This window comes from uncultured Acidovorax sp. (genome assembly GCF_964021665.1).
Taxonomy (GTDB): Bacteria; Pseudomonadota; Gammaproteobacteria; order Burkholderiales; family Burkholderiaceae_C; genus Acidovorax; species Acidovorax temperans.
The window spans coordinates 1-56,000 of the sequence record NZ_CAXIAK010000016.1 but is presented as its reverse complement, the minus strand read 5'-3'; the positions used below and the strand labels follow the sequence as shown (position 1 = coordinate 56,000).

Here is a 56,000-nt window from a genome sequence, read left to right as displayed (position 1 = left end):
GGGCCGGCGGCGGCGCCGCCGCGGACATCGCGTGGCGGCGGGGCGGTGGGAGGGGGAGGGCGGGTGACACGGGGGGCTTGCGCTGCAGACTGCTGAGTCTGCAGGGCAAGCGCTGTCAGCCACCGGCCCCCTTCACAACACCAAAAACGCCGCCGCCGCCATGGCCGTAGGCCCCAGCGCTCCCAGCAGCAGCCCGCCGGCCCCAATCGTCTGGTCGGCAAAGCCGTTCTTCAGCAGCGCCACACCCGCAGGGTTGGGCGCGTTGGCAATCACGGTGAGGCCGCCGCCTGCCACAGCCCCAGCCACCAGCGCGTATTGGGCGGCGGGTGAGATGCCTTCAATGAGCGAGCCCAGGTAGGTGAGTGCGGCGTTGTCCGTGATGGCGGTGAGGCCCAGGGCGCCTGCGAACAGGGCCAGGGGCTCCAGCCCCGCGACGATGGGTTGCAGCCACCATTGCTGCATGCCGCCCAGCACCACCAGCCCCGCCAGGAAGAAGCCCACCAGCAGTGCCTCTTTGAGGATGAGCGGGCTCTGGTGGCGTGCATAGGCCTGCGTGTAGCCCAGGAACATCAGAAAGATGCCCAAAAACACCACCGGGTGGTGCGCGAACAGCACCACGCCCGCCAGCAGCGCAATGTGCGTTGCGGCCACGGCGGCGGGCACAGGGCGCTGGTCAGCCGCTTCTTGCCCTGCCTGCAGGGCTTCGGCGCTGGGCAGGTGGCGGCGCAGGGCCAGCGCACATGCCGTGGCGTTTACCAGCACGGCCAGCGCGGCCTTCCAGCCAAAGGTGGTGAGCATGAAGGCGCTGTCCCAGCCCCAGGTGGCGGCCACCATCAGCACAGGGGGCGCGGCATACGAGGTGAGCGTGCCGCCGATGGACACATTGACGAACAGCACGCCCAGCGCCAGGTACTTGAGCCGCTCTGGCACACCTGCACGGAAGATTTGCGGGGCCAGCATGAGAGCGGCAATGGTCATGGCGGCGGGTTCGGTGATGAGCGAGCCGAGCAGCGGCACAGCCGCCAGCCCCAGCCAGGCAGTTGCCAGCGGGGTGGGTACGGGCGCCAGCTTGGCAAGGGTGTGGACGATGGCCACCACCGTGCGCAGCACTGGGCGCGATGCGGCAATGACCATGACCACGAAGACGAACAGAGGCTCGGTGTAGTTGCGCGATTCAGCGTATTGCAGGGCCTGCGGGCCGCCCACGGCCAGCGCCATGGCCACGATGAGCACCATGGCCCAGAAGCCAAAGACCACCTCGACCTCGCCCAGCAGGTGAAACAGCCCGGCGTGGCGTGGGTAGCGGTGCGAGAGCCGCTCGAAGAATTTGACGGAAAAGGTGTGCAGCAGCGCCACGCCAAAAAGGGCAGCGGCAATCCATTGGATGAGGGGTGTGATCATGCAGGCCAGCGGTCGTAGAAAAGCCGCGTGGCGGCCCGACCATCGCTGTACCTGTTGCGCCGATTTGCGCAGACACCCGGCGCGCATTTTAACCGCCAGGACTTGCGCAGCTGCGTAGGAGAAGGGCGCCCGTGGTGCCCGGCACCGCTACATCGCCTTGAACAGGTGTGCGTAAAGGCGGCTCACGGCCAGGCGCTCGGGGCGCCCGTGCAGGTTCAGGTGCAGCTTGCCCAATTCGTCGCGCACCACGGTGGCGATGGCGCTGGCGCGCACCAGGGTGCTGCGGTGCACATGCCAGAATTCCTGCGGGTCCAGCTGGTCTGCCAGCTCTTTGAGCGGGGTGCGGATGAGGTATTCGGCACTTGCCGTGAGCACGCGGACGTACTTGTCTGCGGCCTCAAAGTACAGCACGTCGCCCACGGGCACCATGTGGATCTGGCTGCCGTGGCTGGCCTGGATGACGGTGAGGCGTGGGCGCTGTACCTGGCTGCGGCGTGCCCACAGGGCCACCGGGCCCAGGGCGGTGGCCAGCACGGCGGCGGTGAGGTGGATGGCAACAGCGGGGCTGAGGTTCGACAAGGCAGGCAGGGCGGTGGTCATGGCGTTCATCTGTGCGGCATGGCTGGGATGGACGTGACTGTGCCGCTGTCCCCCCGCCGCCACCACCGTTTTGCGACGAACTGCATGGTTGTGGCGCGAAATGCAGGCGGCTTACCGCGAGGTGCAGTCCGCTTCGGGCGAGGTGCGCAGTTGCTGCATCGCCTGGGAATAGATGCTGCGCCAAACCAAGATGCGGCGCGACGATAATTTGCGCTTTGGTTGGCCCGTGGGGCCTGAAGGAATTGCGCGTGGATATCGTTTTGCTGGTCAAGGCCGCCATCATGGGCGTGGTGGAGGGGTTGACCGAGTTTCTTCCCATCTCGTCCACCGGCCACCTGATTCTGGCGGGATCGCTGCTGGGTTTTGACGATGCCAAGGCCAAGGTGTTCGATATCGCCATCCAGACCGGTGCCATCTTTGCCGTCATCCTGGTGTATTGGCAAAAGATTCGCGCCACGCTGGTGGCCCTGCCCACTGAACGGCAGGCCCAGCGTTTTGCGCTGAATGTGTTGATCGGTTTTGTGCCCGCCGTGGTACTGGGCCTGCTGTTTGGCAAGGCCATCAAGGCACACCTGTTCACGCCCGTGGTGGTGGCCACCACGTTCATCGTCGGCGGTTTCATCATCTTGTGGGCAGAGCGCCGCGCCCCGGTGGCCACGCGCATCCAGTCGGTCGACGATATGACCCCGCTCGACGCCCTGAAGGTGGGCCTGGTGCAGTGCCTGGCCATGGTGCCGGGCACCAGCCGCAGTGGCGCCACCATCATCGGAGGCATGCTGCTAGGGTTGTCGCGCAAGGCGGCCACCGACTTCTCCTTCTTCCTGGCGATCCCCACACTGATTGGTGCGGGTGTGTACAGCCTCTACAAAGAGCGAGCGCTGCTCTCCTTGGCCGATGCGCCGATGTTCCTCACCGGGCTGGTGTTCTCGTTCATCAGCGCCTGGCTGTGCGTGCGCTGGCTGCTGCGCTACATCAGTACGCACAGTTTTGTGGTGTTTGCCTATTACCGCATCGTGTTTGGTGTGGTGGTGCTGGCAACGGCGTGGTTGGGGTGGGTGCAATGGGCCGAATGAACATGCTGCGAGGTGGGGTGGCGGTGACAGCCGCCTTGGTTTGCTGCGCCACAGGCTCAGCTTTGGCCGAGGATGTCGCCAGTCAGGCGACTTCCTCAACCTCTTCGGCCCATGGGCTGGAACCAGCGTCCACACTGGCGTCTGGTGCTCCTGATGAATCCGGGGCTGTGGTCACAGAGGCGGCGGCCCCAGCCCCCAAACCCCGTGTCAACTACGTGCTCGGAGCCATCGTCAGCTCAAGCCCTGACTACGCGGGCGGTGCCTAGCGCTCTTACGGCCTGCGGCCTGCCTGGGCGCTCGAGTACGGGCGCTTTCGCCTCAGCTCCTCGCGCGGGAATGCCTTGATGGGACACGGGCTGACTGCGCAATCAGAGTCAGGCGCCAGTGCGATGCTGGCGCAAAGCGAACGGTTTTCTCTGCGCGCCTCATTGCGCATAGACCAGGGCGATGACGGCTCGGAGTCTCCACGCCGCCGGGGCTTGCCCGATGTGCGCTCCACCCTGCGGGCGCGGCTCAGCACCGGCTATGCCTTGACCCCACGCTGGTCGGTGGGCGCAGGGGTTTCGCAAGACATTCTGGGGCGTGACGGTGGCGCCCTGATGTCGCTCAACCTGGGCTACAGCGTTCCCTATTCACAGCAAACGCGGGTGTCGTTCGGTGTGGGGGCAGGCTTTGCCGACCGGCAGTACCTGCGCAGCCATTTCGGCGTGCCAGCAGGCTCTGCCAGCCCGCTGCCTGCGTTCGACCCGAAAGCCGGGCTTTACTCGGTGGATGCTGGCGTGGACGTGATGGTGGCCCTGAGCCGCCATTGGGTGGCGGTGGGTGGGGTTAGCGTGTCGCAGTTGCAGGGCGATGCGCGGCGCAGCCCGCTCACGGTGAAACCCTTGGGGTATTCAGCCTCCGTGGGGCTGGCTTACCGCTGCTGCCGTTGAGATGTGCGGGCATGGCCAGACACGCTGGCCGCTTGATTCGCGCAGAGGACAGCTAGGCCGATGACAGGGCCAGGTCGCCCGTATTGCGGCGCACACAGAACTTGCCGCTTTGCTTGCCGCTGTACATCGCAGCATCGGCCAGCTTGATGAGGCCGGCACCGTCCTGGCTGTCGATGGGCGCGAGGGCGTAACCGATGGTCAGCCCCACCTGCACCTGGATGCCGCCGAGTGCGAAGGGCAATGCGAACGCACTGAGCAATTTCAGTCCGAGCTCATGGGCCTGTGCCGGGCTTTGCAATTCGCCCGTCATCACCACAAACTCGTCGCCGCCCAGACGGGCAATCACATCCGACTGGCGCAGGTGGCCCTGCAGGCGGCGGGCCACGGCCACCAGCAGCTCGTCGCCCACGTCGTGCCCGTGCTGGTCGTTGACGGGCTTGAAACCGTCCAGATCCATCACGTAGACCGCCAGCAGGTTTTCATGTGTGGCGCGCGCGAGGGCTGACGACAGTTCGATCTGCATGCCGCGGCGGTTGGGCAGGCCGGTCAGCGGGTCGGTGTGGGCCAGCGAGTGCATGGCATCGAGCTGCTGGTTGGCGTGTTGCACCTTGGTGTGCAGCTCTTTGGTGCGCAAGCCCAGCACGCGCATGAACAGCAGCATGTCGAGGGTGGCAGAGATCTGGAACGAATGCAGCGTCCAGAAATTGACGGGCAGCGCCCCGTTGATCACACCGATGATGGCGGCCGTGCCCAGGCCGTACACAAACCACGCTATCAGCAATGTGGTGGCAATGCTGTCGCCCGCGCGTGCGCGCCGCCAGGCGCCAGGCAGGCAGAGCAGGGCGGGCAGCGGGCCCATGATGCTGACGATGGCGGCCAACCCCTTCAGCGAGATCAGGTCAAGGGCAAACGCCACCCCCAGCCCCACGGTGAACAAGGCGCCCAACCGCATGCGGCGCAAGAAGCGGCTTTGCGGGTTGTGCCCCTCCAGGGCCTGGCTCATGAACAAAAAGCTGCCCGTGATGGCCATCAGCGATGCCAGCCCCACGGCATGGCTCGTCAACCAGGGGCTGTGGCCCCACAGATACTGCTGGCCCACGCCAAAAAAGTGCAAGGAATAGAGCAGGCTGCCACTGGTGAGCAGCGCGTACTGGATGAACAGCGGCTCGCGCAGGCTGTACCACTGCGCCATGCTGTAGAAGATGAGGCACAGTGCCAGGCCGGTCAACACACCTTGCAGCATTTGCTCGTTCACGGCCCGGTCCAGAATGCCGGTGGGCGTGTTGAGCGTGATGGGCAAAATCATCGCGCCCCGGGTCTGCACCCGCAGCAAGAATTCGTAGTTCTGGCCTGCTTCCAGCTGAAACGCCTGCGCGGGCGTGCGCCCGGGCAGGGGCCGCTGGGCCCGCGGCACTTCTGTGCCCAGCACGCTGCGTTGCAGCACCTTTCCGCCTTGCAGCAGCATTACATCAATGCGATTGAGGTCGGGGTGGTTGATGTCAAGCAGCCACCTGCCGTCGGATGCGGGGTCCACCGCCAGGGGGATGTGCAGCCAAACGGCATCCTTGCGCACTCCCAGCGTGGCATCTTTGGTGGGCTTTTGAAACTCGTCCAGCCGGGCCAGCGCCTCTTCGGCGGTCAGCGTCAGTTGCTCATCGACCAGGAGCCGCACGGCGGGCCAGGCGGCCACTGTGTTGTCAGCGTCACGCAGCAGTAGCGGCCCTGCCGCCTGCACCGGGCCGAGGTGCACCATCCACAGCATCCAGACAGCAGCCATACCCATGCACCAGCGCACAGCGGCCGTGCGCCGGCCCAGGCGTGTGAGCCAGTGGCTGATCAGCTGAAGAAACGAGATCTGCACGTGCTGAGACTGTTTGAGCGAGGGAAAGTGGGACGGATGGCCTCAGTGCGTAGCGGCGTGCCAGCACGCAGGCGTAGCCTCTGCCACCCACAGGGCTCGCGGGTGGCTCCACAGGAATTTCATGGGTTGCTCGCCCTGAACCCTCCGCCCGGCGAGCAACCGAGCGCAAGAAGCAAAAAGACGGGCGGCAAACGGCGGCATGATTGATGTATCACCTTGTAACGCGCACCCGGTGTAGGGTATCGCAGGCCCAACGCATGATGAATTTTTACAATTCCGTGCGTGCTGGTGCCTTCTGCTAAGGATGTCCTGCATAACCCTCGCGAGTCGGTGGTAGTGCGGATCGGGATGGGCCGCAAGGCGGCTTTTGGCAGCCAATAGCCGTGCTATTGGCAAGAAAAGCAACGCAGCGGACTGCCCGAGGCCGCGCTATCACAGACCGCAGGGAGTTATGCAGGACATCCCTAAAGGCTTGATGGCCCGGGTGAGGGTAACCACCGGGGTCTTAGTCGCCTCCCGCCCGCCAAGCGGCGGGGGCTTACCGCTCAGCGGCCCTGGGTGACGGCCTGCAGGTTCAGCAGCGAGGCCTCGATGGCAGCCGCAGTGGCCAGGGGCTGTTCCATGGGGAAGAGATGGCTGCCGTCCAGCATCATGGTGCGGCCCTGGGTTACCCGCTGCGTCATGGCCATGCCCACCTGACGCATCTCTTCAGAATCGCGCCCGCCGATGAAAGCCACAGGGCAGCGCAGGGGGTGGGTGCTGAGCAAGCGCCCCAGGTTGTGGGGCAGGGTGTTGTAGATGGCGGTCTCCACCGCCCGGTCAAAAGCCAGCACCCGTTTGCCTGCGTGGTCTTGCAGACCGTGTTCGATGTAGTCCTGCAGCACCTGGGGGTGCCAGCGGGCAAATGCCTTTTTCTTGCGAAAGTGCTCCAGGGCTTCTTCGTTGCTGGCCCAGCTTTCGCGGCGGCGGCTGCTGACCTTGCCGGGCGAGAGCGAGCCCACCACCTGCGTGCGCTTGGCCACGCCCAGGGCATTGGCGCGCCAGCCGCCGATCAGCGGCGAGTCGATCAGCACCACGCCCCGTGCCAGTTCGGGGTGGCGTGCGGCAGCCATCACGCTCAAGAATCCGCCCAGCGAATGCCCCACCAGATACACCGGGTCGCCAATGCGTTGCACCTGGGCCTGGGTAAAGTCCACCAGTTGCTGCACCAGATGGGGCCAGTTGTTGGTCACCGGGTACTGGGGCTCGTGGCCGAAGCGTTCCACGGCGCTCACGTCCATGCCGCGTTCTTTCAGGTACTTGAACAGCAGCCGGTAGGTGCCGGCTGGAAAGCTGTTGGCGTGCGAGAAGACAACGGGCAGGTGAGGCGAGGCGTGGCGTGGCATGGTGGGGTGCGGTTGGTGAGGTCAGCCGGGGCTGGCGGTCAGATCAGCTTGTCCTGGGGGGTGGTGATCTTCTTGAGCGGCTTGCTGCGCGGGGTGGTCGTCAGGATGGGCGCCTGCGTGCTGCCGCCGTTCCAGGCCGGGTCTTCAATGCTGTCGAACACTTCGCGCAGCTTCTGGCCCCAGCTGTCGTGCAGCATGCGGAAATAAGGGTTGTTCTCGTCGATGCACACCACCTTGTCGGTGCCAAAGCGGTCGGCCTCGTACACCACCAGGTCCAGCGGCAGGCCCACCGACAGGTTGGACTTGAGCGTGCTGTCCATGGACACCAGCGCGCACTTGGCGGCCTCGTCCAGCGGGGTGTCGGGCGTCAGCACGCGGTCGAGCACGGGCTTGCCGTACTTGGATTCGCCGACCTGGAAGTAGGGCGTCTCTGAAGTCGCTTCGATGAAGTTGCCTGCGGAGTAGACCTGGAACAGGCGCATGCCCTCGCCCCTGATCTGGCCGCCAAACACCAGCGATACGTTGAAGTCCACGCCCGAGCGCTTGAGGGCTGCGCCATCGCGGTCGTGCACATGGCGCACGGCGGCGCCCAGCACGCGGGCGGCGTCGAACATGCTCTTGGCATTCCAGATGGTGATGCCTTCAGCGTCGTCGCGGTCCTTGATCTGCGTGGTCTGCAAAATCTCGCGCACCGACTGCGAGATGCTCAGGTTGCCCGCCGACAGCAGCACCATGAACCGGTCGCCCGTCTTCTCGTAGATCATCATCTTGCGGAAGGAGCTGATCTGGTCCAGGCCCGCATTGGTGCGGGAGTCGGACAGGAACACCAGCCCGGCATTGAGTTTGATGGCGACGCAGTACGTCATGGCAGAAGTGGGGGTCGTTGTAAGAGAGGAACCCGCGAGTTTAGTCCGGCGTGGGAAGGCACCCGTGTGCAGAGTGCGGGCCAGTAATTGCGTGTGCCGTAGCCGGTGTCCTGTATTGATAGCAACCAACGCTTGGTGGACAAGCACTGGAGGCCATTTTTACCTGATTAGCTACTTGCCTCAGATACCCCGGCATCCGTTCGGGCTGAGCCCGTCGAAGCCAGGGATTGCTGCGTGCGTGCAAGGCTTCGACAGGCTCAGCCCGAACGGGTGGGGAAGAGAAGGCGTCTGAGGCAAGTCGCTAATCAGGCATTTTTACTATTGATCCGGCAGGCTTTATTCGTAAACCTTGCTCGGGCTGAGGTGTCGAAGCCCCTCGACGGGCTCAAGTTGAACGGCATCGGGACTCTGCAATAAACCGTGCCGGATCAATAAAGAATTGGCAGGTCCCAACCTTTTGCGTTCACCCGAAGTTCCGGCGACAGCCAAGGCCACTGCCGCCCCGGGGGTAAAGGGCTATTGCTTACGTGCCAGGCAGTGTGTGCCCGTCGCTCCTATCATCCGCCGCTTCACCTGGAGGGGCCTTGCCGTGTTGAACCCACTGATTTTGTCTGGGACCCGCCGCGCCTGCGCGCTGGCCTTGGTGGCATTGCTGGCGGCCTGTGGCGGGGGCAGCGCGCAAGACCCCGGCGATGGCGGCAACCCTCCAGAGCCACCTCCCGCACCGGCGCGTTCCGGCCAGCTCGAATCCGCCGCCTTGCTCGGCACCGTGCCGGCCGCTGATATCGCTGCAGCGCTGGCCGCCAAGGAGTCGCTGGCCCAGGACGTGGTGCCGCGCTACAGCGTCACCTCGTACCGGATCGAATACCTCACCACCGATGCCGACGGCAAAGAGGTGCGCGCCTCGGGGCTGGTCAGCGTGCCGCAAAAGCCAGCGGGTGCCAAAAGCCCGGTGCTCAGTTACCAGCATGGCACCCTCTTTCGCGATGCCGAGGCGCCCAGCAACAACGCGGTGGCGTCCGAGGTGGCGGTGGTGCTCGCATCGCTGGGCTATATCGTGCTGGCGCCCGACTACGTGGGCTTTGGCGCTTCCAAGGGCACGCCCCACCCCTACCTGCTGGCGGCGCCGTCCGCAGCCGCCACGGTGGATTTTCTGACCGCCACCCGCACCTGGCGCAGCCAGGCCAACGTGGCGGACAACGGGCAGCTCTTTCTGACCGGCTACTCCGAAGGCGGCTACGTCACCATGGCCACACACCGCGCGCTGCAAGCAAGCGCATCGCCCCACCTGCAACAGCTGCGCATGGTGGTGCCGGGCGCGGGGCCTTACAACGTGCAGACCACCATGGATGGCCTGGTGGACCTGGTGCGGCAAGAACAGCCGGTGATCGGCGCACTCATCAACCCGGGCTTCCTGCGCTACCTGGGCGGCAGCGTGCAGCGCGAGGTGCGCCGGCTGTTGCTGCGCGCGCTGATTCCGGACGATGCGGACGTGGTCTACGACACCCGGTTTATCGACCGCTTTCTGGCCGACGATGTGCGCTATCTCGAAGAAGTCAGCAGCGCCTACGACTACAAACCGAACGTACCTGTGCGCCTGTACCACGGCCGCGATGACCGCACCGTGCCCTACGCCAGCTCGGTCAGCACCGTGCGCGCGATGCAAAGTCGCGGCGCGGGCGATCTGGTCAGCCTGACTGAATGCCGCGCACAACCGGTGGCCGGGCACCTGCCCTGTGTGCCGCCGTTCATCACCTTCATGCTGGGGCAGCTGGCGCCGGTGGCGCAGGATTTGTAGATCCAGTCACCGCTCTGATCAGACCTCCCAGAACGCCTCGATCAGTTCACCCTGCGCGTCCAGCAGCCACCACTCGATCACCACATCCCGCTGGCCTACACCCAGAATGCCCAGCACCCCGCGTGGTGCCGACAGGCGGGGACAGCGCCACAGCTGGTCGCCCGGCTGCGCCATGGCCAGCACCCGGGTGCGGATGGACTGCGGCACCACGGGGTTGTGCACATCCACCAGGCGGTCCTCGCCGTCTCCCACTTCCTCGGGTGTCGCAGGGATGAGGTGCATGTCAGGCTCCTTCAGAGGTGCTGCGTTGCAGGTTCAGCGCCAGGAGGCGGCGCAGGATTTCATCATCGGGCATGTTCGCCGTGTAGTCGGCCCAGCCGTAGGCCGCTGCCACGGCGGCGTCCAGTTGCGCGTGCGCAGCGGCCAGCCAGGCGGGCCGCAGGTTATAGAGGTTGGTCAGCGTGCGTTTGGCCAGCTCTTTTTCGAACCCCGGCTTGGGCACGATGCGGTCGGGGTAGGGCGATGCGCTCAGACCCAGCGGTACCACCTCGGGCACGGTGTGCGTCCACTCGGGCGGGTTCAGCCAGGCCTGGCGCAGGGTGTTCAGGCGCTGGGCGGCCTGGGCAATCGCGGTGGCCGCCTGGCGGGGTGGTATGGTTTTGATAGCTGCTGGCGCTTGATGGACGGGCGCTAGAGGCTGATTTGGCTTGAAGTCCTCTGTGGGCAAGGCGTCCGACAAAGTATCTGGAAGGTCGGCCGGAATCAGCGCGCCGCCTTCCACCGCCTCGGTGCGCTGGTGCGCCGTGTCTGCCGGGGTGAGGCCTGCGGGGAAGGGGAAGGTTTCGAAGCAGGTGGTGGGGGTGTAGCGCGGGTCGTTGCCGACGCCCAGCCATGTACACATGCGCAGCGACCAGAGTTCGTGGAAGCGGCTGTGCAGGATGCCGAAGGTGGTGTCGTCGGCGCGGGCGATCCCAACCACGGCATCTGAAATCCACGAAATGCTTGGAAACCAAACAAAGGTTCGGTGCTTTGCAACGCGGGTAGTGGCGATGTACCGAGGTACGTTCTTTGTTGCTCCACGCCATTCGGTGCCCAGTCGTCCATGCAGCCACCAGCGCTGCTTCCTGGATTCATCGCGGTTGGAATCGCGCATGGGTTTGACATGCTGTTGAACGTGCTCAAAGGGCATTTCATACAAACTGGCATCCGCTTGCGGCATGGCGCTGAAATCGACAACCCACATGCCGCGGGAGCGTGCGGTGATGTCTTTGCCATTGGTCAGAGGGCGAACCACATCAGCGTTGGAGCGTCCATGTGGGTTGGGCGTTTGCAGCCACTGTCGTGCTGTCTCTGCTGCCACCTCGAAATCGCCCACCAACACCGGGCCTTGAAAACTCACGCCTGCATTGGTGCGCAAGCGTTGCGCGGTGGAGAGGTCGTTGGCGTGCTCGCCTGCGGCATGCAGGTCGCTGTAGATCACCGACACGGGGGTGTCGTCAAGCAATGCTGACTGTTCGGCGGAGCCAAAAGCCACCAGCGAGACTCGCACCGCTGCACCGTCGTTCACCCACGGCTCGTCGCTCCAGGCGTCGAAGATGCGCGTTTGTGCGCAGATGGCATCGAGCACCTTGCGGTTGGCACCGCCCCGAATGGAGTTGGTGGCCACCAGCCCGGCGCGCTGCAAAGCCCCAGCCGCTATCTGTGCACGGGCCTTGTCAAACCAATAGCACACCAGGTCGGCGCCGCCGGGCACGCGGCCCTCGTAGGTGCTGCGCAGTTGGGTGGTGTAGGCATCGCCCAGTTCGGCGCGCATTTTCTTGTCCCCCAAAAACGGCGGATTCCCCACCACCACATCCGCCGCAGGCCACGCGGCCTCGCCGCCGCCCTCGGCCAGCAGCGCATCGCGGCACTCAATGTGCTCCAGGGTGTCGAGCACGGGGTTGGTCTTGAACTCGTAGCCGTGCGCCAGGCGCCATTGCAGTTCGCCGATCCACACGGTCACGCGGGCCAGTTCGGCGGCGTATTCGTTCAGCTCGATGCCCAGCACGTTGTGCGGGCCGGTCACCAGGTCGGCCTCGCGGTCCAGGCCCAGTTCGGCGGCCTGCAGGTGGCTGTGGTGTTCCACATCCTTTAGGCACTTGAGCGCGAGGTACAGAAAGTTGCCGCTGCCGCAGGCCGGGTCAAGGGCGCGGTAGTTTTTCAGCTCATCGAGCCAGGTGATGAACAGCGCGTGGGCTGCGCGGTAGTGCCTGTCACCTTTTTTGGCGATTTTGGCCGCCAGCGCTTGTATCTGCTGCGCTATAAGCTCCCATTTTTGTAGCAATGGGCGGCGGATGACAGGGTCGATCAGGCGCTCGATGGTGGCCGGGTCGGTGTAGTGCGCGCCCAGTTGGCTGCGTTTGGCGGGGTCGAGCCCGCGCTCGAACAGGGTGCCGAAGATGGAGACGTCGATGGCGCTCCAGTTCAGGTCGGCGGCGCGGCGCAGCTCGGTCAGGTCGGGCGCGGAGAGGGGCGGCACGGCAATGGTCTGAAACAGCCCGCCGTTGAACCAGGGAATATCGTCCACGCCATACAGGCCACCGTTTTGCATGGTGCCAAAGAGCTGCGTGAGGCCCTGCGTCAGTCGCTCGGGCGTGGCTTGTTTGTTGTTCACCAGACGCTCGAACATGCGACCAGGCAGTAGGCCCACGTCTTCCGCAAAAAAGCAGAACAGGCACTGCGTGAGAAAGTGCGCCACCTGGTTGGCGCGCTGTTGCTGGCTGGCGGTGTTTTCACCGGGCGTGGCGCCGCGCTGGCGCAAACCTTCTGCCAGGGCGGCAAAGCTGCGGGCGGCGGCCTCGGTGATGTCGCGGTTGGTTTGCTGGGGTTTGAAGCTCTCGGGCGCGGTCCATATGCGGCGCAGCAGGGCCAGGTTGGCTGGCTGGTCCATCTCGGCAATGCGCACCTCGTGCGTGGCACTGGGGTGGCCGGTGAACTGGGTGTGGATGCGAATCGTGAGCCGGTCAGACACCACCAGAATGGGCGGGTTGGAGAGCGCCAGGCTGTAGGTGAGCAGCTGCTTGAGCGCGGTGTCGAGGTTTTTGCCCGGAGCCTTGTTCTCCCACGCAAACACGCCACGCATGAAAACGTCGGCATAACCCGTCTTGCCGCCGATGACGGTACTCTTTTCTTCAAACCGGTAGCCCTCGGAACTGCCGGGCTTGGGCACACCAAGCAGTTCGCACAGGTCCAGAAAGTGGCTTTGCGCGCCTTGCTCTTCATTGAGTGCGTAGGCCGGGCCGGGCACGCCACCGGGCGCGCCCCATTTGGCGATGAAGTCTTGAGGGGTCATGGAATAGGGTGGTGAGTCCGCTGAGGTGCAGGTGGGACGGGAAGGCTGCAAAGTTGCCTCAAGCCCCCGCCATTTTCTTGAGCTGGTACAGCGCATCCAGCGCCTCGCGGGGGCTCAGCGCATCGGGGTTGATGGCGGCCAGAGCGGCTTCCACCGGGCTGGTGCCGGGGCCGTCGGGCTCGGGCGGGGTAGCAAACAGATCCACCTGCACATCGTTTTCGCCCGCGCGCTCTTCCAGCGCCGCCAGGGTGTGGCGGGCGTGGTGCAGCACGGGCGATGGCATTCCTGCCAGCTTGGCCACCTGGATGCCGTAGCTGCGGCTGGCCGGGCCGGGCTGGATTTCGTGCAGGAAGACGATGTCGCTGCCCGCTTCGGCCGCGCTCACATGCATGTTGACGGCATGCCGCGCCTTGGCGGGCAGCTCGGTCAGCTCAAAGTAGTGCGTGGCAAACAGGGTGAAGGCGCGGGTCTTGTCGTGCAGGTGCGTGGCAATGCCGCTGGCCAGGGCCAGGCCGTCAAAGGTGCTGGTGCCGCGGCCAATCTCGTCCATCAGCACCAGGCTGTGGGGCGTGGCGGCGTGCAATATCTGCGCGGCCTCGGTCATCTCCAGCATGAAGGTGGACTGCGCGTTGGCCAGGTCGTCCGCCGCGCCAATGCGGGTGTGGATGGCGTCGATGGGCCCGATGCGGCAACTCGTGGCGGGCACATGGCTGCCCATGCAGGCCAGCAGCGTGATCAGCGCCACCTGCCGCATGTAGGTCGATTTACCGCCCATGTTGGGGCCGGTGATGATCTGCATGCGGGTGTTGGCATTGAGCCGCGTGTGGTTGGCGATGAAGCTGGCGTTGGACGTTTCGGCCAACCGTGCCTCCACCACCGGGTGGCGGCCACCTTCAATGTCGATGCAGGGCTCGGGTGCAAACTGGGGCGCGCACCAGTTGAGGGTGAGCGAGCGCTCGGCCAGCGTACACAGCACATCCAGCGTGGCCAGGGCCTGTGCCAGTTGCGTGAGGGCGGGCACGTGGGGCTGGAGCTGGTCCAGGATCTGCTCGTAGAGCCATTTCTCGCGGGCCAGTGCCCGCTCGTTGGCCGACAGGGCTTTGTCTTCAAAGGCTTTCAGCTCGGGCGTGATGAAGCGCTCTGCGTTCTTCAGCGTCTGGCGGCGGCGGTAGTCGTCGGGCACGCTGGCCAGGTGGCTGCTGGTCACTTCAATATAGAAGCCGTGCACCTTGTTGAACTGCACCCGCAGGTTGGGGATGCCGGTGCGCGCCTTCTCGCGGGTTTCCAGCTCCAGCAAAAAGCTGTCGCAGTTGGTCTGGATGGCGCGCAGCTCATCCAGCTCGGTGTCAAAGCCACTGGCAATCACGCCGCCGTCGCGCACCAGGGCGGCGGGCTCTTCGGCAATGGCGCGGCGCAGCAGGTCGGTGCAGCCTGCGGGTGGTTGCAGTTGGCTGAAAATTTGAGCCAAATAGGGCTCTGGAGCTTGTGCATTCAGCGCGAGCAGCTCTGCTTTTTGTAGCGTTTTGCCCAGGCCCACCAGTTCGCGGGGGCGCACCTGCCGCAGGGCGATGCGGGCGGTGATGCGCTCCACATCGCTCACGCCCTTGAGTTCGCCGCGCAACTGGGCCCACGGGCCTGATCCGCCACCTGCTCCCCCCGCACCGCGCAGTGCGGTGGTGGCTGACAGGCGCTTGCGGGCCTCGGTGCGGTCGCGCTGGGGCTCCAGCAGCCAGGTTTTGAGAAGGCGGCTGCCCATGCCTGTCATGCAGGTGTCGAGCAGCGAGAACAGGGTGGGCGCGTCGTCCCCGCGCAGGGTTTTGACCAGCTCCAGGTTGCGCCGCGTGGTGGCGGGCAGGTCGATCAGGTCGTCGCCCCGCTGCACCTGCACGGTGTGGATGTGCGTGAGCTGGCGGCCCTGGGTGTGCTCTGCATAGGCCAGCAGCCCGGCGGCGGCGGCGTGGGCCTCGCCCAGCCCGTGCGCGCCCCAGGCCTGCAGGCTGGCGGCTCCCAGGTGCTCCAGCAGCTTGCGCTCGCCCAGGGCGCTGTCAAATTGCCAGTCGGGCCGCAGGCTCATGGGGCAGGTGAAGGCGCCGCTCTGGCGCAGCACCTGCAGCTGCTGCTCAAAGCGCTCGGTCACGCCGGCGCTGTAGATCACCTCGCTCGGGGCCACGCGGCCCAGCCAGTGGGCCAGCTCGTCCTGGGTGCACTCGGCCAGGTGCACGCGGCCTTGCGTCACGCTCAGCCACGCCAAGCCGCAGCGCGCACGCGGGCCCTGGTGCACGGCCAGCAGCATGGATTCGGCTTTGTCGGAAAGCAGCTCGGTGTCCGTCAGCGTGCCGGGGGTGACCACGCGCACCACCTTGCGCTCCACCGGGCCTTTGGCGGCGCCCACCTCGCCCACCTGCTCGGCAATGGCCACCGATTCCCCCATCTTGATGAGGCGCGCCAGGTAATTCTCTAGTGCATGGAAGGGAACCCCAGCCATCACCACCGGCTGCCCGCCCGACTGGCCGCGCTGGGTCAGGGTGATGTCGAGCAGCCGCGCGGCTTTCTCGGCGTCCTGCCAGAACACCTCGTAAAAGTCACCCATGCGGTAAAAGAGCAGCGTGTCCGGGTACGCGGCTTTCAGGCCAAGGTACTGCTGCATCATCGGCGTATGGTGCTCGAAGGTGTCGGACATGCGGTGCGAATGGAAAGACGAAAGAAAAACAGGGCCAAGCGGGGTGCCGCGGCGAGAGGCGTGGACTGTAGCAGGGCCAGGCGGCGTCTGTTGTTTCACAAATCTTTGACGATTTGCAGCGTTTTGCTGTTACCTTTTGACATACTGTGGCTGGCGACGCACCACGCTGCGCCGTTGCGGGATACCCGTTCTTCTAATTTTGCAGAGGTTCCAGAGCGATCGTGATTTCTTCCGAACTGCTGACAGATCTTCTCTATCCCGAGGGAGACACCCTGATGGGCCCTCTCGCACATGGGCGCATGCAGGCGCTGCTGGATGCCGTGCCCGTGGGGCTGCTGGAGTTTCGCCTGGAAGAGGATGGCCTGTATCTCTGGGCCTCCAATGCAGCCGCGCGCCGCATGCCGGGCCTGGGCTTGGTGCGCGAGGAGGGCGTGTTGGCGCAGGTGGTGTTTGACCAGCTGGCGCAGACCACGCTGGTGGAGCAACTGTGCGCAGTGGCGCGCCTGGGTGTGCCACTGGAATGTCGCCAGGTAGTGCGTGAGGGCACACGACTGCTGTTGGCCTGGGATCTGTCTGCAAGGCGCGTGGCAGATAACTGCATCGTGGTGAGCGTGCGCGATGTGTCTGAGGCAGAAAACCTGCGCATGGCCCTGGCGCAGGCCGAGAGCGCCCTGGCCGATGCCCGCCGGGATCTGCAGGAGCAGACCGAGGTGTTCAACACCATGGAAAGCCTGGCACAGACCGGCCATTGGCGCCGCATCGAAGACCCGGGCGAAACGGTGCTGCTGTGGTCGCCTGGCCTGTGTGACATCGCGGGTTTTGAACGGCAGGAATGGCTGAGCAACGAGCGTGCAGTCAGTGGCATTCCGGCCGAAGACCGGCCTGTGTTTGACCAGGCCTGCCGACGGGGTGATGGCTCGGATGTGGAATACCGCTGGCGACGTCCCGATGGCGAGGTGCGCTGGATGCGTTCGCGCGTCCTGCACTCGCGCTCGCGCGATGGCATGGTGGTGTACATGGGCGTGGTGCAGGATGTGACCGAGGAGCACCGCGCGGCAGAGCAGTTGCGTGAACAGTTGCTGTTCATCCAGCGCATCGCCAGTCGCATCCCCGGTTTCATTTACCAATACCGCCTGCATTCGGACGGCACCACTGCCCGTGTGCAGTACATCAGTGATGCGGTGAAGCAATTCCTGGGCGTCACGCCCCAAGAAGTCGCGCAAGACCATGACTTGCTACTCAAGCATGTGCTGCCCGAGGACGCCCCGCACCTGCGCCGCTCTGCGGTGGTGTCGGTGCGCCGCATGCTGCCGTGGCGTTGCGAATACCGTGTGGTGGGGCCTGACGGCAGCGTGCGCTGGCACATGACCAGCGCCGTGCCCCACAGGGAGCCGGACGGCACAGTGCTGTCGCATGGGTTCACCATGGACATCACCGACCGCAAGCAGGCCGAGCAAGAGATCAAGCGGCTGGCCTTTTATGACGCGCTCACGGGCCTGCCCAACCGGCGTTTGTTGCTAGACCGCCTGCAGCGCGCCATTGTTGCGGGGCAGCGCACCAAGGCCCAGGGCGCGCTGTTGTTCATTGACCTGGATAACTTCAAGGACCTGAACGACACCCTGGGCCATGACATGGGCGATCAGCTGCTGTCCCAGGTGGCATCGCGGCTGGTGGCCTGCGTGCGCGAAACCGATACCGTGGCCCGTTTTGGTGGCGACGAGTTTGTCGTGATGCTCGAAAACCTCAGCAGCCACCTGCATGAAGCCGCTTCACAGGCAGAAGCAGTGGCCGAAAAGCTGCTGGCCAGTCTGAACCAGCCGTTTGAGCTGGGCGGGGCGCGGCACTACAGCACGCCCAGCATTGGCATCACCTTGTTTGGGGAGCATCGCCTCTCGGTGGACGAATTGCTCAAGCGGGCCGACCTGGCGATGTACCAGGCCAAGGCTGCGGGCCGCAACACCCAGCGCTTCTTTGACCCGGAAATGCAGGCGGCGGTGAATGCCCGCTCTAACCTGGAGGCTGACCTGCGCCAGGGCCTGGCGCGCAGCGAGTTGCTGGTGCATTACCAGCCGGTGGTGGACCATCAAGGCAAGCTCGTCGGTGCCGAGGCCCTGGCCCGCTGGCGACACCCGCAAAGGGGCATGATCAGCCCGGCAGAGTTCATACCCCTGGCAGAGCAGACGGGTCTGATCCTGCCCCTGGGGCAAGCCGTGCTGCGCAGTGCCTGCACTCAGCTCAATCTGTGGGCCCAGCACGAAGCCACGGCCCACCTCACCCTGTCGGTGAATGTGAGCGCCCGGGAGTTTCGCCAGCCTGGCTTTGTGGCGCAGGTGCTCGACACCCTGCGCGAATGCCAGGCGCGCCCGCACAATCTCAAGCTCGAACTCACCGAGAGCATGCTGCTGGGTGATATTGAAGACACCGTGCAGCGCATGGAACAGCTCAAGAAACAGGGCGTGGGCTTCGCGCTGGATGACTTCGGCACCGGCTATTCCAGCCTGAGCTACCTCAAGAGGCTGCCGTTAGACCAGGTCAAGATCGACCAGAGTTTTGTGAGAGATGTGCTGAGCGATCCCAACGATGCGGCCATCGTCAGAACCATTCTTGCGCTGGCCAAGAGCCTGGACTTGCAGGTGGTGGCAGAGGGCGTGGAAACAGCCGGACAGCTAGGGTTTTTGCGTTTGCACGGGTGTGATGGGTTCCAGGGATACTTGTTTGGGCGCCCGGTGCCCGTACACGAAATGGACGCTCATATCTACCCCGCGCTTTGAGACGCAGCGCGCGGGTACGGAGGCCAGGGGAGGCAACACATGTGCTGCAGCGCCTTGAGGCGCGCGGCGTTTTGAGGGGAACGTGTGATGAATGAGGAGCCATTCCAGTGCACGCCTGCGGTGCCTAGCCGGAGGAACCTATGGCGGTAGGGGTGAAACGCTCGGGTACCGGCGTTGCCACGCTGCTGGACAAGGTGCTGGGCCGCAATGCGCCGGGCTGGCGGGGGGCATCCGTGGTGTTGGTCGCCGCCACCTTGGCTGCCTGGCTGACGGTGGAAGTTGTCGCCCATTGGCTGGCGATGGAGCGCGCCCAGGAGCGCCACGCCAAGCTGCAGCAAACCGCCGATGCCCTCGCGTACCAAGCCATGGGGGCTGGCATGCTCGGGGCGGTGTCTTTGATGGGATTGAGCGAACCCCTGCTCAAGGACATGGCCCGGGGTAAGGTGCCGCCTGACCACCCCGCTGCGCTCGCACGCCTGACCGTGGCGCGAGAGCGTTTTCTCGTCAATGGCGCGTATGTGATTGCCCGTGATGGAACGGTGGTGGCCCATGAAACTGCGGGGCCTCGCTCCACCGGTGTGAACCTTGCGTACCGGCCCTATTTCCAGCAGGCGATGCAGGGCAGCATCAGCGTGTATGCGGCCATTGGCGGTAACACGCACGAGCGCGGGCTTTACTACGCAGCACCCCTGTATGAATCCGATTCGCCCTCGGGCGCCATCATTGGTGTGGTGATGTTCAAGGTGGGGATGGAGTCGGTCGATGGCCTGCTATCGCGGGTGGGTTTGCCGGTTTTGCTCTTGTCGCCGCAGGGCGTGGTGTTTTCATCCGCCCGGCCTGAGTGGCTGTTTGCCGTGGCGCCGCCTTTGACCCAGGCGCGCATCGACAGCATTCGCGCCACGCGCCAGTTTGGCAGTTACTTTGACAATGGCCTCGCCTCCGAACTGCCTTTCGGCCTGGACGCATCACACGTGGTTCTGAACGGCGTACCCCATGCCATTTCGCGGCGTGCCGTGGATTGGAAAGACCCCGGAGGGCAATGGCAGCTCTTGATGCTGGACGATGTGAGCGGACTGATGCCCTGGTCGCAGCGCCTGCAAGTGGGCCTGGCGGCATTCATGTTGTTTGCCATTCTGGGGTGGCTGCTGCTGGATCTGCTGCGCAGCAGGGCACAGGTGGCGCGCGCGTTGGAGCGCTTCAAGGTGCTGGGCATTGCCTTGGAAAGCAGCCCGGTAGCCGTCGTCATCACAGACAGTGAAGGCTTCATCGAATGGGTGAACCCGCAATACGAGCGCAACTGCGGCTACACGCTGGAAGAGGTCAAGGGGCGAAAACCTTCGGTCGTGGCGAGCGGGCAAACGCCCCCCGCGACGTACCAGGCCATGTGGGGGACCTTGTTGTCAGGCCAGTCTTGGCGCGGCACCTTCATCAACCAGCGGCGCGATGGAAGCATCTACCACGACGAAGCCACTTTGTCGCCCGTTTTTGATGAGCGCGGCAAGCGCATTGCCATCGTGGGTTTGCAGGAAGATGTGTCAGAACGCATGCGCGCCCAGGCCGAGTTGCAGCGCCGCGAGCGCATGCTCAACGAACTGCTGGGGCAGCAGACGGCCATCTTTGACAACGCCCCGCCCATCGTGCTGATTTGCGATCGGCACCTGCGCCAGTTCAACCCTGCGTTTGCCGAGTTGATGGGTGAGAGCACGGCGCAGCTCCAGGGGCACCATGCGTCTTTCCTGTTTGGTGGAGCGGCGCCGTTCGAGGCGTTCCGCTCCAAAGTCATGCCAGGCCTGCACCCCCATGAAGCGGTGCGTGATACGGCCGTGTTGCATCGTCCTGATGGCAGTGTTTTCCACGCCCGGCTGTCTGGGCGCCGGCTGCACATGGAGGGCTTTGCCAATGCCTCGCTGTGGGTGATCGAGGACGTGACCGAGGCCCGCAAGGCCGAGGCTGCGCTGCGCGAAATCCACGAGCGCCTGGAGCTGGCGCAAGAAGCGGGCAAGATCGGTGTGTTTGACGTAGACCTGCGCAGCGGCCGTATCCTCTGGTCGTCCAAACTGTCCGTCATGATGGGATTTGCGCCCGACAAGCAACCCCTGTCGCGCGACGAGTGGCTGGCCTGCCTGCACCCGCAAGACAGGCAACGCGCCCGCGACCATTTCGACGCATGCATCAACGGCACCCAGGACTCTGTGCGCGACTCCTGGCGCGTGTTGCGCCAGGATGGCGAAGTGCGCTGGTTCCTGGAGGCCGCCCGCATCTTCCGCGATGAAACCGGAAAGGCCACCCGGGTGGTGGGTGTCAATGTGGACATCCATGACCAGAAACAGCTGGAAGCCCAGGTAGCGGCGCAGCTGGATTTTCAGCAGGCCCTGATCGATGCCATCCCGGTGCCGCTGTTCTACAAGGGCGCGGATGGGCGCTACACCGGGTTCAACCGCGCGTACGAGCAGGCCTTTGGTGTGAATCGCTCAGACTTCATTGGCAAGACGGTTCAAGAGCTGGCGTTTTTGCCCGAAGAGCTGCGCATGCAGTGCCTCCAGGATGCCGAAGAGGCCCTGGGAGGCAACCAGACAGTGCACCGCGAGGTGGACTTGCCTTATGCCGATGGGCAGATGCACCACACCCTGTTCTGGCTGCACGGGTTTCTGCGCCCCGACGGCACCCCAGGTGGCGCTATTGGCACCTTTGTGGACATCACTGATCGCAAGCTGGCAGAGCAAGGTCTTTTGCGCGCGAAGGAACTGGCGGAGGAGTCAACGGCGCTCAAATCCAACTTCCTGGCCAACATGAGCCATGAAATACGCACGCCGATGAACGCCATCATTGGCATGTCGCACCTGGCGCTCAAATCGGGGCTCAGCCCGCGCCAGCACGATTACGTCAGCAAGATTCAACAAGCCGGCCAGCATCTGCTGGGCGTGATCAACGACATCCTGGATTTTTCAAAAATCGAGGCAGGCAAGCTCGAGGTGGAGCACCAGCCATTTGTGCTCGACCGTTTGCTCGAAAGCGTGGCCGATGTCGTGGGCTACAAGGCAGGTGCCAAAGGGCTGGAGCTGGTTTGCGATGTCGCCAGCGATGTGCCGCCCAACTTGGTGGGCGATTCGCTGCGGTTGGGGCAGATTCTCATCAACTACGCCAACAACGCCATCAAATTCACTGAAAAAGGCGAAATTTCCATCGCGGTGCGCATGGTGGAAGAGCGTGGACAGCAGGTGCTGCTGCGCTTTGAGGTGCGCGATACCGGCATCGGGTTGACGCCAGAGCAGATGGGGCGCCTGTTCCAGAGCTTCCAGCAGGCTGATACGTCCACCACGCGCCGCTATGGGGGCACAGGGCTGGGCTTGGCCATTTGCAAGAGCCTGGCCGAACTCATGGGCGGGGAGGTCGGCGTTGTCAGTGAATTTGGTTGCGGTTCCACGTTCTGGGTGACCTTGCCGCTAGAGCGGGGCGCGCCAGCACGGGCCCTGCAGCCACCTGCGGATTTGCGTGGCCAGCGCGTTCTGGTGGTGGATGACAACCATACGGCGGCGGCCGTTTTGTCAGACATGCTGGTGGCGATGGGGCTGGAGGTGGACCAGGCTTACTCCGGTCTGCAAGCCTTGCAAATGCTGCGCGAGTCGATGGCCCAGCAGCGCCTGTATGGCCTGCTGCTGCTGGACTGGCACATGCCGGGCATGGATGGGGTGGAGCTGGCGCGCCACATCCGCAGCCTGGGCATGCCCCGGGTGCCGCAAATGTTCATGGTGACCGCCTATGGCCGGGAAGACGTCATGCGTGCGGCCCGCTCTGAGGGCATAGAAACCGTGCTCATCAAGCCGGTGAACGCATCGGTGTTGCTCGACACCCTGATGCAGCCCCTGGACGGCGCAGGCGGCAGCACCTCACGCACACCTGCGGCCGCGCCCGCGCCTGATGTATTGCCAGTGGCTATTCGTGGCGCACGCGTGCTGCTGGTGGAGGACAACGAACTCAACCAGATCGTGGCTGTGGAGTTGTTGCGCGATGCGGGGTTTGTGGTGGATGTGGCGGACAACGGCCAGATGGCTTTGGACCAGTTGCGCCAAACCTCTTATGACGTCGTGCTGATGGACATGCAAATGCCGGTGATGGACGGGGAGACCGCCACCCGGCAACTGCGGCAGGACCCACGCCTGCAACACCTGCCTGTGATCGCCATGACCGCCAACGCCATGGATGTAGACCGGCAGCGCTGCTTTGCCGCGGGCATGAATGACCACGTTGCCAAACCCATCGAGCCTGCCGCGTTGTGGAGCGCCTTGTCCCGATGGATCAAGCCCCGGCCTGGGCTGGGCCAGGCTGCCATGCCCCCGCTGGCAGGCGCGGCCCCGGTGCTGGCCTCGGTTCCGCGGCTGACGGGGTGGCCGCCTGTGGTACAGGGCCTCAATACGGCCCTGGGCTTGCAGCGCGCCCTGGGCAAGCCCGCGCTGTACGCCGATATGCTGGTGCGCTTTGTCCAGGCGCAATCGTCCGTCGTGGCCCAGATTGATGCGGCGATTGCAGCCGGCAACCAGGGGCTGGCCGAACGGCTTGCCCACACGCTCAAATCCGTAGCGGCCAACATCGGTGCGCAAGAGGCCTCAGAACACGCCCATGCGCTGGAGCAGGCGCTGCGCCACCAGCCCGCAGATGCACCCAGTGCACAGGTGCTGCCCTTGCTGGGCGCACTGGCAGCGGCCATGGAGCCGTTGGTCGCAGGCTTGCAAAGCTGGGTGGATCAGTCGGGGGCTGTGTCGGCCGCGTTCGCCCCGGTCGTGGCAGCGCAGCCATCGGCCACGGCGGATGCGCTGGGTGTGGACGATGTGCTTACCCAGCTGCGCGATCTGCTATCGCTGGACGATCCATCAGCGACCGAGTTTTTGCAACACAATGCAACAATTCTGGAAGCTGCCCTGGGGGATGGGTTCGCCACGGTGCAGGCGCAGGTTCGCAACTTCGATTTCGAGCAGGCACTGGAGCATCTTCCCCAAAGTCAGGGGGGCGTGCGGCCACCCGGCCCGGATTCTGGTCAAGCTCTCTGAACCGTGTACTTCGCAGGAATTCCAATGGAACAAGCGCCTTTTACCGTGAATGCTTCCACCCTGGTGGACAAGCACATCGCCACCGTGCTGGTGGTGGACGATACGCCAGAGAACCTGACCCTGATGGGCGCCTTGCTGCGTGACCACTTCATGGTGAAGGTGGCCAACAATGGCGAGAAGGCCTTGAAGATTGCGATGTCTGACGCACCGCCTGACCTGGTGCTGCTCGACATCATGATGCCGGGCCTGGACGGGTACGAGGTGTGCCGCAGGCTCAAAGCCACCGCAGCGACCCGCAATATTCCGGTGATCTTTTTGACGGCCCGCTCAGATCCTGACGACGAGCGCATGGGCCTGGCCCTGGGAGCGGTGGACTACATCACCAAGCCCATCAGCCCTCCGATCTTGCTCGCACGGGTCAATACCCACCTGGCGCTCAAGGCGACTGCCGATTTTCTGCGCGATAAAAGCGCCTACCTGGAGCGCGAGGTGGCGCTGCGCACCCTGGAGGTGCAAGCCATTCAGGACGTGACCATCATGGCCATGACATCACTGGCAGAGACGCGAGACAACGAGACTGGCAACCACATTCGCCGCATCCAGCTGTATGTGAAAGCGTTGGCAGAACGCCTGCGCAACCACCCCAGGTTTGAGGCCGTGCTCAACGAGCGGATGATCGAGCTGCTCTACAAGTCCGCTCCCCTGCACGACATTGGAAAGATCGGCATTCCCGACAGCATCCTTCTGAAACCCGGCAAGTTGACGGTGGAGGAGTTCGAGGTGATGAAGACCCACACCACCCTGGGACGCAAAGCGATTGAAGATGCAGAGCGCAGGTTGGGAATGCGGGTGGCGTTTTTGAGTGTTTCTAAGGAAATCGCCTACAGCCACCAGGAGAAGTGGGATGGCAGTGGCTACCCCCAGGGTTTGGCGGGTGACCAGATTCCCGTATCGGCCCGCCTGATGGCGGTGGCCGATGTGTACGACGCGCTCATCAACAAGCGTGTCTACAAGGTTGCGTTCTCGCACGACCAGGCTTGTAGCACCATCGTCAAAGGCAAAGGCACGCACTTTGACCCGGACATGGTGGACGCCTTTGTGGACATTGCTGAGGACTTTCGCAGCATCGCGTTGAAGTACCCCGATCCAGAGTGAGCCCGGGTCGGCGTGCGCAGCGCCCCGCCAGGGTGCTGCGCTCAGCTCAACGGTTCAGAACGGTGCGTCGCCCGAGTTTGCTGATGCGTCGGGGTTGGTGGGCTCTTCTTCAGCAGTGCTGGCGCTATCGGCAGAGATGTCTTCAGCGGCTGCCTGGCGCACGGAAGCCTTGTCACCAGCGCTGGCAAACTTGCTGTACTTGCCCAGAATGGGCACGAGCTGGCCGTACACGCGGGGGTTGCCCGCCATGCATTCGCGCTGTTCCATGAAGTCGGCTTCGCCTGTGAAGTTGCCGATCAGGCCACCGGCTTCGGTCACCAGCAGCGAGCCTGCAGCCACGTCCCAGACGGACAGACCGGTTTCAAAGAATCCATCGGTAAAGCCCGCAGCCACGTAAGCCAGATCGAGCGCGGCAGCACCGGGGCGGCGCAGGCCAGCGGTGCGTTGCATCACGTCGCTCATCATGTTCATGTAGCTCTTGAAGTTGTCGCCCGGGCGGAAGGGGAAGCCTGTGGAGATCAGGCAGTCCTTGAGCTGAGTGCGCTTGCTCACGCGGATGCGGCGCTCGTTCAGGAAGGCGCCACGGCCCTTGGTGGCGGTGAACAGGTCGTTGCGGGTGGGGTCGTACACCACCGCTTGCTCGACCTTGCCTTTGACGGTGAGCGCAATGCTCACGCAGTACACGGGGAAGCCGTGGATGAAGTTGGTGGTGCCGTCCAGCGGGTCGATCACCCAGACGAAATCGGAATGCTTGGCGCCGTACTCTTGGCCCGACTCTTCAGCCAGGATGCCGTGGCCTGGGTAGGCTGTGAGCAGGGTTTCGATGATGATTTTTTCAGCTGCATGATCCACTTCGGTCACAAAGTCGTTGATCTGCTTTTGCGAAATACGCACGGATTCCACGTCAAGGGCCGCGCGGTTGATGATGGCGCCGGCGGCGCGTGCAGCCTTGATGGCCACGTTGAGCATGGGGTGCAGATTGGACGACATAAATTGTGGTGGTTAGCAAGGCTTTCGGGCGCGCTGGTGGCGTGAAAGTCTTGCGGATCATGAGCGGTGATCGCAGCCGGGCGATGCGGGCGGCGACAATAAGCCCTCTATTTTAGCTGCACCGCCGCTTTTTTACCTAGTCCCCGTTCATGAAGACCCGTTTTGTCCTGATCAACACCAGCCACGCTGGCAACGTGGGCGCCGCTGCCCGTGCCATGAAAGTCATGGGTTTTGATGACCTGGTGCTGGTGGCCCCGCGCTGGCCCAACGTGCTGCGCAAGGAAGAAACCATCCAGCGCGCCAGCGGTGCCCTGGACGTACTGGAGAAGGCCCGTGTGGTGGCCACGCTGGACGAGGCGCTCGACGGAATGAGCCACCTGTGCGCCACGGCCATGACCCCGCGCGACTTCGGCCCGCCCACGGTGGAACCGCGTGTGCACTTCGAAGCGCTATTAAAACAAGAGCGCCTGGCGCTTGCTGCATCAGCGCCAGAGGCCAAAAACGCTTCAAACCCCGCTGACGGCGGTGAAGCAGGCGGTGGGGCAGCGCCGGCAGGGCAAACCGGCGTGGCATTTCTGTTTGGCTGCGAACGCTTTGGCATGACCAACGAAGACGTGTACCGGTGCCACGCCGCGCTTTCCATTCCCACCAACCCGCGTTTCGGCTCGCTGAACCTGGGCGCAGCCATCCAGGTCATTGCCTACGACTGGCGCCAGGCGCTGGGCGGCTTTGGCGTGCAAGATGCGACCCCCGCCCGCGTGCAGGCCGATGCGGCCCAGGTGGCGGGCATGCTGGGGCATTGGGAGCAGGCGCTGACCAGCATCGGCTTTCTGGACCCCGCCGCGCCCAAAAAGCTCATGCCCCGCCTGAACCAGCTTTTTAACCGCGCGCAACTCACCCCCGAAGAAATCCACATCTTGCGTGGTGTCGCCAAAGCCATGATCGAGACGGCGCAGGCAAAGCGCTAGACTGCGTTTCCAAATTCCAACAACAACTTGACCATGTTTGCCCGCCTGCGCTCCGATATCCAGTGCATCCTTGACCGTGACCCTGCAGCGCGCAGCACCTGGGAGGTGATCACCTGTTACCCCGGCCTGCACGCCGTGTGGCTGCACCGGCCGGCGCACTGGTGCTGGGGCAACGGGCTGAAATGGCTGGGGCGCTTCATCTCGCACTTTGCGCGCTGGTTCACGGGCATTGAAATCCACCCCGGGGCCAAGATTGGTGAACGCGTGTTTTTCGATCACGCCATGGGCGTGGTGGTGGGCGAAACGGCCGAAATTGGCGACGGCTGCACCATTTACCAGGGCGTGACCCTGGGCGGTACCTCGCTGTACAAGGGCGCCAAGCGCCACCCCACGCTGGGCAAGGATGTGGTGGTGAGCGCCGGTGCCAAGGTGCTGGGCGGCTTTGAAGTGGGCGATGGCGCCAAGATTGGCAGCAATGCCGTGGTCATCAAGCCGGTGCCCGCAGGTGCCACGGCGGTGGGCATTCCCGCGCGCATTATCCCGTCCAAAGAAGGCCAAAGCGCCGACGTGACCGAGCCGCAGCAACCGCGCAAGTTCACGGCCTACGGCATCACCCAGGAAGACGACCCCCTGTCGCAAGCGATGCGCGGCCTGATCGACAACGCCTCTTCGCAAGAGCACCAGATCGCCTTGCTGTGGCAAGCGATTGAGAAGCTGTCGGCCATGCAGAAGACGCAAGACTGCGTGCCCTGCGATGCGGCCCTCAAAGAGCAGTTTGAGGCGGGCAAGCTCACCGAGCTGGTGGGCAAATAAAAGCCCTGGCCTGTGGGGGCACGCGGGGCTGTGCGCATTGCATCGCTCCGCACGGTCGCCTTGAGTGGCTTGTCAGCGGCCCTCAGTTTTTGATGTATGCCTTGATCGCCGCAGCGGTGACCGGGTCGGTCACGGGCACGCTCATCCCCAGTTGAAACCCGCCGCCTGAGCTGCTCAGGATGCTGTAGCGCACCACGGCCCGCAATTCCACGGGTTTGCGGCCGGTGGGTGGCACGGGCAGTGACACCTTCACCGTGCACTCAGTGCGCGCAGGCAGATTGACAGGGCACAACACGCTGAGGCCCCCCTCGCTGATGTCCATGGTGCGCACCGCCATGGGAGGGCGGCCCGTCAGGATCAACTCGGCCTGCACCCGCAGGATGCGCCGCTCGTGGTTGCGGCGTTCGTCATTCGATGGGATGGGCAGTGCGGAGGTCATACAGGGTCAAGAGGTCTTCTGGGCGCCAGGCCCCCTTGCTGTGGGCTTTGGCGCGGATCGCTTTGCGGCTGTGTCAGGCGCGGCCGCAGCGGTTAAGCGGTGGGCACCCGGATCGCGTTTTTAGGGCGAAAGGCTTTGCAGACTTCGTCCCGCGTCTCCAGGTAGGGGCCACCGATCAGGTCAATGCAGTACGGCACCGCAGCAAAGATGCCAGGCACGATTTGCGCGCCATCGGCGCCCTTGAGACCTTCCAGCGTCTCGGCGATCGCCTTGGGCTGGCCGGGCAGGTTGATGATGAGGCTCCGGTCGCGGATGACCGCCACCTGGCGCGACAGGATGGCCGTGGGCACGAACTTCAGGCTGATCTGGCGCATCTGTTCGCCAAAACCGGGCATCTCCTTGTGGGCCACGGCCAGCGTGGCCTCGGGCGTCACATCGCGCAGCGCGGGGCCGGTGCCGCCGGTGGTCAGCACCAGGCTGCAGCCCGCGTTCACCAGCTCTATCAGCGTGGCGCTGATGGTGGCTTGCTCGTCGGGAATAAGGCGGGCCTCGAACTGGATGGGGTTGTGCAGCGCACGGCCCAGCCAGTCTTGCAAGGCGGGCAGGCCCTTGTCTTCATACACGCCGGTGCTGGCCCGGTCGCTGATGGAGACGATGCCGATTTTCACGGCGTCGTGGCTGCTGGTCACGGCTTCAGTCATCGCTGTCCTCGTCAGAGTTCGATTCCTCTTCGCGCTCCAGCCCGGTGCCGCCCAGGTGCTCGCGCACCAGCTGGAACAGCTCACGGTATGCACGGCCCTTGCGTGGTGCCAGCCCTTGCGAGACGGCGGCCTTGTCCACGGGCGGCGCATCCTTGCGCGCCTGGCGGATCAGGGCGCGCAGCTGCTGCGTGTCGGTGTTGGGATACTCGTCCATCCACTGGGGCAGGGTGGCGTCGTCGGCAATCAGGCGGTCGCGCCATTGCTCGGCCAGGTGCAGGCGCAGCTTTTCTGTGGCCGATCCCTTGTGTTGTTCTTCCAGCGCAGTGCGTGCGGCTTCCACAATCTCGGGGTCGAGCTTGCGCATGAGCTTGCCCACGTATTGCATCTGGCGGCGCTTGCCTTCGAAGTTGGTGATGCGCTTGGCTTCAACAATGGCCTCGACCAGCTTGTCGGGCAGGCCCACGGCGTCGAATAGGTCAGAGCGCAGCGTCAGCAGTTCCTTGCCCAGGTCTTGCAGGGCGTCGCTTTCGCGTTTGAGATCGGTGCGGCTGGCATCGGGAGTGCCTTTGAGTTCGGCCTTGAGCTGGATGTCCAGTTCGCTACCTTCGGCAACGAATTGGCCTCGCACAAAGTAACCTTTTTTGGGTTTGCGTGACATGGGTGGGGGCAAAGAGAGAGGTGGCAGCGAGTGCGCCACAGTGGCAAGTATCATAGCCGCCGCTATGAATAAACCTTCTACCCGCGCGAAAAGCGCCCCGGCCGCTGCCAAGGCTTCCGCTTCCCTTCAAGAGCCCGCCAGTGGCTTCAGCTACAGCCGCCCGTTTTTTGAAGAGCTGGTAGACCGTGCCCTGGCCCACGCCAAGAAGCTGGGTGCCACCGATGCCGGGGCCGAGGCGTCTGAAGGTTGCGGCCTGTCGGTCAGCGTGCGCAAGGGCGAGCTGGAAAACGTGGAGCGCAACCGCGACAAGTCGCTCGGCGTGACGGTCTACATCGGCCACCGCCGTGGCAATGCCAGCACCTCTGACTTTTCCGAAAAAGCCATCGAGCAAACCGTGCAGGCGGCCTACGATATTGCCCGCTTCACGGCCGAAGACCCTGTGGCCGGCCTGCCCGATGCGGATGACATCGCCCCGCCAGAAACCCACCGCGACCTGGACTTGTTCCACCCCTGGGCCATCACCAGCGAAGAAGCGGCCGAGATGGCCAAGGCCTGCGAGGCTGCAGCGTTCAAGACGCACCGCCGCATCACCAACAGCGAAGGCGCGGGCGTGTCGGCCCAGCAAAGCCATTTCTTCAGCGCCCACACGCGCGGTTTTCGCGGTGGCTATGCCAGCTCGCGCCACAGCTTCTCGGTCGCTCCCATCGCCTCGCTGCCCGGCAAGAACGGCGAGATGCAGCGCGATGCCTGGTACAGCTCCATGCGCAACGCGGCCGACCTGGCCTCGCCCGAGGCCGTGGGCCGCTACGCCGCGCAGCGCGCGCTGAGCCGCCTGGGCAGCCGCAAGATCCCCACCACAGAGTGCCCTGTGCTGTTTGAATCGACCCTGGCCGCGGGCCTGCTGGGTGGTTTTGTGCAGGCCGTCAGCGGCGGCTCGCTCTACCGCAAGAGTAGCTTCTTGCTTGACTCGCTGGGCAAGATGGTCTTCCCCAAGCACATCGACATTCTCGAAGACCCGTTCATCCTGGGTGGCAAGGGCAGCTCGCCGTTCGATGAAGAAGGCGTGCGCGTAGCGCCGCGCAAGGTGGTGCAGGGTGGCCGCGTGCAGGGCTACTTCCTGTCCAGCTATTCGGCCCGCAAGCTGGGCATGAAGACCACGGGCAACGCCGGGGGCTCGCACAATCTGGTGATGACCTCGCGCCTCACCCAGGCCAGCGACGACCTCGACGCCATGCTGCAAAAGCTGGGCACGGGCCTGTTTGTGGTGGAGCTGATGGGCCAGGGCGTGAACTACGTGACGGGCGACTACTCGCGCGGCGCCAGCGGCTTCTGGGTAGAGAACGGCAAGATCGCCTTCCCCGTGCACGAGATCACCATCGCTGGCAACCTCAAGGACATGCTCAAGGGCATTGAGGCCGTGGGTGCCGATGCCTACAACTATGGCGCCAAGACGGTGGGCTCCATCCTGGTCAACCGCATGAAGGTGGCGGGTAGCTGATACGGGCGTTCGCGCACCATGCAAAAAGGCTCCTGGGTTTCAGGAGCTTTTTTGTTGAGCGTTTGATCGGTACGAGGCAGGTGTAGCAAGCGCCACTAGCTCTTATTTCAGGAGCGCGTGGCACGGAGCGATTCTGTGCCGGGGTCTTTAGCCTGCCGCAATGCACGCGGCAATCGCCTCGCCCACCTGCTTGGTGTTGGCTGTGCCGCCGAGGTCGGGCGTGCGCGGGCCGCTCTTGATGGTTTCTTCAATGGCGCTGACCATGGCGTCGTGCGCCGCGCGGCCTGCGCCCTGGCCTTGGGTCAGGAAGTCCAGCATCAGCGCGCCGGACCAGATCATGGCAATCGGGTTGGCGATGTTCTTGCCGTAGATGTCAGGCGCGGAGCCATGCACCGGCTCGAACAGGCTGGGGAAGGTGCGCTCGGGGTTCAGGTTGGCCGAGGGGGCGAGACCTATGGTGCCGGTGGTGGCGGGGCCCAGGTCACTGAGGATGTCGCCAAACAGGTTGGTGGCGGCCACCACGTCAAAGCGGCCGGGTTGCAGCACGAAGCGGGCGGTCAGGATATCGATGTGTTGCTTGTCCAGCGTGATCTCTGGGTAGTCCTTGGCGACTTCGTCCGCGCGCTTGTCCCACCAGGGCATGCTGATGGCGATGCCGTTGCTCTTGGTGGCCAGGGTGACGTGCTTCTTGGGGCGGCTTTGGGCCAGATCAAAAGCGAACTTGAGCAGGCGGTTGGCGCCGTGGCGCGAGTAGACCGATTCCTGGATGACGATTTCACGGTCGGTGCCTTCGTACATCACGCCGCCGAGCGATGTGTACTCGCCCTCGGTGTTCTCGCGCACCACGTAGTAGTCGATGTCGCCGGGCTTGCGGCCGGCCAGGGGGCAGGGCACGCCTTCAAACAGGCGCACGGGGCGCAGGTTGATGTACTGGTCGAACTCGCGGCGGAACTTGAGCAGCGAACCCCATAGCGAAACGTGGTCTGGCACGGTGGCAGGCCAGCCCACAGCGCCGAAGAAGATGGCGTCCATGCCCGCAAGCTGTGCCTTCCAGTCGTCGGGCATCATCTTGCCGTGCTCGGCGTAATAGTCGCAGCTGGCCCATTCAAAGGTGTGCAGCTGCAAATCCAGGCCAAAGCGCTTGGCGGCGGCCATGGTGGCTCGCAGGCCTTCGGGCATGACTTCTTTGCCAATGCCGTCTCCGGCAAGCACGGCGATCTGGTAGGTCTTGGACATGGGTCTCCTTGAGGGTGTTGGGTTGGCAGTGGTGGCATTTTCGCGCCATCCTCAGCAAATACAATCCGCACTCTGTGGTCTCATTGTTTACATATCGTGCATAAAAACCCGTCGCCGGACGACCTGCGCGTCTTCACCATCGTGGTGCGCAAGGCCAGCTTTGCCGAGGCCGCGCAAGAGCTGGGCGCTTCGCCCGCCTTCGTCAGCAAGCGCATCCGCCTGCTCGAAGAAGATCTGGCCGTGAAGCTGCTGCACCGAACCACCCGCCGCGTGAGCGTGACGGAAGAGGGCGAGCGCGTCTTCCACTGGGCGTTGCGCATTCTGGATGACATGGACCAATTGCTGCAGGAGGTGGCCGTGACCCGCGCCGAGCCGCGTGGCCTGCTGCGGGTGAGCTGCAGCTTTGGCTTTGGCCGCAGCGTGGTGGCGCCGGTGCTGTCGCAACTGGTGGAACGCCACCCCAGCCTGCAAGTGCGGCTGGAGGTGTTTGACCGCCTGGTGGACGTGGCGGGCGAGGGGTTTGACCTGGACGTGCGCGTGGGTGACGAAATCGCGCCGCACCTGATTGCGCGCCGCCTGGCCGACAACCACCGCGTGCTGTGCGCAGCCCCCGCCTACCTGGCGCGGCGCGGCACGCCCCGCACGCTGGCCGAACTGCCGGGGCACGACTGCCTGGTGATCAAGGAGCGCGACCACCCCTTTGGCGTGTGGCGCCTGCGCCAGGGCGCGCAGGAACAGGCGGTGAAGGTGCGCGGCCCTCTGTCGGCCAACAACGGCGAGATGGTGGTGCAGTGGGCGGTGGATGGGCGCGGCATCGCACTGCGTTCCATGTGGGATGTGGCGCCCTTGCTGCAAAGCGGCCAGCTCGTGCAGGTGCTGCCCGAGTGGCGGCAGGAGGCCAACATCTGGGCCGTGTACCCCACGCGGCTGGAACGCTCGGCCAAAGTGCGGGTGTGCGTTGAATTTTTGCAGGAGCAATTTCGCCACCGGCCCTGGGCCAACGCCGCGCACATTGCGCGGGGGGCGGCATGAGCGCCCCGGCGTGGAGTAGCTGGCTGCCGCCTGAAAGCCTGGCCCTGCTGGCCGCCGCCACCTGGGCCACGGCCAGTTTGTTTTCGGCCGCGGCCTCGGCGCGCATGGGGGCGTTTGCCTTCACGCGCTGGCGCATGGTGTTTGCCGCGCTGCTGCTGTGGGGCATGGCGCTGGCCACAGGCCAATGGCGCAGCCTGTGGAGTGACGGCGGCTCTGCCGCCTGGCAGGCCATAGGGCTGCTGGTGCTGTCGGGCGTGATTGGCATCTTTGTGGGCGACACCGCCTTGTTCGCCTGCATGAACCGGCTGGGGCCACGCCGTTCGGGCCTGCTGTTTGCCACGCACTCGCTGTTCACGGTGGTGCTGGCGGCGCTGTTTCTGGACGAGTCGCTCAAAGGCTGGGCTGTGCCCGGCGGCGTGCTGCTGGTGGGCGGCGTAATGGGCGCCATTGCCCTGGGCAGGCGCGAGGGCGCGGCGCACCGGCTGGAGGCCACGCAGGGCCAACTGGCTGCGGGCGTGGCGTTGGGGCTGCTGTCTGCCCTGGGGCAGTCGGTGGGCACGCTGGTGCTCAAGCCCGCAATGGCTGCGGGGCTGGACCCGGTGGCTGCTTCGGCCGTGCGGATGACGGCGGGCTTTGCCTGCCATGCGCTGCTGTGGTGCACAGGGCTGCAGATGGCGCGGGTGCAGTCTGCCCTGCAGTGGCGCGACCTGGTCTACACCTTTGCCAGTGCCGCGCTGGCCATGGCCCTGGGCATGACGCTCATCTTGAAAGCGCTGCAACATGGCAGCGCCGGGCTGGTGGGCATGTTGTCGTCGGTATCGCCAGTACTGCTGCTGCCCCTGCTGTGGTGGCGCACCGGGCAACGCCCTGCCTGGGGCGCCTGGCTAGGTGCCGCCATGGCGGTGGTGGGGTGCGCGCTGATCCTGGCGTGACGCGCTTGCTGCAGGTGTGGCAGATGCGGGCATACGAGTCCTGACTTTTCATTGCCATTTCCGGCGCCAGCGACCGCCAATAAAGCGCTGGTAGCTATCAAAAAGTGACTGATTCCCTATGGGCAGGGTGCAAGACCAGTCCCGTTTTTCCATCGCTGGCGGTACTTGCTTAGGGGGTTCGTCGGTGCAGGGCGTTCCGGTGGTGGGGCGCTGTCAGGCGGCTGAATGGCCAGCTCCATCCTCGGGGCTGAACAGCTTCACCCGATTGCCGCCCGCGCTCTTGGCTTCGTACATGGCGCGGTCACCCAGGCGCAGCAGTTCATGCTCGCTCCGCGCGTGTTCCGGGTAGATGGCAATGCCGACGCTGGCCGAGATGCACAGCTCGATCCCTTCGGGCGAAATGCAGGGCTCTGCCAGCGCCGAGCGGATTTTTCACGCCACGGCCAGCGCATCGGCGCCTGAGGGGATGTCGGGCAACAGCACCAGAAATTCGTCCCCGCCCACGCGCGCCGCCGTGTCGGACGCCCGCAGGCAGCCGCTCAGGCGTTTTGCCACCGTCTGCAGCATGAAGTCACCTGCTGCGTGCCCGTAGGTGTCGTTGACGGGCTTGAATTTGTCCAGATCCACAAACATCAAAGCCAACGACGATGACGTGCGCTGGGCACGCTTCACGGCCTGGCCCAGCCGGTCATTGAACAACCGCCGGTTGGGCAATTGCGTCAAGCTGTCAAAAAACGCCAGATGGTTGACTTCCTGCTCCAGCCGCTTGCGCTCGGTGATGTCGCGCAGCACGGCCACGTAGTGGGTGACCTGTGCGTTGCCATCCTTGACGGGAGTGATGGTGATCTGCTCGGGGAACACCTCGCCGTTCTTGCGTCGGCTCCAGAGCTCGCCGTGCCACATGCCCGTGGTTTCAATCGATGTCCACAAGGCGTCGTAGAAATCTGGCGTGTGCCGATCGGAGCGCAACATGCGCGGTGTCTTGCCGATGACCTCGTGGGGTGCGTAGCCTGAGATCTGGCTGAAGGCAGGGTTCACGCGCAAGATGGCCTTGTGTGCATCGGTCACGATCACGCCAGTCTTGCGACTGGAAGGCAATGGCGGCAATCTGCAAATTCAGCTCGGTGCGCTTGCGCTCGGAGATGTCCCGCGCCACGCCCGCCTGCGCGATTTTTGCGCTGGCAGGCGTGAGCGCTTCGTCAATCGTCTGCTGCATGGCTTCGGCCACTGTGTAGCCCCGCATCCGCTCCACCGATGGGCTCACGTACGTGTTGCGCCCGTGAAGGTCCATGGTCCAGATCACGTCAGACACGTTGTCGGCCAGAAAGCGGTGGCGCTCTTCAGACAGCCGCAAGGCCTCGCGGGCTTCCTGGCTGGCGGTCAGGGCTGCCTGGAGCTTGCGATTGTTCCGATAGATGTACAGCGCCACGACCACGGCCAATCCCAGCCCCCAGTCGGGATCCACGCACATCTTGATGGCGCCTGCCTTGGCGATGTAGGCCTTTTACGCCGGGGTGAAATCAATCGAGGGGGTGGCGGCCACCGCAACGGCGGTGCCGGAGGCGTTGGCCCCGGCGACCAGACTGACGGCCCATAGCAGAGCGGTGGCTATCGCTTTCAGCGAGACAATGAACGGATTGCCGGGGCTCATGCAGAGGGGCGTTGTGGAGGTGATTGTTGGGACTGGCTGTGTCTGATGGCAAGCGAGCCCGCGGTGCCCCAAGCCCCCAGGCCACGCGTTCACCGGCATGAAGGCGTTGGTGCTGTAGCGCAGGTGCCACCATCTTCCGTGGCCATTCACTACTCTGGCGCTTCTCTGGCCCGCTTGCGGGTGGGCTCAAAGCAAAAATAGCCGCCACCGCCCGTGTACAGAGCGGTGGCAGCTATCAAAAAGAGACTGCTGTGGGGGCGGAGGAGGTGATCAGCCTGCCAGCGCAGCCTTCACGGCGGCAGACACCTGGCCCATGTCGGCCTTGCCGGCCAGGCGGGTCTTGACCACGCCCATCACCTTGCCCATGTCGCCGGGGCCCGAGGCGCCCACTTCGGCCACGATGGCCTTCACGGCGGCCAGCGTTTCTTCGGCCGACATGCGCTCGGGCAGGTAGGCTTGCAGCACCACCATTTCAGACTTTTCCTTGTCAGCCAGGTCTTGGCGGCCTGCGCCCTCGAAGGCGGCGATGCTGTCCTTGCGCTGCTTGATGAGCTTGTCCACGATGGCGACGATGGCCGCATCGTCCAGCTCCACGCGCTCGTCCACTTCCTTTTGCTTCATGGCCGCCTGCAGCAGGCGGATGGTGCCCAGGCGCTCCGAGTCCTTGGCGCGCATGGCGGTTTTCATGTCTTCAGTGATTTGGGCTTTCAGGCTCATGGTGATCTCCTAAAGGTGAGCGACAGGATTTGCACAAAGCCACTTCGGCTAGGCGTGTCGCCGCAGACAGTAGTTCAGCTACGGCAAGGCGGCACAACGACGCTGAAGTGGCTTTGTGCAAATCCTGAAAACAAAAAACCCGCGCTTGGCGTCCCTAGCGCGGGTTGTGCATCGGCCTGGGCCGGCTGCGATCAGTACAGCTTCTTGGGCAGCTGCATGCTGCGAACGCGCTTGTAGTGGCGCTTGACGGCAGCAGCCTTCTTGCGCTTGCGTTCAGCAGTGGGCTTTTCGTAGAACTCGCGAGCGCGCAGGTCGGTCAGCAGGCCCAGCTTTTCGATGGTGCGCTTGAAGCGACGCAGTGCAACGTCGAAGGGCTCGTTTTCTTTTACGCGGATGGTTGTCATTAGCTAATGTTTTCCAAAAGTGTGCCGTCAGAGGGTTTCCGGGAAGATCGCGCCCAAAAGCCATGCACAGCGGTTGTCCCCGTCTCTAACTAGTATTGGCCGACGGGATATTGCCAGCAAAGCCAAAGATTATAGCGCTTTCAATGAAAAACGGTAGCAGTTGGTGCCGAAGTTGCCTGCAAAAGGCCTGCAGACGCCCCAAAAACCTCATTGCGGCCCTGGCAGCGCCTGCGCGCAGGCCATGCCGCTGGCCCACGCCCACTGAAAGTTGTAGCCGCCCAGCCAGCCGGTGATGTCTACCACCTCGCCAATGAAGTACAGCCCCGGCTGGCCCTTGCATTCCATGGTTTGCTGCGACAGGGCTTTGGTGTCCACGCCGCCCAGCGTCACCTCCGCCTTTTTGTAGCCCTCGGTGCCGGTGGGTGTCAGCTCCCAGCGGGCCAGTTGCTCGGCCAGCTTGGCCAGGGCTTTGTCAGAAGCTTCATTGACAGGGCGCTGCCAATCGGCCTCGCGCTGCGCCCACGCATCGGCCAGGCGGCTGGGCACCAGCGTGGCCAGCTCATTGGCAATCAGCTTGCGCGAGCGGGCCTTGGCCTGCTGCAGCGCTTCGGGCAAGTCCACCGTGGGCGCCAGGTTCACGGCCAGGGGCGTGCCCTCGCGCCAGTAGCTGGAGATTTGCAGCACCGCCGGGCCCGACAGGCCGCGGTGGGTGAAGAGCAAGTCCTCATCAAACGCCATGCGCTCCTTTTTGTTGCCGGTGCTGATCTGCACGGGCAATGCCAGCCCCGCCAGTTGGGCATAGGGCTGCCAGCCCGCGCCGTCAAACGTGAGCGGCACGAGGCCGGGGCGCCGCTCCACCAGCGGAACGTTGAACTGCTGCGCCAGCCGGTAGCCCAGGTCGGTTGCGCCGATCTTGGGGATGGACAAGCCCCCCGTAGCCACCACCACGCTGCGGGTGTGCACTGGGCCCTGGCTGGTATCAATTTGATAGCTGCCAGCGCTTGATTCGTGGGCGTTAGAGGCCAAAAAGGCTATGTTTTTGATGCTGCACGGCTGCCAGCGCGTGACCTGGCCTGCTTCGCACTCGGCGAGCAGCATCTGGATGATGTCTTCGGCCGAACGGTCGGCAAACAGCTGGCCCTTGTGCTTTTCGTGAAAGGGGATGCCGTGCTTTTGCACCAGCGCAATGAAGTCTGCCGGGGTGTAGCGCGACAGGGCAGAGCGGCAGAACTGCGGGTTCTGCCCCACAAAGTGCTTGTGCGGCGCCCGCACGTCCAGGTCGCGGTTGGTGAAGTTGCAGCGCCCGCCGCCCGAGATGCGGATCTTCTCGGCCACCTTCTCGCTGTGGTCGATGAGCAAGACCTTCAGGCCCCGCTGGCCCGCCTGGCCTGCGCAAAACAAGCCAGCGGCGCCAGCGCCGATGATGACGGCATCAAAAAAAGGGATCGTCTGCACGGGGTGTGAATGCTGTTGGCAAAAAGGGCTGATTGTGCCGACTTTGCCTGCACCGTAGCCCCCCGCCCGTGGAACACGCGCTGATCGTGCCAGCTACCGCCGCGCAAGGGCCGCCCCGCCGCGCTGGCGGTGTCCCCCTTCCCGAATGGCGCGGCCATTCGAGAGAAGGGGGAAGCGGCGCAGCCGCACAGGGGGATGCTTAGAACGCCGCGCGCAGCGTCACGCTCACGTTGCGTGGGTCCGCATAGTTGCCGTAGTCCAGATTGGCCCAGTATTTCTGGTCGGTGACATTGTTCACCGCCAGCGTGGCGCTGGGCTTGGGGTTGAACTGCCAGGACGCGCGCAGGTTGAGGATGGCCTTGGGCGACTGCTTCACCGTCACGGTGCCGCTGGGGTGCGGGATGTTGAAGCCTTCAATGGAGCTTTGCCAGGTGAGGTTGCCGCCCACTGACAGCGGCGCGAGCGCGCCCGAGAGCTGGTAGTCCGTGCCCAGCTGCAGCAGGTAGTCGGGCATGTTGGCGTAGATCAGGTCGGTGGGCGCGCGCGTGACCTTGGCGCGGGTCAGGCCCGCACTCACCCGCCACTGCTTGGTGGCCATGCCCGCAAACTCCAGCTCGAAGCCGGTGGATTTGGTGCCATTCACGGCCACATAGGGCAGTGTGCCGTCGGGCAGCGGTGTGGTGATGGCACCGTCGCGCACGCCGAAGTTGTCTTGCTTCGTCTGGAACACCGCAAAGTGCGCCTGGATGCGGCGCTCGAACAGCTCGGCCTTGAGGCCGGCCTCCGCATTGCTGCCGATGACGGGCGAAAGCGGGGTGTTGTTGCGGTCCTTGTAGTTCTGCGGGTTGAAGATGCGCGCGTAGCTGGCGTAGGCCGACAGCGTGGGTGTGATGTCGTACACCGCGCCGATGAAGGGCGTGACCTTGCGGTTCTCGTCCTGGATGGCCGAGCGGCCCGCGTAGGCGCCGGTGGTGCCATAGGTGTCGGAGTGGCGGTGCCAGTCGGTCAGGCGCAGGCCAGTGAGCACCGACAGCGGATCGGTCACGCGCCAGCGTGCCGAGGCGAACAGGCCGGTCTGCTGCGTGATCTGCGTGCGCCAGGCGCCTGTCTTGGAGTAGGTGGGCGCAGGCGCATTGCCGTCCCAGGTGTAGATGTTGGGGATCACGTAGCTCCAGCCTGCCACGGACGTGTAGCCATCGGTGCGCGAGGCGGTGCGGGTGGAGTTCATGCCCACCACCAGGTCGTGCTTGCGGCCGCCCAGCTCGAACTTGCCCGACAGGTACGCGTCCACCGTGTCCTGCTTTTCGCTGCCGCCGTTGACAGCGGCAAACAGCGTGGTGCCCGCGCCCGTCACGGGGTCGATGAATGGGGCCCTGGACGTGGTGGCGCCGTAACCGTAGGTACTCAGACGGAAGGTGTCGCCCTCGGTGTGGTTCAGCGCCGCCTTCAGGCTCCAGTCGTCGTTGAGCTGGTGGTCCAGCGTGGCGTAGAGCGTGCCGGAGGTGCGCTCCCAGCGTGTCCACGATGGCGAGAAGCTGGTCGAGATCGGCAGGTCGATGGGCGCACCCGTGGTGGCAAAGCGCGGGATGGTGCCCCAGATCGGCGCCTTGGGGTCGTTGGACTGGCGCTGGTAGCCCAGTGCCACCACGGTGGACTGGCCGATGTCGGCCTCCACCGCGGCGAGCAGGGCGGTCTTGTCTTCGGAATAGCGGTCGCGGAAGCTCTCTTTCTTCTGCGGGGCCACCACCAGGCGGCTGCGCACGCTGCCGTCGCTGTTGAGCGGTGCGTTCAGGTCCAGCTCGCCCCGATACAGGTTCCACGAGCCTGCCGTGAGCGCCACAGAGGCCGCGAACTCGCGCTGCGGGCGCTTGCGGATCATGTTGATGGTGGCCGAAGGCACGCCCACACCGGTCTGGATGCCGTTGGCACCGCGCACGATATCGATACGCTCGTACAGGGCCGTGTCAAATTCCTGGTTGGTGCTGCTGCTGTAGCTGGGCAGGCCGTCGGTCTGGAAGTCGGTGATCTGAAAGCCCCGCGCGTAGTACAGCGGGCGCTGCGTGTCATAAAAACTCACGGCAATGCCGTTCACGTTGCGCAGCACGGCGTCGATGCTGGTGAGCGACTGGCGCTCGATCTGCGCGCGGGTCACGGTGCTGGTGGACTGCGGGGTTTCGCGCGGCGTCAGGGGCAGGCGGGTGGAGGCGCTTTCGCGTGCGCCAGAGATGGTGATGCTCCCCAGCGCCTTGGGCTCTTGCACCAATTCATCGGGCGCACTGGCTGGGGTCTGCTCGGCGGGCTGCGGCGCGGCAGTGCCCGTTTGGGCCCAGGCGGGGCTGAAGGTGAAAACGGCGACCGCCAGGGCAATGGGATGCAGGCTGGGGGCGGCAGCACGGCGGCTGCCAGCAGGGCACGATGAGCGCATGCGGGGTTCCTGAAGGGGAGGGTGAGGACACTGGCTGGCGGCGCAGCCCCTTCAGGACGCACGGCTTGCTAACGGAGCCGTGCATTGTAAATTTATTGAGAATAGTTCTTGTTTATTTGTTTCCAGGTGTTGTTGCGGAACGACGACCCGCGGGTGGGTGCACGCATCGCGCGGGCCCTACGCACGCACCATGCCAGCTCAGGCCGCAGACGCGCGCAGTGTTGTTCCTAGCCCTTCCACGTGAACGGAAACTTCAATTGCTTGATGAATCCGTTGGGCACGTAGTCGCCCAGCACGCCGTAGTGCTCAGGCCATAGCTTGGTGCTTTTGACGGCTGTGCCGAACAGGTAGTCCAGAAACGCGAAGTGCGCCGCGTAGTTTTTGTCCAGCGCTTCCTGGTCCTGGCTGTGGTGCCAGTGGTGGAAGTTGGGCGTGACCAGCACGTAGCGCAGCGGGCCCAGGCGCACGCTCACGTTGGCATGGTTGAACACCGCCTGGAAGCCCACGATGACGATGTACGCATCGATCACTTCCTTGGAAAAGCCCAGCACGTAGATGGGCGCCAGCACCATAGAGCGGGTGATGATCAACTCCAGAATGTGCTGGCGCGAGCCGGCCATCCAGTCCATGCTTTTGACGCTGTGGTGCACGGCGTGCAGGCGCCACAGCAGCGGCACCTCGTGGTAGGCGCGGTGCGTCCAGTACTGCACCAGGTCGGCCACCAGAATGATGCCGAACAGCGCCACCCAGAAGTTCAGCCCCTGCACCCAGCCGCGAATGCCATCGTTGGCGGCCCAGCCAAAGAACTTGTGCACGATGAGGTTGGTGGCCAGCAGCACAAAGCCCACCACCATGTGGTTCACGATGAAGTGGTGAAAGTCCGTCTGCCACTCGGCCCGGAAGACAGGCTGGTTTTTGCGGTGGGCAAACAGCTTTTCAATGAAGATGAAGATGAGCGAGCTGCCCAGCAGATCAAGGATGAACCAGTCCAGGCCAATGTAGGGCGTGTGGTCCGGGAAGTTCGGGTCCACCTCTACCTTGTGCCCACCCAGCAAGGCTGCCAAGGCCACCATGGCGAAGGCGAACGTTGCCAGCCACCGGGCGCGGTTGAACAGGATGTTGACCAGCGAGATACCCCCCGCAATGGCCATGGCCGCCAGCATGATGGTGCGGATGACGTTCACGTCGTAGCTCTTGCGCAGCTCTGGCGTGGTGAGGTACTGCGGAAAGTGAAACGCCAGCACGCCCAGCAGGCACAAAATGGCCAGCGTGAGCGCGATGACGCCAGACACCAGCCCCTTGCCAGTGCGCAGTGCGCCGTGGCTTTCGGTGAATTCGTTGAGTTTTTCTAGTTCGATCATTGTTGGTTCCTCCCTTGCATCCGAGAGGGAAAGCCTCGGATGCCCGCGCGAGTGTAGCGAAGCAGGCACGGCGCGTGCATGTTGTGTGATCTGGCGCAAAGCATGGTCCAGCGGATCGGGCCCCACTCCTAAAATCGCAGCATGAACATCCCTTCACACCAACTCAGCATGACCGTGCTCATGTCGCCTGACATGGCCAACTTTTCGGGCAACGTGCACGGCGGCGCCATCCTCAAGTTGCTCGACCAGGTGGCGTATTCGTGCGCCAGCCGCTATTCGGGCTGCTACACCGTGACGCTGAGCGTGGACCAGGTGATGTTTCTGCAGCCCATCCACGTGGGCGAACTGGTGACGTTTCTGGCCAGCGTGAACTACACCGGCAGCTCGTCGATGGAAGTGGGCATCAAAGTGGTGGCAGAAGAGATTCGCTCGCAGGTGGTGCGCCATGTGAACAGCTGCTTTTTCACCATGGTGGCGGTGGATGAAAACCGCAAGCCCGTGGCCGTGCCGGCATTGACTCCATCCACCCCGGATGAGCGCCGCCGCTGGGATGCCGCCTTGATGCGCAAAACACTGCGCAAGGAATTGGCTGCGCGATTTGCCGAGGTGCGCCAGACGGCGGGGCAGTAACTGGTGGGGGCAGCGCCCAGTGCGCAGGCCCCGGTGCTGCCCCCAAAGGCGTAATCAGGTCGCGCGGCGGGCCTGGGGTGCAGCCTCAGCCGCATCCTGCGTGGCCAGCGCCACCCCGCGCACCACGTCGCCCACCACAATCACCGAGGGGCTGCCCAGCCCCTGTGTTGTGATGGTGGCCTGCAGCCGCCCCAATGTGGTGATGGCGTGCCGCTGGTGGGGCAGGCTGGCGTGCTGGATGATGGCCACCGGCGTGTGCGCAGGCAGGCCGCTCAGCAACTCTTGCTCGATGGTGGCGGCGCCGCTCACACCCATGTAAATCACCAGGGTGAGCTTGGCGTCCCTGGCGGTGCGGGCCAGGGCTTTCCAGTCGGTGCCGGTGTCGCCGGGCTTGGCATGGCCAGTGACAAACACCACGCCGTGCGCGTGCTCGCGGTGGGTGAGCGGTGCACCCAGTGAAGTGAGCCCGGCCAGACCCGCCGTGATGCCATTGATCACCGTCACCGGCACGCCTGCTGCGCGCAGGTGTTCCACCTCTTCGCCGCCACGGCCAAAGATGAATGGGTCGCCTCCCTTGAGGCGCACCACGTTCTCACCCTCGTTCACGGCCATCAGCATCAGCTTTTCGATGAAGGCCTGGGGCGTGCTTTTGCAGCCACCGCGCTTGCCCACGTAAACGATGCGGGCGCTGGGTGAGGCGTGGGCCACGATGGCGTCGCTCACCAGGTCGTCCACCAGCAGCACCGTGGCGGCCTGGATGGCCTTGAGTGCCTTGATGGTGAGCAGCTCTGGGTCTCCTGGCCCAGCGCCCACCAAGGTGCATTGTCCGCCCGTGCCCAAATGGGGGCGGGCCGGGTCGGAAGAAGAGGGTTGGGTTGGGCTGCTCATGGCTTTGTCTCTCAGGAAGTTTGTGCTGCCACCTGCAAGATATGTTCCACCTGCCGCGCCAGCGCCGGGGGCACCGGCAGGGCGCCCGCCAGCACCTGCCGCGTGTATTCGGCCGTGGTGGCCACGTCGATTTCGGTGGGCAGGCCGGGCACTTCGGCGGCGGTGCCAGGTTGCTGTTCTTCCAGCAGGCGGTGCTGGCCGCCCACGAATGCGTCATAACGGGGCTTGCGGCGCGGGTCGGTGGCCACTTCGCCTTCCAGCCCGCGCGAGAGCAGGGCAGTCATCCCCATGCTGGTGAATGTGGCGTGCAGCATGTCCAGGTACTCGGGGTGGGTGTAGGCCGTGACGACCACGGCTGGGCCCGCGCAGGGGTTCATCAACTTGACCACGCTGTGCCCTGGGTTGCGCAGGCCCACCACCTGCCGCACGGACAACAGGCGCGCCAGGCCGGGGTGCAGGTGCTGGGTGTGGATGTGTGCCACCTGTCCATTTGCTATGGTTTCAGGAGCTGCTAGCGCTTTGATATCAAGCGCTTCAAGCACATCTGATGCCAAAACCCTGCGCGCTTCGGTACGCATGCCGTGCAGCAGCACGGGCAGCCCCTCGCGTGCCAGCAGCATGGCCAGCAGCGGGGTCAGCACGGGTAGCTTGCGGGCGCCGTTGTAGCTGGGCAGAACGATGGTGGCGCGGCTGGTGGCTGGCAGTTTGGACAGCCGCTGGTGCGTCGCGTCCAGAAAGCCGCACATTTCTTCGGGCGTTTCGCCCTTGATGCGCATGGCCAGGCAAAAGGCGCCAATTTCCAGATCGGTCACGCTGCCATCCAGCACCTGGCCAAACAGGTCGGCTGCCTGCTCACGCGTGAGCGGCTTGGAGCCGCGCGGGCCGCGACCGATTTCCTTGATGTACTGACTGATAGCCATGGTTTTGTGTGGCGGGACTTGTGAAATAGGGCTCCAGCGTCGTTATTTCGGCTTGCCGTACAGGCGTACTGTCTGCGCCGAAAATGCCTAGCTGGAGCCCTATTGCACAAGTCCTGGTGCGGTGGTTGTGGCAGTGAGGTGGGTGGGGCGCTATTTTGGCGCAACCCAGACAACTTTTGGTTATATGACGGCCTGTGTCCCGGGTTTGGACGCCAGCGGCCCGGTGGTGCGCACCATGCGCTTGAGTTCGGGCAGGCACGAGCCGCAGTTGGTGCCGCAGCGCAGCTTGCCTTGCAGCTGGGCCAGGCGGTCGTCGTCGGTGCCGTGGCAGTGTGCCAGCTCGGCGGTGATGGCGGCGTCCGTCACGTTAAAGCAGGTGCACACCGATTTGCCGCGCGACTGCACGGCCACGGGTGCCTTGGCGCCGGGGATCAGCAGCAGGCGGCCATAAGTTTGCGCGGGCAGTTCTTCTTGCAGCAGGGTCTTGAGCCAGCCCTCGGCGCTGGTGTCGCCCGCCAGCACGATGCCTTCGAGCGTGGTGGTGTCACCGTGGCGTGCCAGCCGCGCGGCGCGGCGCTGGCCGCGTTTTTTGTCGGCATAGCGCAGCGTGTCGGTGGTGGCCAGGCCCATCAGGGCTTCGATGCGTTCCACTGTGGCGTCCGGCGGGGCTTCGTGCGCGGCGGCGCGCAGCAGCACGCCCACGCGCTCGCGCCCGGGTTCGCCCAGCGGCGTGTTGTTGCTGAAGGGCACACAACTGGCAAACGGAAACTGCGCCATCAGTGCGGACAGCGCTTCCCGTGCGGCCTGGGCGCTGTCGGCGGGCAGCCAGGCCATGGCCAGCAGTGTCCAGGGCAGCTCGGCCTTGAGCACCTTCACGGCCGCGTGCTTGAGCTCGGGCTGCTTGGACGTGGGGCAATAGGCCGAGGTGGTGAGCGCGTTCACGCCTGCCAAGCGCTCGCCGGTGGACGAGCAGCCGCTCAAAAATTCGCTGCCCCAGTGCATGGCCATGAAGGCCTGCGACAGGCCCACGGTGGTGTCGGCCTGCGCGGGTACCACGATGGTGCCGCGCTTGCTCGTCACGTAGACCAGGTCGCCGTTCTTCAGGCCGCGCCTCTCCATGTCCTGCGGGTGCAGCTGCACGCTGGGCTCGGCCACATGGCCAAACAGGCGGCCCAGCGTGCCGGTGCGGGTCATGCCGTGCCACTGGTCGCGCAGGCGGCCCGTGGTCAGGCTGAAGGGGTAGCGCGATTCGCGTTGTTCCGCCGTGGGTTGCCAGGCATGCGCGGCAAAATGGGCGCGGCCGTCGGCCGTGGGGAAGATGCCGTCTTCGTACAGGCGGGCCTTGCCGGTGGTGACGCCCTCGGGCAGCGGCCACTGCTGCGGGCCAGCAGATTCGAGCATCTCCCACGACAGGCCGGTGATGTCCAGGTCGCGGCCGCGGGTGCTTTCGCGGTGTTCGTTCCACACGGTTTCGGCGCCCTGGTCTGCATGGTCGGTGGTGTAGGGGAACAGCGTGGGCTGGCCGGGGCGCAGGCGTGCCTCCAGCTGGTGCGCAAACTGCACCGCAATGGCCCAGTCGTGGCGTGCCGCGCCGGGTGCGGGCACGGCAGAGCGCACGCGCGAGATGCGGCGCTCGCTGTTGGTCACGGTGCCGGTTTTTTCGCCCCAGGTGGTGGCAGGCAGCAGCAGGTCGGCGTACCGCGCGGTCTCGGCCGTTGCGAAGGCCTCTTGCACCACCACAAATTCGGCGCGCTGCAGGGCGCGGCGCACAGTGGCCTGGTCGGGCATGCTCTGCGCGGGGTTGGTGCAGGCAATCCACAGGGCCTTGATCTCGCCGTCGGCAGCGGCCTGAAACATCTCCACCGCCGTCTTGCCCGGCTTGCTGGGCACATCGACCACGCCCCACAGCGCGGCCACCTCGGCACGGTGCTGGGGGTTGGCCAGGTCGCGGTGGGCGCTGAGCAAATTGGCCAGGCCACCCACCTCGCGCCCGCCCATGGCATTGGGCTGGCCGGTCAGGCTGAAGGGGCCTGCGCCGGGTTTGCCGATCTGTGCGGTGGCCAGGTGCAGGTTGATGAGCGCTGCGTTCTTGGCGGTGCCGCTGCTGCTCTGGTTGAGGCCCTGGCAGTAGAGGCTCAAGGTTGCCTTGGACGTTGCGAACCACTTGGCCGCAGTGGTCAGGTCGGCCACGCTGATGCCGCAGGTCTGCGCCACGCGCTCGGGCGTGCAGTCGCGCACCAGGGCCTTGAGTTCGTCAAAGCCCGTGGTGTGCGCGGCGATGTATTCGGCGTCCGTCCAGCCCTCCCACAGCATCAGGTGCAGCATCCCGTTGAACAGCATCACGTCGCTGCCAGGCTGGATGGGCAAAAACAGGTCGGCCATGCCCGCCGTGTCGGTGCGGCGCGGGTCGGCCACGATGACCTTCATGCCGGGGTTGGCGGCGCGTGCGTCTTCGATGCGGCGGAACAGGATGGGGTGCGCCCAGGCCGCATTGCTGCCCACAATGAACAGGCACTGCGCGTGTTTCACGTCGTCGTAGCAGGCGGGCGGCGCGTCGGCGCCCAGCGTCTGCTTGTAGCCGGCCACAGCGCTGCTCATGCACAGGCGCGAGTTGGTGTCGATGTTGTTGGTGCCGATCAGGCCCTTGGCGAGCTTGTTGAAGACGTAGTAGTCCTCGGTCAGCAGCTGGCCGCTCACGTAAAAACCCACGGCGTCGGGGCCGTGCTGCTGGATGGTGTGGGCAAACTTGTCCGTGGCCAGGCCCAGGGCCGCATCCCACGACAACGGCCGAGGGGCATCGCTGCGTTGCGCGCGGTGCAAGGGCTGCAGCAGCCGGGTCTGCAGCGTGATGGGGCTGCTGGCCGTGAGGTGCAGCGTCGAGCCCTTGGTGCACAGGCGGCCAAAGTTGGCGGGGTGGTTCGGGTCGCCCCGCACGCCGGTGATCTGTGCACCGTCGCTTTCAATGATCACGCCGCAGCCTACGCCGCAGTAGGGGCAGGTAGATTTGGTTTCTTGCATGGCGTGTGGCTTTGAATGTTTTACGGCGCTAGCGCTTTATTTATAAGAGCTAGCAGCTATTATTTTTATAGCTATGGTGCCCGTTGGGGCTGGCGCAGGGGTCTGGGGGCTGGGCTTGTTGGCAAGGGGCGGGCGCACAAGGCACCCTGCGCCTACGCGCCTACGCGCCCACCGTGCGGCGTGCAGGCCCGGCGATGGGCCGCGTCAAATCCGTGGCCACGGTGGCCAGCTCTGCAGCGTCCAGGTACACGGCACCGTCCTCCACCTTCACGGTGAACTTGGGGGTGCAGCCCTCATCGGGGGCCGATGCCTGGCCGTCGCACAGGCCGATGGTCCAGTTGTGCATGGGGCAGGCCACATGGGTGCCAAACACAATGCCTTGCGACAAGGGGCCACCCTTGTGCGGGCAGCGGTCGAGCAGGGCGAAGACGCCGCCCGCGTCGTTGCGGAACACCGCCACATCCAGGCCTTGGGGGCGGGCAACGCGGCGCGAGCCCAGCACGGGGATGTCTTCGATGCGGCAGATCAGTGTCCATTCAGTCATGGTGGCGATTCCTTGTGGTTGTTGGGGGGCTCTGGGCTCTGTGTCAGGCGGCCAGGGCGGCATACATGCCGGTGACGCGGTCCATGCTGGCCAGCAGGTTCTCGCTGGTCACAAACACCTCGGACACCTGGCGAAACGTGTTGGCGCCTGTTTGCATGCGCTGCAGCGCGGCGTCAAAAAACACCCATTGCCCGTCGGCCAGTTGCAGTTCCTGGCGAATGCGGTCGGTGGCTTGCGGCGCGGTGCGCAGCAATTCGTTGGCGCTCAAAAACTCTTTGCGCGCCTTGTCGATTTCGGTGGTGCTGGTGGCAGCGTCCACCTGCAGCATCGCGGCCAGGCAGAACTTGGCCATGCGCTGGCTCAGCATGCGCTGGCGCCCGGCCACGTTGACCAGATGGCCCACGGGCTTGCCCGAGGCCGCTTCGTATTGCACGGTGCCCTGGTGGGCCAGGGCCAGCACCTTGGCGTCGGCCTGCAGCAGGCTGCTGGCCGCGTCTTTGGAGGGCTGGGCCGTGGTCAGCACGGTTTTGTAGGCGCTCCAGGCGGCTTCCAGCTCGGTGTAGGTGGTGCGGATGTCTGCCTGCGGGGCGTAGGCCTTGAGTTCTGCCAGCTGCCGCTCAAACAGCTTGATGGACTGGGCCAGCGCCTGGCGCGCCGGGTTGGCATCGGCCTGGTGGGCCAGCATGAGCCAGGCTTTGGCCATGCGCTGGCTCAGCATGCGCTGGCGGCCCGCCTTGTTGATGGCATCGTTCACATCCTGCAACTGGGCCCACGCCGCCACCGGGGCGCCCACAGCGCCTGCCAGCAGGGCGCCAGCGCTGGCGTTCAAAATCCATCGGCGTTGCAGCATGGGTGGGCTCCTTGGTGGTTTGGGGGCGGGCAGGGGCAGTGGGCAGCGGCGTCAGGCGCCCAGGGGCACAAACTGGCGTGTGTCCACGGCGGCTTTGTCAAACTCGAACCAGGGGTCGGGCTCGCCGTCCAGCGCAAACTGCAGTTGCTCCCACAGCGCCTTGCGGCCTTCGTGGTCTTCCAAAATGCGCTTTTTCACATAGTCCAGGCCCACGCGGCTCACGTAGTGCACGGTGCGCTCCAGGTACCAGCCTTCCTGGCGGTACAGCTCGCAGAACGCGCCGGTGTACTCCAGCACTTCTTCGGCGGTTTTCAGCTTGGTGAAGAAGTGCGCCACCTCGGTCTTGATGCCGCCGTTGCCAGCGACGTACATCTCCCAGCCGCTGTCCACGCCGATGATGCCCACGTCCTTGATGCCGGCCTCGGCGCAGTTGCGCGGGCAGCCGCTCACCGCGAACTTGACCTTGTGCGGGGCGTACATGCGCCACATGGCGCGCTCCAGGTCCTTGCCCATCTGCGTGCTGTCCTGCGTGCCCATGCGGCACCACTCGCTGCCCACACAGGTCTTCACGGTGCGCAGCGCCTTGGCATAGGCGTGGCCGCTGGGCATGCCGATGTCTTTCCACACGTTGACCAGGTCTTCCTTCTTCACGCCCAGCAGGTCAATGCGCTGGCCGCCCGTGACCTTGACGGTGGGAATGTTGTACTTGTCCACCGCATCGGCAATGCGGCGCAGCTCGTCGGCCGTGGTTTCGCCGCCCCACATGCGGGGGATGACGCTGTAGGTGCCGTCCTTTTGGATGTTGGCGTGGCTGCGCTCGTTGATGGCGCGGCTTTGCGGGTCGTCCTTCGCGTCCTTGGGCCAGGTGCTCAGAAGATAGTAGTTAACGGCGGGGCGGCAGGATGCACAGCCGTTGGGCGTCTTCCACTCCATGAACTTGAACACATCGCCAATGCTCAGCAGCTTGTTGGCGCGGATCGCGTCGCGCACCGCCTGGTGGCCGTGGTCGGTGCAGCCGCACATGGCCTTGGTCTTGGGCGTGGCGCTGTAGTCGCCACCGGCGGTGAACATGATGATCTGCTCGACCAGGCCCGTGCACGATCCGCACGATGCACTGGCCTTGGTGTGCTTGCGCACTTCGTCGAGCGTGAACAGGCCCTTGTCCTTGATGGCCTTGCAGATGGCGCCCTTGGTCACGCCGTTGCAGCCGCACACCTCGTCGCTGTCGGCCATGGCCGATGCCTTGCTCTGGCCCTGGTGGCCCACGTCGCCGATGTTGCTCTCGCCAAACATCAGCTTGTCGCGGATATCGCTCACGCTGCGGCCGTCACGCAGCAGCTTGAAGTACCAGCTCCCGTCCACGGTGTCGCCATACAGGCAGGCGCCCACCAGCTTGTCGTCCTTGATGACCAGTTTTTTGTACACGCCGCCAAAGGGGTCGCTCATCACGATCTCTTCGGTGTTCTCGCCGCCCTGGAAGTCGCCCGCGCTGAACAGGTCGATGCCTGTCACCTTGAGCTTGGTGGATGTCAGCGAGCCCTGGTAGCGGCCGATGCCGAACTCGGCCAGGTGGTTGGCCAGCACCTTGCCCTGCTCGAACAGCGGGGCCACAAGGCCATAGGCAATGCCCCGGTGCGCGGCGCATTCGCCCACGGCGTAGATGCGCGCGTCGGTGGTGGTCTGCAGCGTGTCGCTGACCACAATGCCGCGGTTCACGTGCAGGCGCATCTTTTCAGCCAGCGCGGTGTTGGGGCGGATGCCCACGGCCATCACCACCAGGTCGGCGGGCACCTGGGTGCCGTCCTTGAACTTGACGCTGGCCACGCGGCCGTCGGTGTTGCCCACCAGTTCCTGCGTCTGCGCGCCCATCAGGAACTGCATGCCGCGCTCCTGCAGCGACTTCTCCAGCATCTTGCCGGCCACATCGTCCAGCTGGCGCTCCATCAGCCAGTCGCCCACATGCACCACGGTGACCTGCATGCCGCGCTTCATGAGGCCGTTGGCGGCCTCCAGGCCCAGCAGGCCGCCGCCGATGACGACGGCGTGCTTGTAGGTGGCGGCGGCGTCGATCATGGCCTGGGTGTCGGCGATGTCGCGGTACGCCAGCACGCCCTGCAAGTCCTTGCCGGGGATGGGCAGGATGAAGGGGTTGGAGCCGGTGGCGAGGATCAGGCGATCGTATGCGGCGGTGACCACCGTGCCGTCTTTGCTGGTGGCGCTGACCACGCGGCGCACGCGGTCCACGTCGGTCACGGTGAAGCCGGTGTGCAGCGTGATGTGGTTGTCGGCGTACCACGACCAGTCGTTGAGGATGATCTCGTCGATGGTCTGCTCGCCCGCCAGCACGGGGGACAGCAGAATGCGGTTGTAGTTGGGGTGGGGCTCGGCACCGAACACCGTGATGTCATACAGATCGGGGGCGATCTTGAGCAGCTCTTCCAGCGTGCGCACACCGGCCATGCCGTTTCCCACCATCACCAGTTTGAGCTTTTTCATCATGACTCCATCGGTTCCATCGCCGGGGCGATGCGCAAAACAAAAAAGGCGTCCACACGATGCTGCTCCGAGGTCTCGAAACCGCATGTGGGGACGCCTTCGTCCTGACAACTCCTCTGTGCGCCTTTGCACTGCTGAATTGCGTGGGCCTGCCCGGCCCTTGCCCTTGTTAAGCAATGGCCGTGCCAGATTCCTTGCACTGATCTGGGGTGGGCGCGCGGGACGGGCCCGGGCGTGGGCTGCCGGGGTGGGCAGGCGGCCCCGCCCCGGCATGCACCACCTTGGGCACAAAACCTGCATGGAGCTGGTGCATGAGCTTTGAACTGGATGTGGGCCAGGCCTCGCTGGCCGGCCGCAATGAGGTGAACGAGGACTTTGCCGCCCTGGCGGTGGGGCAGGGGCGCGACCGCGAGCGCGGCGCCATCGCCGCCATTGCCGATGGCGTGAGCACGGGCGGCAAGGGCCGCGAGGCCGCCCAGACCACGGTGAGCACCCTGGTGGGCGACTACTTCGCCACCCCCGAGACCTGGGACACCACCGTGGCGCTGGACCGCATCCTGAACGCCCACAACGGCTGGCTCGCCTCCATGAACCGGCGCCGCCAGCCCGCCGTGGGCCTGACCACACTCACCGCGCTGGTGCTGCGCGGCCAGTCGTACACGCTGGCCCATGTGGGCGACACCCGCGCCTACCTGCTGCGCGGCGGGCGCCTGCAACTGCTCACGGCCGACCATGTGATGGCGCAGCGCGACTTTGCGCACCAGCTCACCCGCGCCATGGGGCTCGATGACCATGTGGTGGTGGACTACAGCCAGGGCGAGCTGCACAGCGGCGATCTGTTCGTGCTGCTGTCCGACGGTGTGCATGGCAGTCTGCCCGAGCGCGAACTGCGGCAGCTGCTGCGCCAGGAGGGCGTGGCGGCCCAGGCGCTCAGCGACGAGCTGGTGCAGGCGGCTCTGCGCCGGGGCAGCAGCGACAACGTGACCGCGCTGGTGGTGCGGGTGCAAGGCGCGCTGCAGGCCACGCTGCAGGACGAATCCCGCCGTGCGCAGGACCTGCCCGTGCTGCCCCTGCTCAAGGTGGGCGATACCGTGGACGGCCTCACGGTCACGGCCATCGTGGCCGACAACGGCATCCACCGGCTGTACCAGGTGCGAGACCCGGCCACGCAGCGCCTCTACGCCCTCAAGACCCTGCTGCCCACGCGCGCCCACGATGCCGAAGAGCGCGCCACGCTCGCGCACGAGGCCTGGGTGGCGCGGCGCATGCAGTCGGGCCAGGCCGCCGCCCACCTGGCGCGGCTGAACACCTGGCCTGCGGGCGAGGGGCAGGAAGGTGCAGGAACCAGTGCCAGCGCGTTCTACCTGCTGTACGACTGGCACGCGGGCGAAACGCTGGGCCAGCGCCTGCGCAGCCGCCAGCATCTGCCCGTGCCACAGGCCGTGTCGGTGGTGGTGCAGGCTGCGCGCGTGCTGGGCTGGCTGCACCGGCAGGGGGTGGTGCACCGCGACATCAAGCCCGACAACCTGCACCTGGGCGACGACGGCGTGCTGCGCGTGCTCGATTTGGGCGTGGCCCTGTCCGGCCGCGAGCCCGAGGCTACGCGCCAGCTGCACGCGGGCACGCCCAGCTACATGAACCCCGAGCAGTGGCCCGGCTACGAAAAAAGCGGCGATACCGAAGGCCAGCTGCCCGACGCGCGCAGTGACCTGTTTGCGCTGGGCGTCACGCTCTACCAGCTGCTGAGCCAGGGCCGCCTGCCCTATGGCGAGGTGGTGCAGTACCAGCTGGGCCGCTACCACCGCGACCCGCTGCCCCCCAGCCGCCACAACCCCGGCGTGCCCATCTGGCTGGACCAGATCTCCCTGAAAGCCGTGGCCCGCAGCCGCGCCCAGCGCTTCGAGACCGCCGAGGAACTGCTGCTGGCGCTGGAGCGCGGTGCATCCCGCCCGCTATCAGCCCCCGGCCCGCAGCCGCTGATGCAGCGCGACGCCACGGCCCTGTGGAAGATCGCGCTGGCGGTGAGCGTGCTGGTGAATCTGCTGTTGATCTACTGGCTGTTGTTTTTGCCGAGGTAGTGGGGAGTCTTGGTTTGCTCCTGAAAATGTAGCTGCTTCCGCTTATGCAGTGGGCGGTGGAGCCGATTTTGGCTTGAATATTCAGCGGTGCATCGCCTGGTTTTGATGTACGCCCCGGTGGGTAGCAGGCTCTGCCACAGGGCGCTGCCTGTGGGCTCCCTCTCCCCTTGCGGGAGAGGGCGGGGGGAGAGGGGGCTTCCCTGGGGGCGCTGCTGCCCCCTCTCCCCAACCCTCTCCCGCGAGGGGAGAGGGGGTTTCAGTCGGCAACACTTGCGCCGGTCACGCGCTGCGCGCGCGGCCGCCCTTTTAGCGAAAGTTCGGCAAGCGCTATCGCGCTTACTTGTTTAACGCAAGTCATGCGCTACGCGCACGGCCACCCTTTTGCTGGAAGTGTGGCGAGCGCTTGCGCGCTCACCGGCTACGCCGGTCATGCGCTGCGCGCACGTCCACCCTTCTCCGCCCACGTGCGCGTCCAGCGGATCTGCATCACCCGCAGTAGCACCAGCATGGCCAGCGCGCACGCCGCAATGCCGACAAAGCCCCACAGGTAGGTGCCGGTGTACTGGCGCGAGATGCCCATGCCGCTGGGGATCAGGCCGCCGCCCAGGGCGCCGATCTCGCCAATCATCGAGCCTGCCACGGCCGTGGTCAGAGGCCAGCGCAGGGGCACCAGCTGGAACAGGGCGCCATTGCCCGCGCCCAGCGCAGCAAAACACACCAGGAACAGCAGCATGGTGATGGGCAGCGAGTTCTCGGCCAGGCCGCACAGCACCATGCTCACGGCCGTGATGGCCAGCACGGCCGTGAGTGTGTTCACGCCGCCCCAGTGGTCCGACAGCCAGCCACCAAAGATGCGCAGGGCCGCGCCCAGGAAGGCCGCCAGCATGGTGAGCTGGCCTGCCTGCACCTTGCTCACATGGAACTGGTCGTAAAAATAGCCGGGCAAGAAGGTGGTGAGGCCGATGAAGCCGCCAAAGGTCACGGCATAGATCAGGCTGAAGGCCCAGCCATCTTTTTCAAACAGGCAAGCGATGTGTTCGCGGAAGCTCGAATGGGCCGCCAGGTCGGAGGGCTCCTGTGCAAACACGGCCATCACGATCGCGGGCACCGCCACGCTCACGGCGGCAAAGCCGTACACGGCCTGCCAGCCAAACTTCTGGGCCAGCGCCGGGGCCAGCAGAGCCGCCACGGCGGTGCCCACGTTGCCTGCGCCCACGATGCCCATGGCCAGGCCCTTGTAGCGCGGCGGAAACGAGCCCGAACCCAGCGACAGCGCCACGCCAAAGCTGGCCCCGGCCACACCCAGAAGGATGCCCATGGCCAGCAGGTCGCCGTAGTCGTGCACAAACAGGTAGCCATAGCCCATGGCCAAAAAGATACCCGCCATCTCGACCAGCGTGGCGTTCTTGCGCCCGATGTACTGCGCCAGGATGCCCAGCGGAAAGCGCATCAGCGCACCGGCAAAGATGGGGATGGACAGCATCATGCCCATCTGCGTGGGCGTGAGCTGGAAGCTGTCGCGGATGAACGGCGCCATGGCACCGTTGATCACCCAGACAGCGCACGAGAAACCGAAGTAGAGGAAGGACGACCACAACGTGGGGGCGTGGCCGGACTTGAGGAACTCGCGGAATTGAAGCATGGCGATCGTGCGCAAAAGGGCTGAGGGGCTTCCCAGCCGGGGCAAAAAACAAAAAGGCGCCTGCATGGATCGCGCAGGCCTTGCAGCCTGTTTGCATTCCATGAAGACGCCATCGTCCTGTTCGCCCAATCCGCCATTGCACCGGGCTGATACACGGCCAGCGTTGACCGCACCCATCTGCAAGCAATGTCTGTGCCAGCCAGGGTGCTTCGAGGGTTTGAATAAAAAATGGCCGTTACCGCGCGTCCATTCTCAGTTTATTGCTATAAAAATATGAGCATCCCATCGAAGATTGCCACGCTTTGGGGCAGGGTGTTGGATGAATGCTCTCTTTTGGTGAATGCGCAGCACACGGCGATTTAGTTGTTTGCGAAACAACTTTTTCGCCTTAGGATGAATTCGACTTTTCCGAGGCTTTTTTCAGTTCAGTTTTTTCTGGGGTGACTAGGGTCTGTTGAGAATCAATCTGAGAGGCGTGAATGGATGTGATGCAATAGGCGCATGAGCATTCGATGGGTACTGACAGACGCACAATGGGCCAAGATGGAGCCGCACTGCCTTGGCAAGCCAAGTGATCCTGGACGCAGCGGCACAGACAACCGCCGCTTCGTTGAGGCAGTGCTGTGGATTGCCCGCACAGGCAGCCCCTGGCGAGACCTGCCGCCAGAGTTCGGCAAGTGGAACACGGTGTTCAAACGCTTTAGCAGGCTGCTGAAATACTCCCCGCCGCAGCCCAGCCCACCTCCCCGCTTTTGA

At 64.8% G+C, this 56,000-nt stretch carries 39 protein-coding genes and 3 pseudogenes; 14 read left to right on the top strand and 28 right to left on the bottom strand.

Going from position 1 to position 56,000, the window contains the following annotated elements; translation table 11 throughout:
• Positions 1–132: 132 nt before the first annotated feature.
• Both AADJ04_RS05745 and AADJ04_RS05740 read right to left on the bottom strand, forming a co-directional pair.
• A complete protein-coding gene (locus AADJ04_RS05745; protein WP_341239026.1) occupies positions 133–1,401 on the bottom strand; it encodes a putative Na+/H+ antiporter in 1,269 nt (422 codons plus the stop codon).
• A 147-nt stretch (positions 1,402–1,548) separates the two neighbouring features.
• Positions 1,549–1,872 (bottom strand): annotated as a pseudogene (locus AADJ04_RS05740) (LytTR family DNA-binding domain-containing protein); the annotation flags it as partial.
• A gap of 377 nt (positions 1,873–2,249) precedes the next feature.
• Between AADJ04_RS05740 and AADJ04_RS05735 the strand changes: the two are divergent.
• Both AADJ04_RS05735 and AADJ04_RS05730 read left to right on the top strand, forming a co-directional pair.
• Positions 2,250–3,074, top strand: coding sequence for an undecaprenyl-diphosphate phosphatase (locus AADJ04_RS05735; protein ID WP_207374304.1), 825 nt, complete (start codon positions 2,250–2,252; stop codon positions 3,072–3,074).
• Positions 3,075–3,352: 278 nt separating this feature from the next.
• Positions 3,353–4,006, top strand: coding sequence for a MipA/OmpV family protein (locus tag AADJ04_RS05730; RefSeq protein ID WP_278187137.1), 654 nt, complete (start codon positions 3,353–3,355; stop codon positions 4,004–4,006).
• 52 nt (positions 4,007–4,058) lie between these two features.
• Here the strand turns inward: AADJ04_RS05730 and AADJ04_RS05725 are convergent, their stop codons facing one another.
• The 3 genes from AADJ04_RS05725 to AADJ04_RS05715 form a co-directional block, all read right to left on the bottom strand.
• The gene (locus tag AADJ04_RS05725; protein WP_341239025.1) at positions 4,059–5,867 is read right to left on the bottom strand and encodes a diguanylate cyclase; all 1,809 of its coding nucleotides are present in this window, start codon (positions 5,865–5,867) and stop codon (positions 4,059–4,061) included.
• Positions 5,868–6,412: 545 nt separating this feature from the next.
• Positions 6,413–7,252, bottom strand: a complete 840-nt coding sequence (locus tag AADJ04_RS05720; protein ID WP_207374303.1) for an alpha/beta hydrolase — start codon at positions 7,250–7,252, stop codon at positions 6,413–6,415.
• A gap of 38 nt (positions 7,253–7,290) precedes the next feature.
• Positions 7,291–8,118, bottom strand: a complete 828-nt coding sequence (locus AADJ04_RS05715; protein ID WP_207374302.1) for a proteasome-type protease — start codon at positions 8,116–8,118, stop codon at positions 7,291–7,293.
• 589 nt (positions 8,119–8,707) lie between these two features.
• Here AADJ04_RS05715 and AADJ04_RS05710 point away from each other — a divergent pair.
• Positions 8,708–9,916, top strand: coding sequence for a prolyl oligopeptidase family serine peptidase (locus tag AADJ04_RS05710; protein WP_341239024.1), 1,209 nt, complete (start codon positions 8,708–8,710; stop codon positions 9,914–9,916).
• A gap of 18 nt (positions 9,917–9,934) precedes the next feature.
• Here AADJ04_RS05710 and AADJ04_RS05705 read toward each other — a convergent pair whose 3' ends face one another.
• Genes AADJ04_RS05705 through mutS form a run of 3 tightly spaced genes read right to left on the bottom strand, consistent with a single transcriptional unit; the run spans position 9,935 to position 15,927 of the window.
• Entirely contained in the window at positions 9,935–10,198 is a 264-nt protein-coding gene (locus AADJ04_RS05705) for a hypothetical protein (protein WP_341239023.1), read from the bottom strand.
• 1 nt (position 10,199) lies between these two features.
• On the bottom strand, positions 10,200–13,247 hold the full coding sequence (locus AADJ04_RS05700) for a DNA methyltransferase (RefSeq protein WP_341239022.1): 3,048 nt from the start codon (positions 13,245–13,247) through the stop codon (positions 10,200–10,202).
• A gap of 58 nt (positions 13,248–13,305) precedes the next feature.
• Positions 13,306–15,927 carry a DNA mismatch repair protein MutS gene (gene mutS, locus AADJ04_RS05695; protein WP_341239021.1) on the bottom strand — a complete coding sequence of 874 codons (2,622 nt, stop codon included), beginning with the start codon at positions 15,925–15,927 and terminating at the stop codon, positions 13,306–13,308.
• A 275-nt stretch (positions 15,928–16,202) separates the two neighbouring features.
• Between mutS and AADJ04_RS05690 the strand changes: the two genes are divergently transcribed.
• The 3 genes from AADJ04_RS05690 to AADJ04_RS05680 all read left to right on the top strand — a co-directional run bounded on the left by AADJ04_RS05690 (position 16,203) and on the right by AADJ04_RS05680 (position 24,898).
• Positions 16,203–18,698: an EAL domain-containing protein gene (locus AADJ04_RS05690; RefSeq protein ID WP_341239020.1), complete on the top strand. Its 2,496-nt coding sequence runs from the start codon at positions 16,203–16,205 to the stop codon at positions 18,696–18,698.
• A 140-nt stretch (positions 18,699–18,838) separates the two neighbouring features.
• Positions 18,839–23,743, top strand: coding sequence for a PAS domain S-box protein (locus AADJ04_RS05685; RefSeq protein WP_341239019.1), 4,905 nt, complete (start codon positions 18,839–18,841; stop codon positions 23,741–23,743).
• 24 nt (positions 23,744–23,767) lie between these two features.
• Positions 23,768–24,898, top strand: coding sequence for a two-component system response regulator (locus AADJ04_RS05680; RefSeq protein ID WP_341239018.1), 1,131 nt, complete (start codon positions 23,768–23,770; stop codon positions 24,896–24,898).
• Positions 24,899–24,952: 54 nt separating this feature from the next.
• On the opposite strand, the gene AADJ04_RS05675 is transcribed toward AADJ04_RS05680, so the two are convergent.
• Positions 24,953–25,888: an inositol monophosphatase family protein gene (locus AADJ04_RS05675; RefSeq protein ID WP_341239017.1), complete on the bottom strand. Its 936-nt coding sequence runs from the start codon at positions 25,886–25,888 to the stop codon at positions 24,953–24,955.
• Positions 25,889–26,037: 149 nt separating this feature from the next.
• On the opposite strand from AADJ04_RS05675, the gene AADJ04_RS05670 reads away from it, so the two are divergent.
• A complete protein-coding gene (locus tag AADJ04_RS05670; RefSeq protein ID WP_341239016.1) occupies positions 26,038–26,856 on the top strand; it encodes an RNA methyltransferase in 819 nt (272 codons plus the stop codon).
• 33 nt (positions 26,857–26,889) lie between these two features.
• A complete protein-coding gene (gene cysE / locus AADJ04_RS05665; protein WP_142084747.1) occupies positions 26,890–27,669 on the top strand; it encodes a serine O-acetyltransferase in 780 nt (259 codons plus the stop codon).
• 82 nt (positions 27,670–27,751) lie between these two features.
• On the opposite strand, the gene AADJ04_RS05660 is transcribed toward cysE, so the two are convergent.
• The 3 genes from AADJ04_RS05660 to yjgA form a co-directional block, all read right to left on the bottom strand.
• On the bottom strand, positions 27,752–28,108 hold the full coding sequence (locus AADJ04_RS05660; protein ID WP_142084745.1) for a PilZ domain-containing protein: 357 nt from the start codon (positions 28,106–28,108) through the stop codon (positions 27,752–27,754).
• Between the two features lie 92 nt (positions 28,109–28,200).
• The gene (mog, locus tag AADJ04_RS05655; protein WP_341239015.1) at positions 28,201–28,809 is read right to left on the bottom strand and encodes a molybdopterin adenylyltransferase; all 609 of its coding nucleotides are present in this window, start codon (positions 28,807–28,809) and stop codon (positions 28,201–28,203) included.
• Complete coding sequence (yjgA, locus tag AADJ04_RS05650; protein WP_142084742.1) at positions 28,802–29,467, bottom strand: ribosome biogenesis factor YjgA; 666 nt, start codon at positions 29,465–29,467, stop codon at positions 28,802–28,804. Before yjgA ends, mog begins: the two co-directional genes overlap by 8 nt.
• Before the next feature lie 64 nt (positions 29,468–29,531).
• Here yjgA and pmbA point away from each other — a divergent pair, with 64 nt between their 5' ends.
• Positions 29,532–30,965: a metalloprotease PmbA gene (pmbA, locus tag AADJ04_RS05645; RefSeq protein ID WP_341239014.1), complete on the top strand. Its 1,434-nt coding sequence runs from the start codon at positions 29,532–29,534 to the stop codon at positions 30,963–30,965.
• 147 nt (positions 30,966–31,112) lie between these two features.
• Here the strand turns inward: pmbA and AADJ04_RS05640 are convergent, their stop codons facing one another.
• On the bottom strand, positions 31,113–32,201 hold the full coding sequence (locus AADJ04_RS05640) for a tartrate dehydrogenase (RefSeq protein WP_341239013.1): 1,089 nt from the start codon (positions 32,199–32,201) through the stop codon (positions 31,113–31,115).
• 96 nt (positions 32,202–32,297) lie between these two features.
• Between AADJ04_RS05640 and AADJ04_RS05635 the strand changes: the two genes are divergently transcribed.
• The gene (locus AADJ04_RS05635) at positions 32,298–33,233 is read left to right on the top strand and encodes a LysR substrate-binding domain-containing protein (protein ID WP_341239012.1); all 936 of its coding nucleotides are present in this window, start codon (positions 32,298–32,300) and stop codon (positions 33,231–33,233) included.
• Positions 33,230–34,165, top strand: coding sequence for a DMT family transporter (locus AADJ04_RS05630; RefSeq protein WP_341239011.1), 936 nt, complete (start codon positions 33,230–33,232; stop codon positions 34,163–34,165). The genes AADJ04_RS05635 and AADJ04_RS05630 overlap by 4 nt, the downstream gene beginning before the upstream one ends.
• Positions 34,166–34,378: 213 nt before the next feature.
• On the opposite strand, the pseudogene AADJ04_RS05625 reads toward AADJ04_RS05630, so the two are convergent.
• The 8 genes and pseudogenes from AADJ04_RS05625 to AADJ04_RS05590 form a co-directional block, all read right to left on the bottom strand.
• Positions 34,379–35,185, bottom strand: a pseudogene (locus tag AADJ04_RS05625) (diguanylate cyclase); the annotation flags it as partial.
• The gene (locus AADJ04_RS05620; RefSeq protein ID WP_341239010.1) at positions 35,079–35,636 is read right to left on the bottom strand and encodes a PAS domain S-box protein; all 558 of its coding nucleotides are present in this window, start codon (positions 35,634–35,636) and stop codon (positions 35,079–35,081) included. The pseudogene AADJ04_RS05625 and the gene AADJ04_RS05620, both read right to left, overlap by 107 nt.
• Before the next feature lie 33 nt (positions 35,637–35,669).
• Entirely contained in the window at positions 35,670–35,816 is a 147-nt protein-coding gene (locus AADJ04_RS05615; RefSeq protein ID WP_341239009.1) for a hypothetical protein, read from the bottom strand.
• A 270-nt stretch (positions 35,817–36,086) separates the two neighbouring features.
• Positions 36,087–36,533: a GatB/YqeY domain-containing protein gene (locus AADJ04_RS05610; RefSeq protein ID WP_044398339.1), complete on the bottom strand. Its 447-nt coding sequence runs from the start codon at positions 36,531–36,533 to the stop codon at positions 36,087–36,089.
• A gap of 191 nt (positions 36,534–36,724) precedes the next feature.
• A complete protein-coding gene (rpsU, locus tag AADJ04_RS05605) occupies positions 36,725–36,937 on the bottom strand; it encodes a 30S ribosomal protein S21 (protein ID WP_007833691.1) in 213 nt (70 codons plus the stop codon).
• Positions 36,938–37,144: 207 nt separating this feature from the next.
• Positions 37,145–38,392 (bottom strand): NAD(P)/FAD-dependent oxidoreductase, encoded by a 1,248-nt coding sequence (locus AADJ04_RS05600; protein WP_341239008.1) that lies wholly within the window; start codon positions 38,390–38,392, stop codon positions 37,145–37,147.
• 199 nt (positions 38,393–38,591) lie between these two features.
• Positions 38,592–40,817 carry a TonB-dependent siderophore receptor gene (locus tag AADJ04_RS05595; RefSeq protein WP_341239007.1) on the bottom strand — a complete coding sequence of 742 codons (2,226 nt, stop codon included), beginning with the start codon at positions 40,815–40,817 and terminating at the stop codon, positions 38,592–38,594.
• 227 nt (positions 40,818–41,044) lie between these two features.
• A complete protein-coding gene (locus AADJ04_RS05590; RefSeq protein ID WP_341239006.1) occupies positions 41,045–42,178 on the bottom strand; it encodes a sterol desaturase family protein in 1,134 nt (377 codons plus the stop codon).
• A gap of 141 nt (positions 42,179–42,319) precedes the next feature.
• On the opposite strand from AADJ04_RS05590, the gene AADJ04_RS05585 reads away from it, so the two are divergent.
• Positions 42,320–42,808, top strand: a complete 489-nt coding sequence (locus tag AADJ04_RS05585; RefSeq protein WP_066692565.1) for an acyl-CoA thioesterase — start codon at positions 42,320–42,322, stop codon at positions 42,806–42,808.
• Positions 42,809–42,862: 54 nt separating this feature from the next.
• On the opposite strand, the gene cobA is transcribed toward AADJ04_RS05585, so the two are convergent.
• The 6 genes from cobA to nirB all read right to left on the bottom strand — a co-directional run bounded on the left by cobA (position 42,863) and on the right by nirB (position 51,524).
• Positions 42,863–43,696 carry a uroporphyrinogen-III C-methyltransferase gene (cobA, locus tag AADJ04_RS05580; RefSeq protein ID WP_207374291.1) on the bottom strand — a complete coding sequence of 278 codons (834 nt, stop codon included), beginning with the start codon at positions 43,694–43,696 and terminating at the stop codon, positions 42,863–42,865.
• Positions 43,697–43,707: 11 nt separating this feature from the next.
• Entirely contained in the window at positions 43,708–44,616 is a 909-nt protein-coding gene (gene ybiB, locus AADJ04_RS05575) for a DNA-binding protein YbiB (protein ID WP_341239005.1), read from the bottom strand.
• 180 nt (positions 44,617–44,796) lie between these two features.
• Complete coding sequence (locus AADJ04_RS05570; RefSeq protein ID WP_341239004.1) at positions 44,797–47,634, bottom strand: molybdopterin-dependent oxidoreductase; 2,838 nt, start codon at positions 47,632–47,634, stop codon at positions 44,797–44,799.
• 160 nt (positions 47,635–47,794) lie between these two features.
• Positions 47,795–48,178: a nitrite reductase small subunit NirD gene (gene nirD / locus AADJ04_RS05565; protein ID WP_099655083.1), complete on the bottom strand. Its 384-nt coding sequence runs from the start codon at positions 48,176–48,178 to the stop codon at positions 47,795–47,797.
• A 43-nt stretch (positions 48,179–48,221) separates the two neighbouring features.
• A complete protein-coding gene (locus tag AADJ04_RS05560; RefSeq protein WP_207374288.1) occupies positions 48,222–49,028 on the bottom strand; it encodes a type IV pili methyl-accepting chemotaxis transducer N-terminal domain-containing protein in 807 nt (268 codons plus the stop codon).
• 51 nt (positions 49,029–49,079) lie between these two features.
• Complete coding sequence (nirB, locus tag AADJ04_RS05555; protein WP_207374287.1) at positions 49,080–51,524, bottom strand: nitrite reductase large subunit NirB; 2,445 nt, start codon at positions 51,522–51,524, stop codon at positions 49,080–49,082.
• 311 nt (positions 51,525–51,835) lie between these two features.
• Between nirB and AADJ04_RS05550 the strand changes: the two genes are divergently transcribed.
• Positions 51,836–53,602 carry a bifunctional protein-serine/threonine kinase/phosphatase gene (locus AADJ04_RS05550; RefSeq protein ID WP_207374286.1) on the top strand — a complete coding sequence of 589 codons (1,767 nt, stop codon included), beginning with the start codon at positions 51,836–51,838 and terminating at the stop codon, positions 53,600–53,602.
• Positions 53,603–54,029: 427 nt separating this feature from the next.
• Here the strand turns inward: AADJ04_RS05550 and AADJ04_RS05545 are convergent, their stop codons facing one another.
• Positions 54,030–55,244: an MFS transporter gene (locus tag AADJ04_RS05545; protein WP_341239003.1), complete on the bottom strand. Its 1,215-nt coding sequence runs from the start codon at positions 55,242–55,244 to the stop codon at positions 54,030–54,032.
• A gap of 501 nt (positions 55,245–55,745) precedes the next feature.
• On the opposite strand from AADJ04_RS05545, the pseudogene AADJ04_RS05540 reads away from it, so the two are divergent.
• Positions 55,746–55,952, top strand: a pseudogene (locus AADJ04_RS05540) (transposase); the annotation flags it as partial.
• Positions 55,953–56,000: the final 48 nt, after the last annotated feature.

Bases quoted from the DNA above. Each gene is read 5' to 3' on its own strand.
- AADJ04_RS05745 (WP_341239026.1), bottom strand. From the start codon at position 1,401: ATGATCACACCCCTCATCCAATGGATTGCCGCTGCCCTTTTTGGCGTG.
- AADJ04_RS05720 (WP_207374303.1), bottom strand. From the start codon at position 7,252: ATGCCACGCCACGCCTCGCCTCACCTGCCCGTTGTCTTCTCGCACGCC.
- AADJ04_RS05715 (WP_207374302.1), bottom strand. From the start codon at position 8,118: ATGACGTACTGCGTCGCCATCAAACTCAATGCCGGGCTGGTGTTCCTG.
- AADJ04_RS05705 (WP_341239023.1), bottom strand. From the start codon at position 10,198: ATGCACCTCATCCCTGCGACACCCGAGGAAGTGGGAGACGGCGAGGAC.
- AADJ04_RS05700 (WP_341239022.1), bottom strand. From the start codon at position 13,247: ATGACCCCTCAAGACTTCATCGCCAAATGGGGCGCGCCCGGTGGCGTG.
- mutS (WP_341239021.1), bottom strand. From the start codon at position 15,927: ATGTCCGACACCTTCGAGCACCATACGCCGATGATGCAGCAGTACCTT.
- AADJ04_RS05690 (WP_341239020.1), top strand. From the start codon at position 16,203: ATGGGCCCTCTCGCACATGGGCGCATGCAGGCGCTGCTGGATGCCGTG.
- AADJ04_RS05685 (WP_341239019.1), top strand. From the start codon at position 18,839: ATGGCGGTAGGGGTGAAACGCTCGGGTACCGGCGTTGCCACGCTGCTG.
- AADJ04_RS05680 (WP_341239018.1), top strand. From the start codon at position 23,768: ATGGAACAAGCGCCTTTTACCGTGAATGCTTCCACCCTGGTGGACAAG.
- AADJ04_RS05675 (WP_341239017.1), bottom strand. From the start codon at position 25,888: ATGTCGTCCAATCTGCACCCCATGCTCAACGTGGCCATCAAGGCTGCA.
- AADJ04_RS05670 (WP_341239016.1), top strand. From the start codon at position 26,038: ATGAAGACCCGTTTTGTCCTGATCAACACCAGCCACGCTGGCAACGTG.
- cysE (WP_142084747.1), top strand. From the start codon at position 26,890: ATGTTTGCCCGCCTGCGCTCCGATATCCAGTGCATCCTTGACCGTGAC.
- AADJ04_RS05660 (WP_142084745.1), bottom strand. From the start codon at position 28,108: ATGACCTCCGCACTGCCCATCCCATCGAATGACGAACGCCGCAACCAC.
- mog (WP_341239015.1), bottom strand. From the start codon at position 28,809: ATGACTGAAGCCGTGACCAGCAGCCACGACGCCGTGAAAATCGGCATC.
- yjgA (WP_142084742.1), bottom strand. From the start codon at position 29,467: ATGTCACGCAAACCCAAAAAAGGTTACTTTGTGCGAGGCCAATTCGTT.
- pmbA (WP_341239014.1), top strand. From the start codon at position 29,532: ATGAATAAACCTTCTACCCGCGCGAAAAGCGCCCCGGCCGCTGCCAAG.
- AADJ04_RS05640 (WP_341239013.1), bottom strand. From the start codon at position 32,201: ATGTCCAAGACCTACCAGATCGCCGTGCTTGCCGGAGACGGCATTGGC.
- AADJ04_RS05630 (WP_341239011.1), top strand. From the start codon at position 33,230: ATGAGCGCCCCGGCGTGGAGTAGCTGGCTGCCGCCTGAAAGCCTGGCC.
- AADJ04_RS05620 (WP_341239010.1), bottom strand. From the start codon at position 35,636: ATGTGCGTGGATCCCGACTGGGGGCTGGGATTGGCCGTGGTCGTGGCG.
- AADJ04_RS05615 (WP_341239009.1), bottom strand. From the start codon at position 35,816: ATGAGCCCCGGCAATCCGTTCATTGTCTCGCTGAAAGCGATAGCCACC.
- AADJ04_RS05610 (WP_044398339.1), bottom strand. From the start codon at position 36,533: ATGAGCCTGAAAGCCCAAATCACTGAAGACATGAAAACCGCCATGCGC.
- rpsU (WP_007833691.1), bottom strand. From the start codon at position 36,937: ATGACAACCATCCGCGTAAAAGAAAACGAGCCCTTCGACGTTGCACTG.
- AADJ04_RS05595 (WP_341239007.1), bottom strand. From the start codon at position 40,817: ATGCGCTCATCGTGCCCTGCTGGCAGCCGCCGTGCTGCCGCCCCCAGC.
- AADJ04_RS05590 (WP_341239006.1), bottom strand. From the start codon at position 42,178: ATGATCGAACTAGAAAAACTCAACGAATTCACCGAAAGCCACGGCGCA.
- AADJ04_RS05585 (WP_066692565.1), top strand. From the start codon at position 42,320: ATGAACATCCCTTCACACCAACTCAGCATGACCGTGCTCATGTCGCCT.
- cobA (WP_207374291.1), bottom strand. From the start codon at position 43,696: ATGAGCAGCCCAACCCAACCCTCTTCTTCCGACCCGGCCCGCCCCCAT.
- ybiB (WP_341239005.1), bottom strand. From the start codon at position 44,616: ATGGCTATCAGTCAGTACATCAAGGAAATCGGTCGCGGCCCGCGCGGC.
- AADJ04_RS05570 (WP_341239004.1), bottom strand. From the start codon at position 47,634: ATGCAAGAAACCAAATCTACCTGCCCCTACTGCGGCGTAGGCTGCGGC.
- nirD (WP_099655083.1), bottom strand. From the start codon at position 48,178: ATGACTGAATGGACACTGATCTGCCGCATCGAAGACATCCCCGTGCTG.
- AADJ04_RS05560 (WP_207374288.1), bottom strand. From the start codon at position 49,028: ATGCTGCAACGCCGATGGATTTTGAACGCCAGCGCTGGCGCCCTGCTG.
- nirB (WP_207374287.1), bottom strand. From the start codon at position 51,524: ATGAAAAAGCTCAAACTGGTGATGGTGGGAAACGGCATGGCCGGTGTG.
- AADJ04_RS05550 (WP_207374286.1), top strand. From the start codon at position 51,836: ATGAGCTTTGAACTGGATGTGGGCCAGGCCTCGCTGGCCGGCCGCAAT.
- AADJ04_RS05545 (WP_341239003.1), bottom strand. From the start codon at position 55,244: ATGCTTCAATTCCGCGAGTTCCTCAAGTCCGGCCACGCCCCCACGTTG.